Annotated in this window: 50 protein-coding genes, 1 pseudogene and 2 other annotated features (2 of these 53 running past the window's edge); of the genes and pseudogenes, 37 read left to right on the forward strand and 14 right to left on the reverse strand. The window is 38.1% G+C overall.

Annotated elements, in window-relative coordinates:
* On the forward strand, positions 1–797 hold the 3' portion of the coding sequence (locus tag IGM04_RS01455) for an ankyrin repeat domain-containing protein (protein WP_002373191.1). Its footprint begins 7 nt before the window's first position; only the last 797 of its 804 coding nucleotides appear in the window; its start codon lies off the left edge, out of view; its stop codon occupies positions 795–797.
* Between the two features lie 51 nt (positions 798–848).
* Positions 849–2,060, forward strand: a complete 1,212-nt coding sequence (locus tag IGM04_RS01460) for an amidohydrolase family protein (protein ID WP_086317599.1) — start codon at positions 849–851, stop codon at positions 2,058–2,060.
* 73 nt (positions 2,061–2,133) lie between these two features.
* Here the strand turns inward: IGM04_RS01460 and IGM04_RS01465 are convergent.
* The 3 genes and pseudogenes from IGM04_RS01465 to IGM04_RS01475 form a co-directional block, all read right to left on the reverse strand.
* A pseudogene (locus IGM04_RS01465) lies at positions 2,134–3,536 on the reverse strand (IS3 family transposase).
* A gap of 81 nt (positions 3,537–3,617) precedes the next feature.
* The gene (locus IGM04_RS01470) at positions 3,618–4,430 is read right to left on the reverse strand and encodes an alpha/beta hydrolase (protein WP_179189087.1); all 813 of its coding nucleotides are present in this window, start codon (positions 4,428–4,430) and stop codon (positions 3,618–3,620) included.
* On the reverse strand, positions 4,405–5,997 hold the full coding sequence (locus IGM04_RS01475; RefSeq protein WP_002355248.1) for a PucR family transcriptional regulator: 1,593 nt from the start codon (positions 5,995–5,997) through the stop codon (positions 4,405–4,407). The genes IGM04_RS01470 and IGM04_RS01475 overlap by 26 nt, the downstream gene beginning before the upstream one ends.
* Before the next feature lie 122 nt (positions 5,998–6,119).
* Between IGM04_RS01475 and fdrA the strand changes: the two genes are divergently transcribed.
* From fdrA to IGM04_RS01530, 11 genes are all read left to right on the forward strand, one after another.
* The gene (fdrA, locus tag IGM04_RS01480) at positions 6,120–9,131 is read left to right on the forward strand and encodes a DUF1116 domain-containing protein (protein WP_086317603.1); all 3,012 of its coding nucleotides are present in this window, start codon (positions 6,120–6,122) and stop codon (positions 9,129–9,131) included.
* Positions 9,124–9,957, forward strand: a complete 834-nt coding sequence (locus IGM04_RS01485) for a DUF2877 domain-containing protein (protein ID WP_002355250.1) — start codon at positions 9,124–9,126, stop codon at positions 9,955–9,957. Before fdrA ends, IGM04_RS01485 begins: the two co-directional genes overlap by 8 nt.
* Before the next feature lie 9 nt (positions 9,958–9,966).
* Positions 9,967–11,220 (forward strand): MFS transporter, encoded by a 1,254-nt coding sequence (locus IGM04_RS01490; protein ID WP_002355251.1) that lies wholly within the window; start codon positions 9,967–9,969, stop codon positions 11,218–11,220.
* Positions 11,221–11,354: 134 nt separating this feature from the next.
* Positions 11,355–12,293: a carbamate kinase gene (gene arcC / locus IGM04_RS01495; protein ID WP_002355252.1), complete on the forward strand. Its 939-nt coding sequence runs from the start codon at positions 11,355–11,357 to the stop codon at positions 12,291–12,293.
* Between the two features lie 6 nt (positions 12,294–12,299).
* Positions 12,300–13,520 carry a dicarboxylate/amino acid:cation symporter gene (locus IGM04_RS01500; RefSeq protein WP_002361159.1) on the forward strand — a complete coding sequence of 407 codons (1,221 nt, stop codon included), beginning with the start codon at positions 12,300–12,302 and terminating at the stop codon, positions 13,518–13,520.
* Between the two features lie 89 nt (positions 13,521–13,609).
* Positions 13,610–14,671 (forward strand): ureidoglycolate dehydrogenase, encoded by a 1,062-nt coding sequence (allD, locus tag IGM04_RS01505; protein WP_086317604.1) that lies wholly within the window; start codon positions 13,610–13,612, stop codon positions 14,669–14,671.
* Positions 14,671–16,092, forward strand: coding sequence for a hypothetical protein (locus tag IGM04_RS01510; protein ID WP_002392492.1), 1,422 nt, complete (start codon positions 14,671–14,673; stop codon positions 16,090–16,092). The genes allD and IGM04_RS01510 overlap by 1 nt, the downstream gene beginning before the upstream one ends.
* Positions 16,093–16,116: 24 nt before the next feature.
* Positions 16,117–17,340: an amidohydrolase family protein gene (locus IGM04_RS01515; RefSeq protein WP_179189088.1), complete on the forward strand. Its 1,224-nt coding sequence runs from the start codon at positions 16,117–16,119 to the stop codon at positions 17,338–17,340.
* Positions 17,341–17,786: 446 nt separating this feature from the next.
* Complete coding sequence (locus IGM04_RS01520) at positions 17,787–20,081, forward strand: WxL domain-containing protein (protein WP_086317606.1); 2,295 nt, start codon at positions 17,787–17,789, stop codon at positions 20,079–20,081.
* Positions 20,082–20,537: 456 nt separating this feature from the next.
* Positions 20,538–21,896, forward strand: coding sequence for a PcsB-like coiled-coil domain-containing protein (locus IGM04_RS01525; protein WP_002372402.1), 1,359 nt, complete (start codon positions 20,538–20,540; stop codon positions 21,894–21,896).
* A 117-nt stretch (positions 21,897–22,013) separates the two neighbouring features.
* Positions 22,014–22,243: a binding site (T-box leader), on the forward strand.
* Between the two features lie 60 nt (positions 22,244–22,303).
* The gene (locus IGM04_RS01530) at positions 22,304–23,431 is read left to right on the forward strand and encodes a 5-methyltetrahydropteroyltriglutamate--homocysteine S-methyltransferase (RefSeq protein WP_086317607.1); all 1,128 of its coding nucleotides are present in this window, start codon (positions 22,304–22,306) and stop codon (positions 23,429–23,431) included.
* 50 nt (positions 23,432–23,481) lie between these two features.
* Here IGM04_RS01530 and IGM04_RS01535 read toward each other — a convergent pair whose 3' ends face one another.
* Complete coding sequence (locus IGM04_RS01535) at positions 23,482–24,666, reverse strand: AI-2E family transporter (protein WP_010822469.1); 1,185 nt, start codon at positions 24,664–24,666, stop codon at positions 23,482–23,484.
* 15 nt (positions 24,667–24,681) lie between these two features.
* Positions 24,682–25,197 (reverse strand): HdeD family acid-resistance protein, encoded by a 516-nt coding sequence (locus tag IGM04_RS01540; RefSeq protein ID WP_002381189.1) that lies wholly within the window; start codon positions 25,195–25,197, stop codon positions 24,682–24,684.
* A 192-nt stretch (positions 25,198–25,389) separates the two neighbouring features.
* On the opposite strand from IGM04_RS01540, the gene IGM04_RS01545 reads away from it, so the two are divergent.
* The 6 genes from IGM04_RS01545 (at position 25,390) to IGM04_RS01570 (ending at position 30,747) form a co-directional block, all read left to right on the forward strand.
* On the forward strand, positions 25,390–26,076 hold the full coding sequence (locus IGM04_RS01545) for a DUF969 domain-containing protein (RefSeq protein ID WP_002355265.1): 687 nt from the start codon (positions 25,390–25,392) through the stop codon (positions 26,074–26,076).
* On the forward strand, positions 26,073–27,017 hold the full coding sequence (locus tag IGM04_RS01550; protein WP_002355267.1) for a DUF979 domain-containing protein: 945 nt from the start codon (positions 26,073–26,075) through the stop codon (positions 27,015–27,017). The genes IGM04_RS01545 and IGM04_RS01550 overlap by 4 nt, the downstream gene beginning before the upstream one ends.
* A 15-nt stretch (positions 27,018–27,032) precedes the next feature.
* Entirely contained in the window at positions 27,033–27,674 is a 642-nt protein-coding gene (pcp, locus tag IGM04_RS01555) for a pyroglutamyl-peptidase I (protein WP_002355269.1), read from the forward strand.
* A 136-nt stretch (positions 27,675–27,810) separates the two neighbouring features.
* Positions 27,811–27,986, forward strand: a binding site (T-box leader).
* An 89-nt stretch (positions 27,987–28,075) separates the two neighbouring features.
* Positions 28,076–29,521: a Na+/H+ antiporter NhaC gene (gene nhaC, locus IGM04_RS01560; protein ID WP_002383673.1), complete on the forward strand. Its 1,446-nt coding sequence runs from the start codon at positions 28,076–28,078 to the stop codon at positions 29,519–29,521.
* 151 nt (positions 29,522–29,672) lie between these two features.
* Complete coding sequence (locus IGM04_RS01565; RefSeq protein WP_002362972.1) at positions 29,673–30,107, forward strand: MarR family winged helix-turn-helix transcriptional regulator; 435 nt, start codon at positions 29,673–29,675, stop codon at positions 30,105–30,107.
* A 4-nt stretch (positions 30,108–30,111) separates the two neighbouring features.
* Entirely contained in the window at positions 30,112–30,747 is a 636-nt protein-coding gene (locus tag IGM04_RS01570) for a nitroreductase family protein (RefSeq protein WP_002358386.1), read from the forward strand.
* A 42-nt stretch (positions 30,748–30,789) separates the two neighbouring features.
* Here IGM04_RS01570 and IGM04_RS01575 read toward each other — a convergent pair whose 3' ends face one another.
* On the reverse strand, positions 30,790–31,623 hold the full coding sequence (locus IGM04_RS01575; protein ID WP_086317608.1) for a Cof-type HAD-IIB family hydrolase: 834 nt from the start codon (positions 31,621–31,623) through the stop codon (positions 30,790–30,792).
* Between the two features lie 182 nt (positions 31,624–31,805).
* Here IGM04_RS01575 and IGM04_RS01580 point away from each other — a divergent pair, with 182 nt between their 5' ends.
* From IGM04_RS01580 to IGM04_RS01590, 3 genes are read left to right on the forward strand one after another with little or no spacing between them, the layout of a single operon-like run.
* Positions 31,806–33,554 (forward strand): PTS transporter subunit EIIC, encoded by a 1,749-nt coding sequence (locus IGM04_RS01580; protein ID WP_179189089.1) that lies wholly within the window; start codon positions 31,806–31,808, stop codon positions 33,552–33,554.
* Positions 33,545–35,578 (forward strand): BglG family transcription antiterminator, encoded by a 2,034-nt coding sequence (locus tag IGM04_RS01585; RefSeq protein ID WP_086317609.1) that lies wholly within the window; start codon positions 33,545–33,547, stop codon positions 35,576–35,578. The genes IGM04_RS01580 and IGM04_RS01585 overlap by 10 nt, the downstream gene beginning before the upstream one ends.
* 10 nt (positions 35,579–35,588) lie before the next feature.
* Positions 35,589–36,023: a PTS sugar transporter subunit IIA gene (locus IGM04_RS01590; protein WP_002355276.1), complete on the forward strand. Its 435-nt coding sequence runs from the start codon at positions 35,589–35,591 to the stop codon at positions 36,021–36,023.
* A gap of 254 nt (positions 36,024–36,277) precedes the next feature.
* Here the strand turns inward: IGM04_RS01590 and IGM04_RS01595 are convergent, their stop codons facing one another.
* A complete protein-coding gene (locus IGM04_RS01595; RefSeq protein ID WP_015543884.1) occupies positions 36,278–36,373 on the reverse strand; it encodes a type I toxin-antitoxin system Fst family toxin in 96 nt (31 codons plus the stop codon).
* A 245-nt stretch (positions 36,374–36,618) separates the two neighbouring features.
* Here IGM04_RS01595 and IGM04_RS01600 point away from each other — a divergent pair, with 245 nt between their 5' ends.
* The 5 genes from IGM04_RS01600 (at position 36,619) to IGM04_RS01620 (ending at position 41,533) form a co-directional block, all read left to right on the forward strand.
* Entirely contained in the window at positions 36,619–38,391 is a 1,773-nt protein-coding gene (locus IGM04_RS01600) for a PTS mannitol-specific transporter subunit IIBC (protein WP_086317610.1), read from the forward strand.
* 14 nt (positions 38,392–38,405) lie between these two features.
* Positions 38,406–38,843: a PTS sugar transporter subunit IIA gene (locus IGM04_RS01605; protein WP_002355279.1), complete on the forward strand. Its 438-nt coding sequence runs from the start codon at positions 38,406–38,408 to the stop codon at positions 38,841–38,843.
* A 14-nt stretch (positions 38,844–38,857) separates the two neighbouring features.
* Entirely contained in the window at positions 38,858–40,012 is a 1,155-nt protein-coding gene (locus tag IGM04_RS01610) for a mannitol-1-phosphate 5-dehydrogenase (protein ID WP_002355280.1), read from the forward strand.
* A 118-nt stretch (positions 40,013–40,130) separates the two neighbouring features.
* Positions 40,131–40,688, forward strand: a complete 558-nt coding sequence (locus IGM04_RS01615; RefSeq protein WP_086317584.1) for a helix-turn-helix domain-containing protein — start codon at positions 40,131–40,133, stop codon at positions 40,686–40,688.
* A complete protein-coding gene (locus IGM04_RS01620; RefSeq protein WP_256924898.1) occupies positions 40,658–41,533 on the forward strand; it encodes an IS3 family transposase in 876 nt (291 codons plus the stop codon). Before IGM04_RS01615 ends, IGM04_RS01620 begins: the two co-directional genes overlap by 31 nt.
* A gap of 61 nt (positions 41,534–41,594) precedes the next feature.
* On the opposite strand, the gene IGM04_RS01625 is transcribed toward IGM04_RS01620, so the two are convergent.
* A complete protein-coding gene (locus IGM04_RS01625; protein ID WP_086317612.1) occupies positions 41,595–42,710 on the reverse strand; it encodes an NAD(P)/FAD-dependent oxidoreductase in 1,116 nt (371 codons plus the stop codon).
* A 78-nt stretch (positions 42,711–42,788) separates the two neighbouring features.
* On the reverse strand, positions 42,789–43,427 hold the full coding sequence (locus tag IGM04_RS01630) for an NAD(P)H-binding protein (RefSeq protein WP_086317613.1): 639 nt from the start codon (positions 43,425–43,427) through the stop codon (positions 42,789–42,791).
* Positions 43,428–43,747: 320 nt separating this feature from the next.
* Here IGM04_RS01630 and IGM04_RS01635 point away from each other — a divergent pair, with 320 nt between their 5' ends.
* Genes IGM04_RS01635 through IGM04_RS01645 form a run of 3 tightly spaced genes read left to right on the forward strand, consistent with a single transcriptional unit; the run spans position 43,748 to position 46,872 of the window.
* Positions 43,748–44,926: an efflux RND transporter periplasmic adaptor subunit gene (locus IGM04_RS01635; RefSeq protein ID WP_086317614.1), complete on the forward strand. Its 1,179-nt coding sequence runs from the start codon at positions 43,748–43,750 to the stop codon at positions 44,924–44,926.
* A 9-nt stretch (positions 44,927–44,935) separates the two neighbouring features.
* Entirely contained in the window at positions 44,936–45,646 is a 711-nt protein-coding gene (locus IGM04_RS01640) for an ABC transporter ATP-binding protein (protein ID WP_002383683.1), read from the forward strand.
* A complete protein-coding gene (locus IGM04_RS01645; RefSeq protein ID WP_002362983.1) occupies positions 45,643–46,872 on the forward strand; it encodes an ABC transporter permease in 1,230 nt (409 codons plus the stop codon). Before IGM04_RS01640 ends, IGM04_RS01645 begins: the two co-directional genes overlap by 4 nt.
* A gap of 54 nt (positions 46,873–46,926) precedes the next feature.
* Here IGM04_RS01645 and IGM04_RS01650 read toward each other — a convergent pair whose 3' ends face one another.
* Positions 46,927–47,631: a DUF4811 domain-containing protein gene (locus IGM04_RS01650; protein WP_002364955.1), complete on the reverse strand. Its 705-nt coding sequence runs from the start codon at positions 47,629–47,631 to the stop codon at positions 46,927–46,929.
* Positions 47,631–49,148: an MDR family MFS transporter gene (locus tag IGM04_RS01655; RefSeq protein ID WP_002385351.1), complete on the reverse strand. Its 1,518-nt coding sequence runs from the start codon at positions 49,146–49,148 to the stop codon at positions 47,631–47,633. Before IGM04_RS01655 ends, IGM04_RS01650 begins: the two co-directional genes overlap by 1 nt.
* Positions 49,149–49,248: 100 nt before the next feature.
* Here IGM04_RS01655 and IGM04_RS01660 point away from each other — a divergent pair, with 100 nt between their 5' ends.
* The 6 genes from IGM04_RS01660 to IGM04_RS01685 all read left to right on the forward strand — a co-directional run bounded on the left by IGM04_RS01660 (position 49,249) and on the right by IGM04_RS01685 (position 54,082).
* Entirely contained in the window at positions 49,249–49,716 is a 468-nt protein-coding gene (locus tag IGM04_RS01660) for a MerR family transcriptional regulator (RefSeq protein WP_002383688.1), read from the forward strand.
* Between the two features lie 131 nt (positions 49,717–49,847).
* A complete protein-coding gene (locus IGM04_RS01665) occupies positions 49,848–50,600 on the forward strand; it encodes an IclR family transcriptional regulator (RefSeq protein ID WP_086317615.1) in 753 nt (250 codons plus the stop codon).
* Positions 50,601–50,760: 160 nt separating this feature from the next.
* Positions 50,761–51,408: a bifunctional 4-hydroxy-2-oxoglutarate aldolase/2-dehydro-3-deoxy-phosphogluconate aldolase gene (locus IGM04_RS01670; RefSeq protein ID WP_002364953.1), complete on the forward strand. Its 648-nt coding sequence runs from the start codon at positions 50,761–50,763 to the stop codon at positions 51,406–51,408.
* Between the two features lie 4 nt (positions 51,409–51,412).
* The gene (locus IGM04_RS01675; RefSeq protein WP_086317616.1) at positions 51,413–52,420 is read left to right on the forward strand and encodes a sugar kinase; all 1,008 of its coding nucleotides are present in this window, start codon (positions 51,413–51,415) and stop codon (positions 52,418–52,420) included.
* Positions 52,421–52,432: 12 nt separating this feature from the next.
* A complete protein-coding gene (gene kduI, locus IGM04_RS01680) occupies positions 52,433–53,272 on the forward strand; it encodes a 5-dehydro-4-deoxy-D-glucuronate isomerase (protein ID WP_010821372.1) in 840 nt (279 codons plus the stop codon).
* A 21-nt stretch (positions 53,273–53,293) separates the two neighbouring features.
* Positions 53,294–54,082, forward strand: a complete 789-nt coding sequence (locus IGM04_RS01685) for a gluconate 5-dehydrogenase (protein ID WP_002362994.1) — start codon at positions 53,294–53,296, stop codon at positions 54,080–54,082.
* A gap of 60 nt (positions 54,083–54,142) precedes the next feature.
* Here the strand turns inward: IGM04_RS01685 and IGM04_RS01690 are convergent, their stop codons facing one another.
* Together IGM04_RS01690 and IGM04_RS01695 are read right to left on the reverse strand one after the other, a co-directional pair.
* Complete coding sequence (locus IGM04_RS01690; RefSeq protein WP_002355314.1) at positions 54,143–54,343, reverse strand: hypothetical protein; 201 nt, start codon at positions 54,341–54,343, stop codon at positions 54,143–54,145.
* 105 nt (positions 54,344–54,448) lie between these two features.
* Positions 54,449–55,930: a peptide MFS transporter gene (locus IGM04_RS01695; protein ID WP_002355315.1), complete on the reverse strand. Its 1,482-nt coding sequence runs from the start codon at positions 55,928–55,930 to the stop codon at positions 54,449–54,451.
* Positions 55,931–56,747: 817 nt separating this feature from the next.
* On the opposite strand from IGM04_RS01695, the gene IGM04_RS01700 reads away from it, so the two are divergent.
* Positions 56,748–57,347 carry a LysM peptidoglycan-binding domain-containing protein gene (locus tag IGM04_RS01700; protein ID WP_002355317.1) on the forward strand — a complete coding sequence of 200 codons (600 nt, stop codon included), beginning with the start codon at positions 56,748–56,750 and terminating at the stop codon, positions 57,345–57,347.
* 69 nt (positions 57,348–57,416) lie between these two features.
* Here IGM04_RS01700 and IGM04_RS01705 read toward each other — a convergent pair whose 3' ends face one another.
* Positions 57,417–57,671, reverse strand: partial view of a PaaI family thioesterase gene (locus tag IGM04_RS01705; protein WP_002355318.1) — the 3' portion only. The gene runs 126 nt beyond the window's last position; the window shows 255 of its 381 coding nt (coding positions 127–381); its start codon lies beyond the right edge, outside the window — the gene reads right to left on this strand; the stop codon is at positions 57,417–57,419.

The following is a 57,671-nucleotide window of genomic DNA, read 5'->3' on the forward strand; positions in this document are numbered from 1 at the left end:
AAAAAATTTTAATGGGGCTATTAAGTGTCGTGACCATTCCATTACTTGCTGCGTGTCAAGGAGGAGAAACACCCTCCGCAGCGTCAAAAAATAGTCAAACGGTGACTACTCAAAGTAGTGCAAAAACTGAAAGCACCAGTACAACCCGTTCGGTGGCTCAAACAACATCAAAAGAGGAAGTGAAAGAACCGATGAAGACCTATGAAGTGGGTGCGCTTTTAGAAGCAGCCAATCAACGAGATACGAAGAAGGTCAAGGAAATTTTACAAGATACTACTTATCAAGTGGATGAAGTCGACACAGAAGGCAACACACCGCTCAATATCGCTGTTCACAATAATGACATTGAGATTGCAAAAGCGTTGATTGATCGGGGTGCCGATATTAATCTGCAAAATAGCATTAGTGATAGTCCCTATCTTTATGCGGGAGCGCAAGGACGTACGGAGATTTTAGCGTATATGTTAAAAAATGCGACCCCAGATTTAAATAAGCATAACCGTTACGGTGGAAATGCGTTAATTCCGGCAGCTGAAAAAGGACATATTGACAATGTGAAGCTCTTGTTAGAAGATGGACGAGAAGACATAGATTTCCAAAATGACTTTGGCTATACAGCATTGATTGAGGCAGTGGGGTTACGTGAAGGGAACCAACTTTACCAAGATATTGTAAAATTGTTAATGGAAAATGGTGCGGATCAATCCATTAAAGACAATTCTGGTCGAACAGCAATGGACTATGCCAATCAAAAAGGTTATACGGAAATTAGTAAAATTTTAGCACAGTACAACTAAGTATTGTGTCCTTTCGGGAAGGAATAAATACAGGTAGGAGTGAAGGAAAGCATGAATTATTGGTTAAAAAATGTTCGAATTGAAACAGGGTATCAAAAAGAAGGTGACTGGTTATCTGGGACAGTAACCAAAGAAGTGGCAATTGAAGTAACAGATGGAGTATTTACAAAAATCATCCCCAATGAAGAATTGGTAGAAGAACCTGGGTTGACAATTATTGATGGTCACCATCAATTGATTTTACCAGGTTTGATTGAAAAACATTGTCACTTTGATAAAAGTAAACTAGGTGTTCCGTGGTATCCGGTGACGCCAGCGAAGTCAATTGTGGAACGTGTCGAAGCAGAAATCCCTTATTTAGATAGTTTAGAACTTTCTTTAACAGAACGCGCCAACCATTTAATTGACTTAGAATTACCACATGGCGCGACAGCCTTCAGAACACATGTCGACGTGGAACCGATGACAGACTTACGTTATTTTGATGAAGTCCAAGCATTGGCCAAAACGAAACCATTTGCGGTAGAAATTGTCGTCTTTCCACAGCACGGCTTACTGCGTTCAGATTCCGTTGAATTAGTTGATCAAGCATTGGCAAAAGGTGCCGATTTTATTGGTGGCGTGGATCCTTATTCACTAGATGGTGATTACAAAAAATCATTGGCTGAAACATTCCGCTTAGCAGATAAACATGGTGTCGGTGTAGATATTCATTTACATGACCGTCACGAAGCTGGGACAACAACGATTAAAGAAATTATCCGTTTAACGAAAGAATATGGCCTACAAGACAAAGTATTTATCAGCCATGCCTTCGGGTTAAATGATTTCATTGGTGAAGAACGTGACGAAGTTTATGATGCTTTAGCAGCAGAAAAAATTCATATTAATTCCAGCGTGCCAATCACACCTAACACGATTCCGCCAATTATGGAATTGTTACGTCATGGAGTCAATGTCCATCTTGGTTGTGACAATATCTACGATTGCTGGTCTCCCTATGGTGATGGTTCATTACAAGAAAAATTGGCTCGTTTAGGTGAACTTTTTAACGTGAAAGATCAAGATGCTTTAACACAATTATTAGGCTTAGTGACAGATGGTGTCACAACTTTAGACGAACAAGGGCAAGCAAATTGGCCGAAAGTTGGTGCTGAAGCAACATACTTACTCACTGAAGCAGAATGTGCGGCGGCTTTTGTCGCTCGTCAGACACCGGTGGAAATCAGTGTGGTAAAAGGAACCACACTTTATCAAAAATAACAAAAAGAAGCGAGATTTTGTAGCGACCCCAAAAAGTTAGACTTTTTATAGAGTGGATTTTTCCACTCTATTTTTATGCAGTTTTTTGATTGAATTGTCGAAATTCTACTGGGCTTTTCCAGTTAAGTTTTTCCTTGATTCGGTGATGATTGTAATAATAAATGTAGTTCTCAATTGCTTCTCTCAATTCATTTTGACTTTGATAGATTTTTCCATAGTACACTTCTTGTTTTAGGATACTGAAGAAATTCTCCATAGGAGAATTATCTAAACAGGTTCCTTTTCGAGACATACTTTGAAAGATATTGTTGTCCTTTAATGCTTGTATATAGACATTCATTTGATAAGCCCAGCCTTGATCAGAGTGAAAGGTGCGCCGATAGGGACAATCATTTGTTTGAGAAATTGCTTCTTTCAGACCTTCCATAACTGTTTTACCATTTGGTTGAGTAGAAAGGCTATAGCTTAGAATTTCACTATTATACATATCCATAAATGGATCTAAGTATAGTTTTTTTTGACGAAAGATGCCTGCGTTATCTGCTTCAAAGTACTTAAATTCAGTTGTATCAGTTGTAATTTTTTGATGAGGAACAGAAGTTTTAAATCGGCGACGAATCAAATTTTTAGCGATTTTACCAACGGTTCCTTTATAGGAATTATATTTTCTTGATTTCTTAGTAAAAGCTTTGACTTGTAACTTTAACTTTTGTATTAATCGCTGGACTTTCTTTTTATTCACTTGAAATCCACGTCGTTTCAATTCTTGGGTCATCCTTCTATAGCCATAATGTTGATGTTTTTTACGAATCGCTTGAATTTCTTCTTCGATGATTTGTGTTGAAGCTGTTCTGTCGAGGCGTTTTTGCCAGTACATGTAAGTAGATTTTGGAAACCTTAGGGTTTCCAAAATATCTTTTAATCGAAAGTGTCTTCGGAGACTGTGAATGATTCGTGCGATTCGTTCATTTTTTGTTCGTCCTCTAAACGCAGTCTCCTCAATTCTTTTAAATAGGCATTCTCAATTTTTAACATTCTATTTTCTTTTTCTAGTTTCTCTACTTGAGATCGTTCACTTGGTAGTGGTTGGGGTTCATTTCGTTTCTTTTTAGACATGGTAGGTGGACGTCCTTTCTGTTTAGAGAGTCCCTCTATACCAAACTTCTGATACGTTCTAAGCCAATTCGCAATCAATGATGGATTGTTCATTTTTAGAAGATTAGCTACTTCTTGATAGGACAACTCTGTTGTTAAATATAACTCTATCGCATCTAGCTTAAATTGAACAGAGTAATTCTTATTTTTTCGACTGCGAAGTAGGCCTTCTTCACCAAGTTCTTCATAGGCATTTATCCATTTGCTTATTTGAGAACTATCTTTAAACCCATACTTCTTTGCGAGAAACCTTAGACCTCCTTGACCAGATAAGTAGTCATGAACAAGTTTAAGTTTAAATTCAAAACTATATTTTGCCATACAAAAAAACCTCCAAAAGTTAGATTTCTAGGTCTAACTTTTGGGGGTCGGCTCAATTTCTCGCTTCTTTTTTTGTTATGCTTATCGTTCCTTCAGCCAGCTATCCAATTGCTCAAATAAAGTGATGACCGAAGGATCCTTGGTTTGTTTTAAAAAATCATGTTCTAAATAGTAAATCGCTTTAAAGGTACTCTCAGGAATGGTCCGTCCGATTTTTTTGCTATAGCGGAACGGCACTTCTTCGTCTGAGCTGCTAGCTGTACTGAAACAAGGGGGAAAAGTTTTTAATGTTTCGTCTGACAGTGCGTAAGCAGACCAGTCCCCATTTTCTGGTAATCCGTAAAAGTGCGGCAATAGCGCTTGCTGAATACTGTAATGATACAGCAGATAGCGAGAAAGAAAAGGATCATCCCAAACAGGCTTTGTTTGGTCGATGGTAGCTATTTCTTTAGCGAAAATGGCTTGCTTTAATAATTTTCGTGGCTCTTTAATAAATTCTAAATCTGTATAGCCGTAAAAATTGACTAAAAATTGTGGCGTCAAATTTAGTGTTTGTAATTGTTTGGTTAACTGTAACATTAAATAACCGCCAGCGGAACGCCCGCACAAACCAAATGGCTGGTTTTGAATAATCTCTTCGTTTAACAATTGGAAGGTTTCTGTTAGCGTCCCTAAGATGTGATCGATTTTTGTATTTGGAGCCAACAAATAGTCCAGCGCTAAAACGGTATAGCCATTGCTTGTAAACAGCTCCTTCAGTTCTTCTGGTAAATCACTTTTGGTTCCATAAATCATCCCGCCACCGTGTAAATAGACGACATAGTTCGTTGGTTCAGTCGTAGTGGGGTAGATAGTAACTCTTGCGCCATTAGCGAGTGTTTGATTGTTTTTCAAGTGCACGTCTCCTCATCTTTATAATGTATGTGGCAATTTCATAATTTAACAATTGCAAGGGATTGGCTAAGTCAATATCAAGAAGTTGTTCCACTTTGTTTAAACGATAACGAATCGTTTTTGAATGAAGGAACATCGCTTCAGAGGTCTGTTTATAGTTGCGATTATTTTGGAAAAAACTGTACAAGGTTTCAAACAAATCGTAGTTATTTTCGGCTAATTGATAAAGTGCGCGAGGAATTAATTCGTCTAAATTTTCCAATTGGTCTTCGCGGATAAAATTTTTAAATACCCCAATATCGGCTAAGGTGACAATTGGTCCGTTATAAAAAGTTTCATTAAAGCGCAGAATGTCCAGACATTCAATCAGTAGCTCTTTAATCCCTTCTCGTGATTTTAAACTGCTGACGGCAACGGTAAGCGTGTCGTTTTCTTCTAAAAGTTCAGCTAATAAACGACTTAATTGCAGCTTTGTAATTTTTCCATCACTTTCATTGAAGTTAAAAAGGACCGCCGAATAATTTAGCTGATCAAAGAAGATGGATTTCACACGCAGGGTACGAAGTAAGGCAATAATTCGTTCTTTCATGAGTTGTGTATTGGTGTCTTTGGTAGAAAAAGCAATCGCTTGGTAAGAATCTAGCTCTTGCATTTGCACTTCACGAAGCAAACTGTTTAGCTCGTCAGGATTTTGCGGTGTATTTTGTAAAATAGCATCCGCTAAGTTGTTCAAACGAGTATACCGTTCTTTTTTTAACAAATTTTCGGTATTGAATTTTTCTTGTAAGACATCAATCGCATTTTCGATAATCACTAAATCCGTTTCTTTAACCTTTTCATCTTGTAAATAAACCAGAAGTAAACAATTAGTGGAATAACTATTGAAAATAGAAACTTCTAGTGCCAACTGTTTTTTGGGGTTGGCATGAGAGTAAAGTGTTAAAAGAGAGTAATCGTTTTTAGTGAATTCACTGTTTTTTAGTTTTTCTCTTGAGAGCACAATCGCATCATGGGGTAAGTCGCCATCGCTAATTTCCAGATGTTTATCCAACATTTTTAAAGCGAAGGGTAATTTAATGATGTCATAAAATTCTTGCATAATCGTCTCAACCGTTGGGTAGTGGCGCTCTAATTTGGTGAAACGTTGGCGCACATCGTAATACGTACGTAAGACATGCGACTGATAATTCAACAAAGGCTCGTAAATCGTAAACAGAATTTTTTCATAGCTAATGTCTTGTGTGATTTTAATTAAAGGAATTTCATAATTGAAACATAATTCGATAAACCACTCTGGAATCATTTTAATGAATCGATCTGTTTTCAAAATTAAGCCGCTGATGCCAATTCGGCGCATCTTTACGAAAAAATTTTCCAACTCTTTTTCGGGTAGATCATGCAATGCGTAGAAAGAAGTCAAAATTAACTGATTCTTTCTACTCCAGTTCTCGATATCAATCGCTTCTAAGACCATTGCCGAGTCAACTTCATTGTCTAAACCAATCTCTTTCGTCAAAATTTTACCTTTTTTTAAGTCACCTATCGATAATAACTCTCTTAATTTCATCGTTTTCTCCTTTTTTCCTCTTATGGATAAAAATTATACCATTTTTTTAGAATTATGTCCGATGAAAACACTTTCTCGTTTCGATACAATAGCATTGTAAGGAATAGATAGGAGGATGAACAATGTTACACACAGTAATTTTGAAAAACAATTACCAAGACTCCATCAACTTAATGTTATTGACCAATAAAATCAATGCATTAGATGGTGTAACCATGAGTCAAATCATGATGGGAACAGATGCCAACAAAGACATCCTTAACAACACGAACTTGTTAACGGATGAGGCCAATAGTGCATCTGCAAACGACATGATGATTGTGGTTGACAGCGAAAAAGAAAACATCATGGAAGAAGTTATGCCAGCGATTGATGAATTCTTAGATGATTTATCAGCAAAGGGAACTAGTGAAGAAGCACAAGCAGCAACTTCTTGGTCAGAAGCGTTTGATCTTTTACCAGAGGCGAATGTAGCGCTATTCAGTATTCCTGGTGAATATGGTGCGCCAGAAATGGAACGTGCCTTAAAAAATGATTTACACGTGTTCTCTTTCACGGATAATGTGTCAATTGAAGATGAAGTACGTTTGAAAAAATTAGCGCATGAAAAAGGCTTACTAATGATGGGCCCTGACTGTGGAACTGGTATTATCTCAAGTATTCCAATCGCCTTTACAAATGTTGTTTCTCCAGGAAACATTGGCGTTGTTGGTGCTTCAGGAACAGGGATTCAAGAAGTTACAACGATTATTGACCGCTTAGGTGGCGGAGTTGTTCACGCCATTGGTACTGGTGGTCGTGACTTAAGCGACAAAGTAGGCGCTATCACAGTGAAAGATGCTATTGTGGCTTTAGAAAATCACGAACCAACCGATGTGATTACAGTTATTTCTAAACCACCTGCAAAAGAAGTTCGTGATGAAGTGGTTGAATTATTACAAAGTATTTCAAAACCAGTCGTTGCGATTTTCTTAGGAGAAAAACCAACAAGTCACGAAGGCAAAGTTTATCTAGCTCATACATTAGAAGAAACAGCTAAAATTGCTGTTGATTTAGCAAATGATGTGGCCGTGAAGAAAAATTACTTTGAAGCATTAGCAAAACCAGCTGTACCAACATTACCAGAAGATAAAGTTGTAAAAGGCTTATATTCAGGTGGTACATTAGCTTCTGAAGCAGGTATGTTAATTTCTGAAGCTTTAGATCTTGGCGGTTTAGTGAAAGCAGAAGGTTATGTCTTGAAATCTCACGGTTATGAAGTCATTGACTTAGGCGATGATATGTATACACAAGGTCGTCCGCACCCAATGATTGACCCAGATGTTCGTATCGAAAAAATTCGTGAATACGCACAAGATGAAAAAACTGGGATTATCTTATTCGATGTGGTGTTAGGCTACGGTGCTCATGAAGACATGGTTGGTGCATTGTTACCAGCAATTGAAGAAGCGCGTGCCACAGCCAAAGAAGCCGGACGTGATCTTTACTTTGTTGCAACTGTTTGTGGGACTACGAAAGATCCGCAAAATTACCAATCGTCGGTTGATCGTTTGAAAGAAGGCGACGTTTTAGTTGCAGAAAGCAATGCTAAAGCTGTTCAATTAGCCTTATTACTAAAAGGAATCGAAATTTCAGAAGACGATAAAGAAGTGGTTGCTTACAACGGACCAACTGTCGATGTACCAAAACCAGGCGAAAAAGTAATGGAACTATTAACAACCAAACCAAGAATCATTAACGTTGGGTTGCAAAGCTTTACAGAATCAATCGTTGATTACGGTGGCGAAACTGTTCAATTTAACTGGCGTCCGCGTGCCAACGGCAATAAAAAAATGATTAAAATTTTGGATGCTTTGGAAGATTACAGTGAACAAATCGAAGCTGAAAATCACAAAGTAACAGACAAAATTAAAAATGCACAACCATTCTTAGTAGATGTGGTACCTGCGAAATCAGTGATTCCAGAATTAAATGATGATGCACAAAAAACATTACTTCATGCTGGACCACCAATCCAATGGTCTGAAATGACTGGACCAATGAAAGGTGCTTGTATCGGAGCTGCATTATTCGAACGTTGGGCAGACAATGAAGAAGATGCTTTGAAGATTTTTGAAGCTGGCGAAGTACGTTTCATTCCTTGTCACCATGTAAAAGCAGTTGGACCAATGGGCGGTATTACTTCTGGTAATATGCCAGTCTTTGTTGTAGAAAATCGCTTAGAAGGTAACGAAGCATACTGTATCTTGAATGAAGGTATCGGTAAAGTATTGCGTTTTGGTGCTTATTCACAAGAAGTAGTTGATCGTTTAGATTGGATTAAAGATGTTTTAGGACCAACTATTGCGAAAGCCTTGAAACTTTCTGAAGAAGGCTTGAACTTAAACGTATTGATTGCGCGCTCTATTACAATGGGTGACGAGTTCCACCAAAGAAATATTGCCGCATCTTTGAACTTCTTAAAAGAATTGTCTCCATTAATTATCAAAACAGATATTCCAGAAGATCAAAAATACGAAGTAATCAAATTCTTAGCTGACACAGATCAATTCTTCTTAAATGTCATGATGGCAACTGGAAAAGCAATTGTTGATGGTGCCCGTAAAGATACCAACGGAACGATTGTCACAACGATGACTCGTAACGGCGTGAACTTTGGGGTCCGGATTGCAGAAACAGGCGATCAATGGCATACCGCACCAGTAAATACACCAAAAGGTCTTTACTTCACTGGTTTCAGCGAAGAAGACGGAAATCCTGATGTCGGGGATAGTGCAATTACTGAAACAGTAGGCGTTGGAGCAATGGCTATGGTAGCTGCACCTGGCGTAACACGGTTTGTTGGTGCAGGTGGCTTCGAAGATGCGTTAGCAACCTCAAATGAAATGGCAAAAATCTGTGAAGGACACAACCCAACATTCTCAATTCCAACTTGGGATTTCCAAGGAACTTGTTTAGGAATTGATATCCGTAAAGTGGTGGAATTAGGAATTACACCAATCATCAATACAGGGATTGCACACAAAAATGCCGGTGTTGGTCAAATTGGTGCAGGGACAGTTAGAGCACCTCTAGGCTGTTTTGAAAAAGCCCTAGAAGCGTATGCTGAGAAACTAGGCATTACGGTTGAATAACCAACTAGTCATTAGTGACTACATTTTTCCTATCCACCAATATGGCAAGATGGGAACCATTCACAGTGTTTTTGAACGTTCATTTAATCTGAAAGTCCAGGATCAATTAATCAATGTTGCAAACTTCCATAATTATTTATCAAGCTTTGGTATGTTTTTGCCAGATCAATTGTTTCAAGAAATCTTTCCGTATGTACAACAAGGTAATAAAGTCAAAATCACAGAAAATCAGTTGACCTTTTACAGTACAGTCGGCGTGAAAACGATCCAACTCACACCTGCCGAGGTCGTTTCTTTAAACATTACTCATTTCAAGTTAGAAAAAGACCAATTACGCTTGTTGCGAGACCGCTTATTAGCGAGAAACTTAGAACGTAGAATTGGCCTGCCTTTAGACGAACGAGCAAAGCATATTTTCAAAAAAATGAGCCAAAAACAAAAAGTTTGGACACTATCGGAATGGCAAGAAGTAACGAATTATCTGATTGGTCGGGGCAAAGGGTTAACCCCGAGTGGTGATGACATTTTAGTAGCGTATCAAACAATTCTGTTCATACTTGCTGATGAAAGAGCTGCGGCGTTAGCCGCTACTCTTTCGGCAGCAAATTTATCCACAACAGATGTTAGTAAAGGCTATATTGCAAGCTCGGCTAAAGGATATGTAAATTCATTGTTGTATCAGTTACTCTTGGATTTGGAGAACCATCGGGATAATAGAGTTGACGAAAATATTGACAGAATTATACAAATCGGACATTCCTCTGGTAAAGATATGTCATTTGGAATGTTACTAGCTTTACAATCTGTAGAGTTAGATGAGAAGTGAGGAGAAGACATGGAGAATAGTAAAAAAAATCAAGCAGTGCAAGTGAGCAATAGTTACTGGATTAAAGTCGTAGCCATTTTCTTCGTAGGCTGGATTTTAATGTACGCAACACGAACTATTTTTAATCCAGTGATGGGGGTCATTGGAGAACAATTTGGTCTAAGTAACACACAACTTGGTTTAGCCAATAGTATCTTCTTTCTAACCTATGCTGTTGCACAGATTCCTTTTGGGATGATTGGCGATAAAATTGGGCGGAAATTAGTCATTGCTGTTGGGTTTATCGTTCTTGCTATTTCTACTTATTTTAGTGGATTAGCGACAACCTTTGTTATGTTTTTAGTCATTCGTGCAATTGCTGGTATTGGTCAAGGAGCTTACTATGGGCCACAATATGCGCTATCGACAGAAGCGATTCCAGCAAGTAAACGGACCATCGGTAATGCCATCATCAATAGTGGGATGGCCTTCGGTACATCAGGTGGGTACTTACTTTCAAGTAAGTTGGTTTTAGAAAATGGTGAACATTGGAGCAAACCATTCTTTATCATGGCGATTCCAACGTTTATCGTAGGAATTCTTTTCTATACAATTTTGAAAGAAAAAGTGATTCGTCCTGGTGAAGAAGCTGCACGAGCAGCTGCTGAAGAAGGACCACAAGAAAAGATCTCATTAAAAGAAATTTTCTCAAATCGTAATTTATTAGCCGCATTTATTTTATGTTTCACAAGTATTTATGCAAACTTTGTCATTATTACTTGGTTGCCACAATTTTTAATTGCTGAACGTGGCTTTACAGGAGCGAGCGTTGGTTTCATTTCATCACTTGTACCATGGGCCTCTATTCCAGGCGCCTTAATCTTCGCTCGTTTGAATGATAAAACAGGTGCGACGAAAAAATTAGTCTTTACATTAGTACCTTTAGCAATCCTATCTGTCTTTGCGATTGCTTTTGTAACAAATCGGACATTGTTAATTTCTGTTTTAATTCTTTATGGGTTAACAGGGAAATTAGCGTTAGATCCAATTATGGTGACTTTTGTTACCAAACATGCACCAAAAGCGGCCTTAGGAACAACGTTAAGTGCCTATAATTTTATCGGGATGTCAGGGTCAATCCTAGCACCGTATGTCACAGGATATTTAGCAGATACAGCAGGCTCAATGCAAGTTGGCTTCTATCTTTCTTGTGTACTATTAGTTATTGGTTTACTAGCTTTTGCTTTCTTAGCTAAAGATGAGAGTAAACCGAAATTAGGTTAATTATCCCTTCGATAATGACTGAAACAATCAAAATGAGCAAGACAAAATCTTTCATTTCGTAAACAAATTATTTCTTATCCGTCGATACTGAAAAGATTTTGTCTTTGCTTTACTAAAAAGGAGCGAATCAATCAATGAGTTTAAACGTAATTGCCCTAGGTGGGAATGCTATTTTAGATACGGATCCAACAGATGAAGGCCAAAAAGCCGTCGTTAATCACGCGGCCAAATATATTGCAGAATTTGTTGCCAAAGGGGAACAAGTCATTGTCTGTCACGGAAACGGACCACAAGTAGGGAATTTGCTTTTACAACAAAAAGCAGGCGAAAGTGAAAAAAATCCAGCGTTGAAATTGGATACTTGTGTTGCGATGACACAAGGAAGCATCGGTTACTGGTTACAAAATGCTTTAACTAATGAGTTTGAAAAACGTAACATTGCTAAACCAGTTATCTCTGTAGTTACGCAAGTACGTGTGGACAAAGAAGATCCTTCGTTTAAAAAACCATCCAAACCAATTGGTCCATTCTATACAAAAGAAGAAGCTGACGCGGAAGCAGCCAAAGATGGCTCTACGTATGTGGAAGATGCTGGCCGTGGCTACCGAAAAGTTGTTCCATCACCAATGCCTAAAGAAATTGTTGAAAAAGAGGCGGTTCGTGCTTTAGTAGAGGCGGACGTTTTAACTATCTGTTCTGGTGGCGGGGGCATTCCGGTCGTAGCAGAAGACGGACAATACGTAGGTGTGGAAGCGGTTAACGACAAAGATTTCTCTGCACGTGTTTTAGCTGAAAACGTTGATGCAGACCGTTTGATTATTTTGACAGGCGTTGATAACATCTACATTAATTACAATCAACCAGATCAAAAAGCATTAGAACAAATCAGTGTAGCCGAAGCAGAAGAATACATTAAAGAAGGTCACTTTGCTGCTGGTAGTATGCTACCAAAAATCGAAGCTGCCTTAGACTTCGTAAAAGGTGATGACAAACGGAAAGCAATCATTACTTCTATCGAAAACTTAGAAAACATCGATAAAGAAGCAGGAACTGTGATCAGTCAAAAGGGGTAGTTTACCATGAAAAAACCGTCCATGATCACCCAAATTGCAATTGCTGTTGTCGTAGGAATCCTCGTAGGACTCTTGATTCCTGCTAGCGGCAATTACTTGAAAATAGTTGGAGATGTCTTTTTGCGACTGATGCAAATGGCTATTCCTATCTTGATCTTAGGGCAAATTGTCCAAGCAGTTGGCAGTATTAATCCAAAAGAATTAACGAGCCTTGGGGGTAGAACAATCGCTGTTTTCGGGATTTCCTCCTTAGCTGCCGCTTTATGGGGCGTCCTAATGGCAGTCATTTTTAATCCAGGATACGGTGTTAAAATGACTGGCTTCCAAGATGCTTCTATTAAAGCGCAAGAAATCTCAATCACTGATACGATTTTAAATTTCGTTCCGAAAAATATTTTTGATTCACTGACTCAAGGATCGATTATTCAAATTATTGTCTTTGCATTATTTTTTGGTTTAGCACTGAATAAATACTTACAAAGCCATCCAGAGACGCAACTCTTCCAAATAATTGTGGACTTTAATGAAGTTATCATTACAGTCATTCGATACGTCATGTATCTAGCACCTCTGGGGATTTTTGCTTTAATTGCTTCAACAATTAGTCACTTAGGCCTTCAAATTATTTTACCGTTAGTGAAGTATCTATTGGTCTATGGATTAGGAACTATTTTATTTTTGGGCATCTGGATTTTGGTTATCACATTGTACTGTAAAGTAAGTCCACTACGTTTAATTACAAACATGAAAAATATGTCTGTGATGGCCTTGGCGACAACTTCTTCAGCAATTACTTTACCAGTAGCTTTGGAAGAAACAGAAACGAAATTAGGTTTAAGTAAGCGAATTACTAACTTAGTGTTGCCGTTAGGCATGTCGTTAAACAGTAACGGTTCAGCGATGCATATGGCTTTTACTGTAATGACTATCGCTCAGATGTATCAGCTAGAGTTTGATATTACGAAAATGATTTACTTAGCAATTACAGCAACGTTTGTCTCACTAGCAAACGCAGTTGTTCCCGGTGCGGGCTTAGTCTCACTGGCTGTGATTGTTCCGCAAATGGGTTTACCCATTGAGAGTATTGCAATTTTTGCAGGCGTCGAATGGTTTGTTGGCATGTTACGAACAATTTTAAATGTCAATTCAGATGTTTACTCTGCTATTCTAGTTGCAAAATCAGTGGATGAAATTGACTATACTGTCTTTAACAGTAGCAATAAGTAGTGAAAAAAGGGGAGGAAATGCAAGGACGAAGAAGAAAATCACTTGTTTTCTTTCCCTTTTTTAATATTAATGATAAAGGAGCAAGCGCAATGGAAGAAATGGTTGTCGTTACACCGGAAAAATTAGAAAAGCTGATGAAACAAAAATTAGAAGCTGCTGGTTTACATTCTGAACATGCCGAAGAAGTTGCTCGACATTTAACTTTTGCAGATGCTAGCGGTATTCATTCACACGGGGCGGTTCGTATGAATTATTATGCGGAACGGATTGCAAAAGGCGGGATCACGATTGACCCCGAATTATCATTTGAAAAAACTGGACCGTCCACTGCCATTTTTCATGGCGATAATGGCGTGGGTCAATTTGTTTGTAACGAAGCATTAGCTGCTGCAGTTGACCTAGCCAAAGAATCAGGATTAGCATATGTTGGCGTTTCTCAAACGAGTCATAGCGGGACGTTATCGTATTATGTTAAAAAAGCAGCGGAACAAGGCATGGTTGCTCTTTCGATGTGTCAATCTGATCCAATGGTGGTACCGTTTGGTGGTACAAGCAATTATTTTGGGACAAATCCAATCGCTTTTGCAGCACCTAGAGCAGGTCATGAACCAGTCGTGTTTGATATGGCTACGACAGTACAGGCGTGGGGGAAAATTTTAGATGCACGTTCAAGAGATGTTGAAATTCCCGACACGTGGGCAGTAGACGAAAAAGGCCAGCCAACGACTGATCCTTATGAAGTACGAGGTTTATTGCCGATTTCAGGACCAAAAGGATATGGACTAATGATGATGGTCGATGTCTTAGCTGGTTCGTTGTTAGGCTTACCTTTTGGTAAACATGTCAGTTCCATGTATGCGGATTTAACGGAGAAACGGAATCTGGGTCAGATGTTTTTAGTCATTGATCCAAGCCGCTTTACAGATTCTGAACGATTTAAAGAAAATATTAATCAAATGGTGGAAGAACTTCATAGTGTGCCTACAGCAGAAGGGTTTCAACAAGTTTACTATCCAGGAGAAATTGGTCAGCTAAACTATCAAAAAGCCATGTCAGAAGGCATTGAAATTCCACAAAGTATTTATGATTATTTAGTTAGTGAGATTGTACATTACGATAAATATGGCGGGCAAGGTGCCTTTGCCAAATAATGAGGAGCGCAGAGAGTATTCGCTGCTGCGTTGCTCTCGCCTTCTTTCTATTGGAGGAAAGTAAAATGAAAAAATCGTCAAAAGTAGCACTTATTTTTGCATTCTTAGTTAGTATTTTTGTGCCAGTTGCGGCCTTTGCTGATGAGATTGGGGATGTAGTTGCCCCGACAGGAATCATGGCATTAGTTGTGATTATTCCATTGATTGTTGTTTTGGTTCTATTGTTTATGAAAGTCGATATGATTATCGCTGGTTTAATTGGTGGCGTCTTAGCGATGCTGATTGGTGGCATTGGACTAGAAGAAGCGAATAAACAGATGTTGGAAGCTATCCCGATGATGTTAGGAATTACCGTTCCCATCATTAATTCAGCTGTTGCGATGGCGGTCTTTAAAGCAGGTAGTTATTCAGCTGCATTAACTTTAGCCAAACGAGGCACAAAAGGAAAAGTCGAGTATGTTTCAGCTTTTATTGTTATCTTATTAGCCGCAGCCACATATATGTCAGGAATTGGTGGCGGAAGTGCGATGGTTATTGCGCCATTGGCCTTTGCTGCAGTTGGCGTTGTTCCTGAATTAATTGCAGCAATGTCTTTAGCTGCTGCGGTATCATTTACAACATCACCCGCTTCATTAGAATCAAGTATTGTTTCAAAATTAGGCGATATCAGTGTCGGTTCATATGTTTCAACCATGCGACCTTACTGGTTATTCTTCGTAGCATTAGCGATTGTTTTAGCCTTTTGGGGAACGAAACATAGAAATGTTGGCTTTAAAGAGTCGGCAGATGATGAATTTGATAAAAAGAGCAATGGTGAATTATTTAAAATTACCTTGCCAGCCATTTTCTTATTGTTTGCTGTAATTTTTGGACCAATTGTGAATGATTTAATTGGTTTTGCCTTCTTTACGCCACTTGTATACATGATTTTAACATTAGTTTTAATTTTCTTATGTACAGATTTCTCAATGAACAAATCTGTCGAAGCGATGGTAGATGGGTCTACATATATTTTGACTCGTTTATTCCAAGTAGGGATTTTCTTAGCCTTTATTAATGTTATTGCGGAAACAGGAACGTTTGCTGTCATCGCAGGTGTTGCTGAAAATGCACCAGCCTTTATTGTCGTGCCAGTTGCCATTTTAACAGGGATTTTAATTGGGATTCCAGCTGGGGCCTACGTAGGTTCTGTTTTAACTTTAGTGCTACCAGTTGCTGTATCGTTGAACTTCCCGCCGTTAGCATTAGGTTTTGTAGCAATGGGTGTTGGTTTAGGTAGTCAAATGAGTTTCGTTAATATTACTATGCAAGCTTTATCTTCAGGCTTCCAAATTCCAATTTTGGATGTTGTTAAAGGAAACGTGAAATGGTTAAGTATTGCCTCTGTACTATTATTAGTTATCGGTTTAATCTTTGGATAAAAAACAATTTAGGGAGTGGAAAACATGGATTTATTAATTAAACAAGTTCGTCTTCAAGACGGTGAAGCATTACAAGATGTAGCTATTAAAGAAGGAAAAATCATTGAAATCGCCCCAGTTATTACTGGCGATGCCAAAGAAGTCATCGAAGCAGATGGTCGTGTTTTAATCCCAGGTTTTGTAGAAAGCCATTTACATTTGGACAAGGCATTAATCGCTGATCGTAAACCAAATAAATCAGGTACGTTGAAAGAAGCGATTGAAGTAACCGCAGAATTAAAACCAACATTTACCGAAGAAGACATTTACGACCGTGCTAAACGTGCCTTAGAAATGTTAATCGTTCATGGAACCACGGCGTTAAGAACGCATGCAGAATTTGACCCAGCGCAAGGTTTTACTGGCTTCAAAACAATTATGCGTTTGAAAGAAGAATACAAAGAGTTAATTGACATGCAAGTAGTTGCATTTCCGCAAGAAGGAATTTTTAAAGCCCCTGGAACAGAACAAATGATGTATGAAGCAATGGATATGGGCACAGACGTTGTCGGCGGTATTCCTTATAATGATGCACCAGCGAAAGAACATATTGATTTAGTGTTTGAAATTGCTAAAAAATATGATAAAGATGTAGATTTACACCAAGATTTTGCCGATGAAGCTGATGATATGAGTATTGAATATTTATGTGAAAAAACCATCGCTGAAGGCTACCAAGGCCGTGTTTCAGTGGGCCACTTAACGGCATTGCATGCCTTACCTGAAGCAGAATTGGCGCCTATTATTGCAAAAATGGCGGAAGCAAATATTAGCGTGATGGCTTTACCAGCAACGGATTTACATTTAGGGGCTCGCGGTGATCAGTACAATGTTCGACGTGCGGTTACGCCAATCCGTAAATTACGCGATGGTGGCGTGAATGTCTGTATTGCTACAAATAATATTCGCAATGCTTTTACACCATATGGCACAGGGGATATTGTTCAAACAGCGATGCTAGCCATTCCTGTTGGGCACCTAGGTGGAGCGGATGACTTAAAAACAGTGCTACCAATGGTAACAACAAGTCCTGCTCGTGCGATGGGACTAGAAGGATACGGTGTCGCAGTTGGGAATAAAGCAGATTTAGTCTTATTAGACACAAAAGTGGTTGAACATGCGATTATTGATATTCCAGAACGGTTATATGTTATTAAAAACGGCCGTGTTACAGTTAAGACAGACAAAAAAGTCGAAATCATTCGTTAAGAAAAAAACAAAAAGCTCAAAATGTTAGTTGTCAAAACTAACATTTTGAGCTTTTTTTGATAAAGGTAAAGCTAGGAAGGTGAAAATATGATTAATTTATCCTGTTTTAGCTATGATTCTCTATTGAAAAGTTTATTTTTAGTTTATCTTTGGTCGATTTTCCTTGATATATATAGAATCTTCAGGAAATGCTCCTGTCTGTTTAAAATTCGGAATTTCAGAAATTATTCTTTTTTGCTAAACTAGTTATAACTGGTTAGTAAAAAGAAGTATTGGACGAATAGCGCTGAAACAAGTGAATGATCCAAAGTATAAAGAAAAATGAAACCGATACCACAAGACAAGACTGTTGCTGAAAATGGTAAGTGATCATTCTGCTAAGTTTAGTGTCTTAATGTTTAGTTAACTAAGAATTGTTGGATTGTTCTTTAGAAAGAAGGGACAATATGAAGCGAAGTAAATGGAAGGAATTGATAGTAACGGGCATCTGCCATATATTAGTATTCCCCATACTAATACAGACAACTGTTTTTGCAGAAACATTACCAAGTACAAAACAAGTAAGAGAAGGAACCAATCATTCATTAACAGCAGAAAAAGCCAAAAGTGAACAACCACAGACAAAGGATAAACTACATGATGAAGAACCACTAGCATTGTCAAAAAGTGAGTTAATCGATAATGAGGCTAATGTTACAAGTCAAACGATTAGAGAAAGAATTGAGACGCCTAACCTAACTTATCGTTATGGATTTATTAATGAAGAGGGGCAGCCAGTAAACGCTAATGAGATCCTTCTACAGTATCATAGTTGGCAAGGCAATTCCCCAAATGGCATAAATGTGTGGGAAGGTGAAAGTCAACCAGTGACAGCATCTACAGTGGCTAATTTAAAAGAAGTGGTAATTCCAAGTGAGAAAGTAGCCGTCTATTCCGACATGTCAACGGTGCTTGCAGCGAGTAATCAAACATTTTTTTTACCAAGATATTATACTTCTTTAAGCTTATACAATAAGAAAGGGGAAATTGATCCCAATTATCCGCTGCCAACTATTTCCGACGCATCAGGAAACCAATATCCAACAACAATTTCGCAATTTGAATTGGAAAAAATGTCTGCACAACAATATAGTCAGAAAACAGGAGTAACGTTTAACATTAGCGAGAGCCAAAAACTAATCGTTCCTTTGTACAACCAAGTGAAGATTGATTCATCGAATCAATCTGGGCTATTGAATTACTTTAAATTTTCAGGGCCGGTTTATTATCATGTTACCAATCGCAAAGTGACAGAACATTTTGTGGATACTCAAGGGAAACCAATCCCTCCACCACCGGGGTTTAGACAAGGAAAGCAAACACTTATTGAGCGTAACCCTTACACCTTTAAACAGAAAGATCTTTTGCCAAGTAGCTATGAAATTGACTCAAAAACGTATCAATTTCAAGGATGGTATAAAGGGAAAACGAAACCTGAAAATTTAGAAAAAAGCGTAACGCCCAGTTATGATATTACCTATGACGACAATGATGATTTAACTGTTGTCTATAAGGAGATACCTCAAAAAAATTATACATTTGAGGATGTCAATGGTGTTGAAATTGCACCACCATCTGATTTTATTCAGGATCACCAACAACCAATAACTACGGATGGCTTTCGCTATTTAGCTGGAAAAAAACTACCACAACAATACAGCGTTAACGGTAAAACTTATTTATATCAAGGTTGGTATCAAGATAAAACAAAACAAGAGAGCTTAGAAAAAACGAAGCGCCCCATAAACTCCCCTGTTTTTAATGAAATGAACGCTATTACAGCAGTGTATAAGGAAATAACTGCAAAAGCTGAAATGCAAATAGAAGGACTAGTCAAAGTCATGCCAAGTGGTTATATACAAATTTGGCAGATTATGCTTACAAATGTGGGAGAAGTACCGTTAAAAAAAATAAACTTAAAGCCAGCAATTGGTTGGTCACCAGGTCTAGCTCGGCCAATCCAAGTCACGATTCGTGTTGGATCTGAACCAAACAAAATTGTTCCTATTACTGATGAAAATTGGCGAGTTGGCATTGCTTTAAATACGGAAGTGCCTATTGGTCAGACAGCAACTATTATGATGACAACAATTGCTACAGGTGAACCAGATCAAGTGTTACAAGCGGCTGTTGAAATGAATGGAAATTTTTCTGCTGTTCACGCAGCTGATACTGTCAGAATCCAACCTAAAAATCAAGAAATTGTGGCACCAGATGAGGAAGGTTTTATCAGCACACCAACTTTTGATTTTGGTAAAGTAGCCATTTCTAGCAACACGCAGCAACATGGTTTAAAGCAGGCAGCAGATTATTATGAAAATGGTCAGGAAAATCCATATTTACGTTTGAAAAAATCACAACCCAATTGGGCACTAACTGCAGAACTATCCCCCTTTGAAGGAAGAGTGGATCAACTATCATCAATGACAAAGTTATTGTTAGGAACAACCAATGTTTCAGGTTTTATTCAGTACAATCAACCAACGGAAACTAAAGTTGCTCTTGGCAAAACAACCGCTATTCAATTAGTTGCCAACGGTGTAGCTAGCCATATTGTTGCCAATGGTCAGTTTGACGAAAGTGATGTTTATCAATTTGATTTTTCTTTTGATCAAATCAAATTAGAAATTCCAGCAAATCAAGGTAGAAAAGATCAAACTTATCAAGCAATGGTGACTTGGAATTTAGTGACAGGCCCATAAGTCCATAAAAAATAAGTTGAATAGTTTGATCAAAAACATTGCATAGAAATAATAAAAGGCGGCTCAACGAAGCGGCCTTTTTTTTGGTTCATTACCAAAATATAACGAATTTTGTAACAAAAACGTTTGCTAAAAAGAAGGAAAAATGATTAATTTTACGAAAAAAAGCATATATCGACAAAAAAGAAGCAAAATTTGAATAAAAAAAGAAAAAATATGAAAAAAAATCGAAGAATTGTTTAACAATTGAAAACACGTGAAAACTAGTCGTGACAAGGTGTAAAAGCCTTACAAAAGGTAAGTTTACCTATTATGGAGAAAGAAGGAGTGATCTGAAATGTTTTTGTAACATTTCTATTGCTTAATTGAAATATGGGTGTGGTAGAATGTTTTTGTCGTAAGAAAAGATTAAGATATTTTAAATAAACTTTAGAAATTAATTCGGAGGAATGACAAGTGAAGAAACGTCTATTTGCATCAGTATTACTATGTTCATTAACGCTATCAGCAATTGCTACCCCAAGCATCGCTTTGGCGGACAATGTTGATAAAAAAATTGAAGAAAAAAATCAAGAAATTTCATCATTAAAAGCAAAACAAGGGGATTTAGCTTCACAAGTATCTTCTTTAGAAGCAGAAGTATCTTCAGTATTTGATGAAAGCATGGCTTTACGTGAACAAAAGCAAACACTAAAAGCAAAATCAGAACAATTACAACAAGAAATTACAAACTTGAATCAACGTATTGAAAAACGTAACGAAGCAATCAAAAATCAAGCACGTGATGTTCAAGTTAATGGACAAAGCACAACAATGCTAGATGCAGTTTTAGATGCGGACTCAGTTGCAGATGCAATCAGCCGTGTTCAAGCTGTTTCAACAATCGTAAGTGCCAACAACGACTTAATGCAACAACAAAAAGAAGACAAACAAGCTGTTGTTGATAAAAAAGCTGAAAACGAGAAAAAAGTGAAACAACTTGAAGCAACAGAAGCTGAATTAGAAACAAAACGTCAAGATTTACTTTCTAAACAATCTGAATTAAATGTAATGAAAGCTTCATTAGCATTAGAACAATCATCAGCTGAAAGTTCTAAAGCTGGCTTAGAAAAACAAAAAGCAGCTGCTGAAGCAGAGCAAGCACGCTTAGCTGCTGAACAAAAAGCTGCAGCTGAAAAAGCTAAACAAGCTGCTGCAAAACCAGTTCAAGCTAAAGCTGAAGTAAAAGCAGAAGCACCAGTTGCCTCTTCTTCAACAACGGAAGCGCAAGCGCCAGCAAGCTCAAGCTCAGCAACTGAATCAAGCACGCAACAAACAACTGAAACAACTACACCAAGTACAGATAATAGTGCAACAGAAAATACTGGCTCTTCTTCAGAACAATCAACAACACCAAGTGGTAGTGAAAGTAATGGTGAGGGAACAGTTACACCACCAACACCAGAACCAGATAAAAAAGATCCAATTCCAACACCACCACCAGCTACAGGTGATGTGACGCTTGATGCATTGAACGTTCTACGTCAATCATTAGGTTTACGTCCAGTAGTATGGGATGCAGGTTTAGCAGCTTCTGCAACTGCTCGTGCAGCACAAGTTGAAGCAGGTGGTATTCCAAATGATCACTGGTCTCGTGGAGATGAAGTTATCGCAATTATGTGGGCGCCAGGTAACTCAGTAATCATGGCGTGGTACAATGAAACAAACATGGTAACAGCTTCAGGAAGCGGTCACCGTGATTGGGAAATTAACCCAGGTATTACGCGTGTCGGTTTTGGTTACTCAGGTAGCACAATCGTAGGACACTCAGCCTAATCAGCAATGATAAAAATAGACGTAAGCAGCTTCTGAAAAGAAGCTGCTTTTTTCATTACTATTTCATCCATCTCCGTTGACAAATTTGCTAAACGTGGTATTCTAATTATAATCTAATAATTTCCGTTGAATAGGAAAGTAAATACAAGACAGCTGGTAGAGAGACTTTGGTTGGTGAAAAAAGTTAGATGTCTGTATCGAAAAATGGCCTAGGAGGAATTTTTGTCGAAACGTAGGCAAAAACGTAATGTTTTTCGTTAACAAGACCGCTGATTATGATTGTCAGTTGAAGGGAAAGAGTCATCTTTCCGAAAAAAGGTGGTACCGCGATAATAATCGCCCTTTTACTAGTTACGGCTAGTAAAAGGGCGTTTTTTTATAAATAAAAATAGGAAAGAGTGAGGCAAATGAGTAGTCAGATTCCTTTTACAGTTGATCATGTGGGAAGTTTTTTACGTCCGGAAACAATTAAGAAAGCACGGAAAAAGGTCCAAGCAGGTGCTTTATCTCAAGCAGAGCTACGTCTTATTGAAGATGAGGAAATCAAAGCATTAGTAGCAAAACAAAAAGCTGGCGGCTTACGGGGAATCACAGATGGTGAATTTCGTCGCGGTTTTTGGCATATTGATTTCTTAGAAGGATTAAATGGTGTGACAGGCTATATCCCAGAAACAGGGTATAACCAAACCTTTCATGGAAAAGCAGCTCCGGCCTATAATATCCGCGTAGTGGATAAAATATCTTTTCCTGCGCAACATCCATTTTTAGAGGACTTTTCATTTTTAAAAGAGGTGGTGGAAGTTGGTGATGGCACGGTAGCCAAAGCAACGATCCCTAGTCCGACCATGATTTTACGTCAAGAAATTTTATCTAACGATGGCACCTCGCACATTCAAACAATTTATCCAGAGATTGGTGCTTTTTATAAGGATTTAGCACAAACATATAAAGATGCAATTGCGGCCTTTTACGAGAGAGGTTGCCGTTATTTGCAATTTGATGATACAAATTGGGCGTTTCTAGCGGATCAGACAAAACAAGAAGAATTACGAGCAAAAGGAATACAGCCAGAAGAAATTGCACAAGTGTGTACCACGATTATTAATGAAGCCTTAGCTGGTAAGCCAGAAGATTTAACTGTAACCACGCACATTTGCCGTGGGAACCATGCTTCGTCTTGGTTATTTTCAGGTGGTTATGAACCGATAGCAAAAGAATTATTTGCTACGAATTATGATGGTTTCTTCTTGGAATATGACTCAGATCGTGCAGGGGACTTTTCACCATTAAGACATTGGCAAAATAATGGCAGTAAAGTCGTTTTAGGTTTAGTTACTTCTAAGTTTCCTGAATTAGAAGAGACTGAACAAGTGAAAGCACGAATTGAAGAAGCTCAACAGTTTATTCCTTTAGAAAACTTAAGTATTAGTCCGCAATGTGGTTTTGCTTCGACAGAAGAAGGAAATCGTTTGACGGAGAAAGAACAATGGCGCAAAGTTCAATTACTTCAAGAAATTGCTAGAGAAGTATGGTAAAAAACTGGGACATAAGTCTAAACGGCTTATGTCCCAGTTTTTTCATTGTATTATTTTAAATATTGATCTTTAGTAAAATTCGTGTGTTCATACTCGCCGTTGTCACCATAAAAGCGGTTATAGCGTTGTTTGAATTTGCGGAATAAATAAATGACTGTCACTTTAACTAGGCAATACATTGGAATCCCAAAAATAACGCCCATTAAACCAAACAGTTCACCCATAACTAACAAGACAAGTAAAATAGTAATCGGATGGACTTTTAATTTATCGCCCATCACACGAGGAATAACAAAATCACCATGAATCAATTGGATGGCAAACCAGACGATAACAAATTTAACTACCATAAATGTGGAATCCTGAAAGGCAATAATCAATCCAGGAATAAAGGCAATAAATGGCCCGATATAAGGAATAATACATAAAATACCCGCAGCTAAAGCTAAAATGCTACCAAATTGTAAACCAATTAATAGAAAAGCTGGCCAATACATAATCCCTAAAACCAACGAAGCAATGACTTGACCTTTTAGATAATCGCCAATTTGAATGTTGGCAATTTGGCTATATTCATCAAAATCAGGACGAAAAGCTGGGGGAATGATGCCTTTTACAAAGCGATAAAACTTTTCTTTGTCTTTTAAAAGGAAAAAGGCGATGATAGGTCCTGTAAACAAGGTTAGGAAAGTAGAAGAGACTGCAGAAAAGACGCTTCCCAGACCTTGTGCGCCTGTTTGTAGGTAATCCCCTGCAAAGTCTTTAAAGGAGTTTGCAAGTTTGCCCCAGAGCTGATTAATCGACTCATTAGCAGATTCTAAATCTTTTGCAAAAGGTGTTTTAGCCATAAATTCTTGTACTATTTGGAGCGTGCTTTTCCAAAAACTTGGGAATTGTTTGATTAATTCTTCCGTTTGGTCTTGGATAATTGGGAAAAGTTGCAGTCCAGCTAACACTAGTAATGCAATAATTAAGACATAGAGAATCGCAATCGCCCAAACACGGGGGATTTTTTTCTCAAGGCGTTTCACCATTGGATTAAGCAAATAAAATAGAATAATACCAAAAAGTACCGGGCCTAAGACGGCACTAAAAATAACAAAAATTGGTTTAAAGATAAATGAAACAGTGTTGAATAAAAAGATAGTTACAGCAATTAGACAAAGGATAGTTAATGTGTAAAGTAAATTTTTCCCACCTAAAAAGCGGATCCACTTGGTACTTTCTTTATCCATAAGTTGCTCCTTTCGTTAAGCTTTATTTCTAAAATGACCAATAATTTCAATGACACCCATGAAAATCAGGATAAATCCAAAGACTTGCATCAAAACTAAGAGACTTTTGAAGGGGTTGAAAACTAAAACAGCTCCAGCGATTAAAACCAGAATACTGTAGATAAGCGCGCCTGTTTGACGAGTATTTAAAGCAAAAGTCAATTGAACGAGGCCGTTTATAACAATGCTAATCCCTAATAAAAATGGCAGAATCGAAACAATCACCGGTGCAAAAAATAAAAAGGCTACTGCTAAGACGACAAAGATTAAACCTGTTACGAAACCAAGCCCCCAGCTACCCGTTTGTTTTTTTATTTTGTAGTCATCATAAATATTGATTAACCCTAAAAGCATCAAATAACCAGCAATTAAATAACCGACGAACTGGAAGAAAGCACCGGGATTAAAGACAATGGCACTTCCGATAACGATAAAGACGGCGTCGCGCAATAGGGTATGGCGCCGAAAATTTTCTCTAAAAGTTTGGAACATAAAAATCCTCCTCAATGTTATTGTTTCTTTTATTCTAGCGGAAAAAAGAAAAAAGTGCGAGTGGTAGCTCTAAAAAGTGTTGGAAACTGTATCTTTAGAAAAAATAACATTAAAAATTAAAAAAGTCTTACAAATGAGCGAAAATTGGCATATAATGGAAAGTGAAATTTTATTTTAAGAAGGAGAGATTTGATGGATTTATTACCTTTATTAGGCGTATTGATCGTCATTGTCGGCTTCGCATTGAAATTTGATGCTATCTTGATTGTGATGGTTGCTTTAATAGTGACGGCTTTTACTGGCGGGCTTGGTTTGACATCAATGCTAGAAACACTAGGAACAACCTTTGTGAATAATCGAGGCATGGCTATCTTTATTATTATTATGTTAGCAACTGGAACGTTAGAAAGAAATGGTTTGAAAGAGTCAGCGGCTACGTTGATTAAACGATTCAAAAAGGTATCTGCTGGTGTGATTATTGACATTTATGGTGTCTTTCGGATTATCTTCGCCGCTTTTAACGTAAGTTTCGGTGGGGTAGCAGGTTTTGTGCGTCCGATTATTTTGCCAATGGCGTTAGGAACAATTGAATCAAAAAATTTACCAATGGTGCCAGAGTATGAAGAAGAACTAAAAGGGATGGCTTCAGCCATGGAAAATATCTGTTGGTTCTTTGGTCAAGTTCTGTTTGTTGGTGGGGCTGGGGCATTACTTGTTCAATCAACATTAAAAGATTTAGGCTATGAAGTGACATTAGGTAAATTGGCTTTAGTGGAAGTACCAGTCGCCTTAGTTGCCTTAATTTCGGCAAGTATTTACTTTACTTTAAAAGAAAAAAGATTACGTAAAAAATATTATGGACAGGAGGGACTGAAATGAGTTTTTTCACAGATCCAAGTATTGATTTGAGTGCAAAGTTATTGGAAGTCCTTTATATTTTTATGGGGATTATCTTGTTATACACAAGCTTTCGTAGTTTTCGTGATAAAACCAATCAACATGCGTATGGGACTAGTTTATTCTGGGGAATCTTAGGGATCTTAATCGGTTTTGGTCGGTTTATTCCACCAGTTGCCTGTGGCGTACTTATTTTTGTGATGACAATTCCGGCAATTCTTCAAAAAGTGACAAAAGGAGAAAGTCGCTTACCTTCGAAAGAATACATGGAAAAAATGTCTCAAAAATTAGGAATGAAGATTTTTATTCCCGCACTAAGTATCGGGGTTTTTGCAATTCTTTTTGCCACATTGACTACTTTAGGAGCTTTAGTCGGTGTCGGTGTTGGTGTCTTTGTAGCGATTTTCATCATGATGTTCTTTTCTAAAAATAATACGCCGAAAGTATTTTTTGATGATGCGGCGGAAATGTTAGAAACAGTCGGTCCTCTTAGTACGTTGCCAATGCTGTTAGCTTGTTTAGGTGCTGTTTTTACTAGCGCTGGTGTTGGTGAGATTATTTCAAAAGGAGTTAGTGCCGTAGTACCAGCAGGAAATGTCAATGTAGGGATTATTATTTATGCTGTGGGAATGGTTATTTTTACGGCTATCATGGGCAATGCCTTTGCAGCAATAACCGTGATGACAGTCGGAATTGGTGTGCCGTTTGTCTTTTCTTTAGGTGCAGATCCCGCATTAGTTGGGATGGTTGCCTTAACATGTGGTTTTTGTGGTACACTGTTAACACCGATGGCTGCGAACTTTAATATCGTACCTGTAGCCATGTTGGAAATGAAAGATAAGTACGGCGTCATTAAAAATCAATTGCCGATTGCACTTTTCATGTTAATTTTCCAAATTGTTTATATGATTCTATTCAAATAAGAAAGGATGATCGAAATGAAAGTTGTCGTTACTGGCTTTGATCCATTTGGAGGAGAAGCAATCAATCCTGCCTTTGAAGCAGTCAAAAAATTACCTGCTGAAATTGCAGGAGCTGAAATTATTAAAGTTGAGGTGCCAACTGTTTTTGGCACTAGTGGTGAAAAAGTGGCTGAAGCAATTGAAACCCATCAACCAGATATGGTGATTTGTGTTGGACAAGCAGGCGGCCGCCAAACAGTCACTGTTGAAAAAGTGGCGATTAATTTAGCGGAAGCGCGTATCCCGGATAATGCAGGACAACAACCAAGCGATGTGCCGTTGGTTGAAGATGGAGCAACAGCCTATTTTACAAATTTACCGATTAAAGCGATGGTAAAAAATTGTCATGACCATCAATTACCTGCAGCGATTTCTTATACAGCAGGAACCTTTGTATGTAATGATATTATGTATCACTTACTACACTTAATTAACACTAAATATCCAACTATTCGTGGCGGATTTATTCATGTTCCGTTCCTACCAGAACAAACAATTGATAAACCAACGTTTGCTTCTATGTCATTAGAAGCAATCACAGATTCTTTGTTCTATATGATTGAAGCAGCGGTAAAAACGCAAGAAGATATTCAACTACAAGGTGGCACAACCCACTAATTAACAGGCGCTTTCGTGAGAACGGAGGCGCTTTTCTATTTTTACAAAAAGAAAAAGTAATTTTTGTTGGCGTGTGAAAAAATTTTTTATGCTATTTTCGTTGACAAGTCGGTTTCTTCTTGGTATATTGAGATTCATAAATTATTAGCCCAGTAGGAAATAGATGTTTTGTTCAGAAAGTCGATGGTTGCTGTGAATCGATCAAGTCTATTTGTGAATTACACTAATAAGTAGTAACAATTACATAATACATAAGCGAGAAGCAAGTAAGCTTCTAATTAAGGTGGTACCGCGGAGAGATTCGTCCTTATTCTTTAAGGATGAATCTCTCTTTTTATGTAGCTTTAGGAGGCGTTTTCAATGAGTTGTGGAGGGGTTATTCGTTATCATAAGATCCTTTAATGTCAGAGTATTCAGAAAAAAGATTAGAGGAGAGTAACGAAATGAAAGAAAAACAGAAAAAGAAGACCGTGAGTGTTCGAGAAGCAAGTATCGTTTTATTAATTATTGTGGCAGCTATTGCAACAGGAGTAATTGGCTTAAAGATATCGCCAAATATTACTATTTTGTTTGTGATTGCATTGATTTTAGGCTACGCAATGTTTCGTAAAGTACCATTTGATCAAATGCATAAAGGGATTGTTGATGGCTTGAAGCCAGGGATTATTCCAATTTTTATTTTCATTTTAGTGGGGGCATTGATTGCCGTTTGGATTCAAGCAGGAATTATTCCAACGATTATGGTTTTTGGTTTTAAAATGATTAGTGTTAAATGGTTTGTGCCGTCAGTTTTTATTGTCTGTGCGATTGTCGGCAGTGCAGTAGGTAGTGCTTTTACAGTGATGTCAACAATTGGAATTGCTTTTTTCGGTATTGGCAGTACCTTAGGGTTAAATCCTGCTTTAGTTGTGGGGGCGATTGTTTCTGGTTCAGTTTTTGGTGATAAAATGTCGCCTTTATCAGAATCAACAAACTTAGCCGCAGCGATTGTTGAAGCGGATTTGTTTAAACATATAAAAAACTTGATGTGGTCGACTGTACCAGCATTTATCGTCTCTTTAATCTTGTTTATGATTTTAGGACAAACGTACGCGAATACTAGTCTGACAGAAGTAGTTCAAGTTATTCAAGTATTGGAAGACCACTTTACCATTTCAATTTGGTCATTGTTACCATTAGCCTTAATGTTAATCTGTGCCTGGCGCAAAATTCCAGCGATTATCACGATTTTGTTGAACATTATTGTGGCAGTAATTATGATTATTATTCAAAATCCGAAAGTATCGTTGCAGGCATTAGGAAACACGTTGGAAAATGGGTTTGTTTCTCAAACGGGGAACGCACAAATTGATCAATTATTAAGTCGTGGCGGGATTATGAGTATGATGCCGACTGTGGCACTTATTATTCTAACGTTGTCTCTAGGTGGCTTATTAATGGAATTAGGATTGATTTCTGCGGTCATGGAAGTTGTTTCGCAGAAAATGAGCAGTACACCGAAATTGATTTTATCAACGTTATTAACAGGAATTGGCGTAAATATTTTTATTGGTGAACAATTCCTATCGGTTATTTTACCAGGGAATGCCTTTAAAGAAGTTTACAAAAAAGAAGGTTTGGATCCGACTGTTTTAGGCAGAACCTTGGAGGATGGTGGGACGGTTATTAACTACCTCATTCCTTGGGGGATTGCAGGTAGCTTCGTAGCGGGGACCTTTGGCGTACCAACGTTGACTTACTTACCATTTGTTTTCTTTAGCTTATTATCGCCTGTCTTCTCAATGGTCAGTGCGTTTACTGGTTTAGGGATTAAGCGGTTATCAGCAGAACCTGTTACCGAAAAATAGGTTGATTAAAATAGAACAGTTGATGGGGAATACTGTAGTTTCTCTCTGTCAGTTGTTCTATTTTTCTTGTAAAAAAGGTTGCATTTTTAGAAAGAAACAGTTATAGTTGACTAGTCAATTGTTGACGAGTCATCTTTTTAAGGAGGAAACTATGTCGTTATCATTACGGGAAGTCAGCCAATTATTATGTCAGTTAAAGGTATTAGATCAAAAAATTACCAAAGTTTTTGAAGAGCAAGTTGGCTTGAGTTTGACTCGTTATGAGTTGCTGATGATTTTAAAAGAACGTCAGCCGTGTCTTCAAACGGAGATTCAAGAACACTTAAAAATCGATAGTGGTGCGGTCACTCGCCATTTGAAAATTTTAGAAGAGAAACAGTATGTGACACGACAGCGAAATCCAGAAAATAATCGGGAAGTGCTAGTGCATTTAACAGAAAAAGCACAACAAGAACTACAGCAATGTACAGCCAAGCAACAAACGGTAACAGAAATTATTCCCAGTACATTTACAAAGGACGACTGTCGCCAGTTAAAAGAACTTTTGACAAAACTAGATCAAAGCATTACAACGAAAGAGGTATGATAGAATGACAACATATACAACGAATGATTTTTCAGAGATTGTTTTTGGCCGCAAATCGGTTCGGGTGTACGATGAAACCCATAAAATTTCTCATGAAGAAATGTTAACAATGATTCAAGAAGCGACCACCGCCCCTTCTTCTGTTAACATGCAGCCATGGCGTTTTGTCGTAGTGGAAAGTGAAGCAGGCAAAGAAAAATTAAAACCCTTAATTCGCTTTAATACGCGTCAAAATGAAACATCTTCTGCAATGCTCTTAATTTTTGGTGATCTAAACTGCCATGAGCGAGGAGAGGAAATTTACAATCAAGCCTATGCTAGTGGTAAAATGCCTAAGGAAGTGCGGGACCAACAATTAGCAGCCATTATTCCCCATTATGAAAGTTTAAGTAGAGAACAAATGAATGACATCGTAAAAATTGATGCGAGTTTAGCAGCTATGCAATTTATGTTAGTGGCCCGAGCTCACGGATATGAAACAAATCCAATCGGTGGTTTTGAAGCGGAAAAATTAGCCGAAACATTTGGTTTAGATCAAGAGCGCTATGTCCCAGTAATGATTTTATCTGTGGGTAAGGGCATGGAAACTGGCTATGAATCTGTTCGTTTAGCACCAGAAAAAATCACGACATTTGAATAGGCAATAAAAAATGACGGCGTACGCTTGCATCAACCAACGATCTTAAAGAAAGTTGGCTAATGCAACAGCGATGCCGTCATTGTCGTTGGATAAAGTGACTTCCGTTGCGATGCTTTTAAGCTTGTCAACGGCGTTGTCCATAGCAATCCTCGTGCCGGCCCATTCCAACATTGTATAATCGTTGTGACCATCACCAAAAGCAATTACTTCTTCAGCAGTTATGCCTAACTGTAGGGTTAGTTTTTCTAAAGAACGCGCTTTATCAATATTTTTGGCGGTAAATTCAAAATAGAAAGGAGCGGAAAAAGCAGCGGTGACGGTTTCTTTGAAAGGCGCGTAGATGGCCTCATGATATTTTTGTAAATAGGCGGGTTCACCAGCAATTAAAATTTTGTTCAAGGGAAAGTTTAGTCTGGCGTCTAAATCACGCCACTCACATAATTGAAAGTTGCCACCCCGTGATTCATATTCAATAATATTAAAATCACCAGTCTCTAAATGTAAGGTGTTATGAAAAACATCATTGACATACATAAATGTTTCATCATTAATCATTGGAATTACGTCAAATTGTTTCAAATGTTCTAAAATTTGTTGACTCAATGACTTTGAAATTGTCTGATTAAATAGTTGTTGCTGACTGCCATGATGGGTGACACAAGCGCCGTTATAGGAAAGTAAGTGTCCATTATAATGAACCATCTCCAATTCATCTGCTAAGGGCCGCATACCGTTAGTCGGGCGGCCAGAAGCCAAAATCAGTGATAGGCCTTGTTTTTGTGCAGCTACTAATGCTTGTCGCGTTTTTGGTGAAATCTTTTTTTCTGAAGTTAACAAGGTACCATCAATATCCATTACAATTGCTTTGATTGCCATAATTGGCCTCCAATCCGAAGAGTTTCTTTCTTTTAGTATAAAAGTTTTTTTATTAATGTAAACGGATTCTCTTGTGAGGTGTATAAAAGAATTATTTTACAAAAATCTATACTATTTTTTTGTGAAATTTCATATAATAGAAGTATTCTAATTATCTACATAGAGAGCGAGGGACAAGGAATATGAAGGAAAAAGAAATGCATTCGCTCTTTTTTAAACATAAGTTTGTGAAAGTAACTCCCTATTTACGTCGTTTTGGTCATCGTTTGAGTGGGATGATTATGCCAAATTTGAGTATTTTTATTGCGTGGAGCTTATTGTCTTTGGTGGCTGGCTATACGACAGGGAATCTACGGCTAGCTCTTTCTGAAGTCGAAACGATAATGATTCGAGTTGTTTTACCGATTCTAATTGGTTTTACAGGCGGAAAAATGTTCGAGGAACAACGTGGCGGCGTTGTTGCTGCTATTGCGACAGTGGGCGTGATTGTTTCCACAGATGTTCCACAGTTGTTTGGTGCTATGTTTATTGGTCCTTTAGCAGGATATACTTTCGCCAAAATTGAACAAATTCTCTTACCGAAAGTTAAAGAAGGCTATGAGATGCTGACTAAAAACTTTTTAGCAGGAATTGTGGGAGGACTGCTTTGCTGTTTTGGTATTCTGGTTGTAGCTCCTGCTGTTGAAAGCGCTAGTTTTTGGCTGTATCAATTTTCTTCTTGGTTAATTGAAGCCAATCTTTTACCATTGGTTCACGTTTTCTTAGAACCTTTAAAAGTGTTATTTTTTAATAATGCGATTAACCATGGCTTATTAACGCCTCTAGGTTTAGAAGGTGCTAGTCAAACAGGTCAGTCCATTTTATTTCTATTGGAAACAAATCCTGGACCAGGCGTGGGCGTTTTGGTTGCTTTTCTGCTGTTTGGGCCTGTAGGACAACGAAAAACAGCAGGAGGTGCCACCATGATTCAACTGATTGGGGGCATTCATGAAATTTATTTTCCGTTTGTTTTAATGGATCCGCGCTTATTTTTAGCAGTAATTGCTGGAGGAATGAGTGGTACGCTTGTTTTTCAAATATTTAATGTGGGGCTAAGTGCTCCAGCTTCGCCAGGTTCATTGGTTGCGATTTTAGCCAATGCCCCGACTGATGCGAGGCTGGCGGTTTTTAGCGGAATTTTTGTTAGCTTTCTGTGCTCTTTTGCAATAGCAAGCTTGTTATTAAAACGTCAACGAGGAATTGAACCAGTTTCAATGATAAAGATGAAGGAGAAGGAGGAAGACCCAGTGGAAACAGTCACACCTAACTATCAGCAAATTTTATTTGTTTGTGATGCAGGAATGGGCTCAAGTGCCATGGGGGCTAGTTTGCTAAGCCGACAATTAAAAGCTGTGGACTTGGAGATACCTGTGACTTACCAGTCCGTTCATCAGATGAAGTGGCAGCCTAAGACATTAGTGGTCATTCAAGCAGAATTGAAACAGTTAGCACAAAAGTACGTCCCAGAAAAGGATATGGTGAGTGTTCAAAATTTTTTAGAAATTAAATCCTATTACCCGCAAGTTTTAGCCAAACTGACTGCTTCTTCTCAAGAGCAATCTTCACTTGGTTCAGAGTCTACTGAAACGAACCCGACAAAACAAATACAGAAGCTTGTTTTTTTATATGCCGAGAATGTTCGAGGATCGCAAACAATGGGAATGGAATTATTGCGGCAACAAGCGGCGAAACAAGGAGTCGCGATTGAAGTATCTAAAGAACCACTGGAAACAGTCTTTTTTACCAAGGAGACAACCTACGTAGTGACTCGTGAACTGGCGCAAGCCTATCATTTAGATCTAGCGCAACAAAATTTATACGTAGTTACTAGTTTTTTGAATAAGAAAGAGTATCAAGAATGGCTGGAAGGAGGAGCTGATAGATGTTTTTAACGACAAGAGAAACTGTTCTATTAACGGAATTAGTGAATAGTCCGACCCCCGTTTCAGTAAACCGCATGATGAATTTGTTAAAGGTTAGCCGCCGGACGGTATATCGTGAATTAGAAAATTTAGAAACCTCGCTAGCATCGATGGGCGCGACGTTGGAAAAAGTAGCTCGTGGGCGCTTTTCGATTCAAGCAGATGAAGCAGCGATGACGGAAATTCAGGCTGCTATTTTAGGAGAAGAGACACAGGAACTTTCTACTTTGGCGCGGCAACATGCGATTTTATTGACATTACTTCAAACAAAAGAGCCAGTCTCTATGCATTATTTTCTGGAAACGTATTGTATTAGTAATACGACTTTTTATGCCGATATTAAACAATTAGAAACACGGATTGCTCGGATTCCGTTGACGATTTCTCGGAATCAAGGCTATGAAGTGACTGGTTCTGAAAAATATCGCCGTCTTCTAATGGCGAATATTCTAAGTATGGAAATTAATGAGTACCAATTTTTTCATTTTACCGAATTAACGACAAACGACCATTTTTTCTTTCAGTTTATTCATGCAGAACATTTAGCATTTGCACAAACAATTGTTCAGCCAGAAGTAGAAACTTTATTTCCAGCATTAAGTGATCGCAAATTACAACATTTGATTTTAATGTTAACAATTGCGATGGATCGAGTCACTGCAGGTTTTTATTTAGCTGATGAGACCTATACTGGGCAGATGAATAAGGCCTTTCTAAATTGTTCTAAACGACTTTTTTCAAAAGTCGCTGCTGAAACAAAACAACTATACGCTGTCAGTGAGATTGTTTTTTTTGCTAGCTTATTAAGTAATTTTTCTAATTCTTTTGATGAAGATTTTTTTGATGAACATTTTGACACTCAGCTGGCTTATGCAGTGAAACAACTGATTGAAGCAGTAAGTCAAGAAACGGAAGTTAATTTTTTCGAAGATACCAATTTGTATAAAATGTTGTTGACGCATTTATCAGGTGTTTTTTCTCGGGCGGTTTTACAAGAAGAAGATTTAACGAATCCCATTTTAGAACGGATTATGAATCAATATCAAGAAATAGCTGCGGCTTTACGCCAAGCGTTGCCGCAAATTTTTCCGCAAAAGAATCTATCAGAAGAGGAAATTGCCTACATGGTACTTCATTTTGCCAATTCTTTAGAGCGGAGTCCCAAAATTATGGAAGTTGATATTGCTGGTTTTTCTCCTAGCGGTTTGGCTTCGACAAGTATGCTGGAAATGCGATTACGGCGCTACTTTCCTTTTATCAACCAGATTCATTTTTTTCGGATTGCGGATTTAGGTAAGGTGAATGTTGAGGAAAACTATGACTTAGTGATTTCCACTTCGTTATTACCAGGATACAATGGTAAATATAAATTGATCTCACCGTTACTTTTAGACGATGAAATCCGCCAATTGAAAGAAGAGTTTAAGCGGATTAGTCACGAAAAACGCTCGCTTAGGAAAGCGCCTGTGAAAAAAATAGGTGGCGAAGAAAGCTACGAAACAGTGGTCGCTTTCATGGAAGAAATTAGTAAACTATTAGAAACATTTTTCATAGCAGATTTAAATAATCAAGCGGATTTAGCAGAAACCGTTCAACAAGCTCTCGCGCAACTTTCCGCAGATTTAATCACCGATAGTGCAATCGTCTGTCAGCAATTGATGAAACGTTACGAGCAAGCGCCTATTGGGATTCCTCAGACGGAAATGGCCTTATTCCATACCTCAAGTACAGCAGTGACACAGCCTGTTTTTTGTATTTTTAATCTGGCCCAGCCACTTATGATTGAAGGTATGGATAAAAAGCCGATGCAGTTACAACGTATGTTACTCATGCTAGCGCCAATGCCGATTGATGAAACAATCGGGAAAATTTTAGGAAAAATCAGTGGTGCGATTATTATGAATGATTTAAATACAGAAATTTTTCATTCAGGAAATGAAGCCATTGTTTATCAGTTGCTTTCGTCATTATTAATTGAAGAAATGAAAGGCTAGGTGTTGAGAGATGTTTGAAATTACAGCGGAGCAAATAATGTTGAATCAATCGTATGCTAGTTGGGAGGAAGCACTTGCAGCTTCTGGTGAATTACTGCTAAAAAATCAGTTAGTCACGCCTGACTATGTCAAAGCAATGTATCAACGCCAACAAAAAGTCAGCGTGTATATCGGTAACTTCGTGGCATTGCCTCATGCGGAAGGACAAGATGAACAAGTTTTAAAAGAAGGGATTTGCTTTATTCAAGTGCCTGATGGGGTCAACTTTGGTACGGAAGCAGATCGAAAAATAGCTACTTTGTTATTTGTCGTTGCTCTAAAAAGTCAACGGCAATTAAGCATGCTTCAAGAATTAGCTTTTTTCTGTTCAGATCTCGAAAACATTCAGCGGCTCAGTGATTGTCAAACAATAGATGAAGCACAAAAAATTCTGGCTCAAGCCTAAAGTTACGTCTGAAAAAATCAATTCAATTTGAAATGTTCAATAATTATTGAAATAATTTTATATTAAAAAATAAAATATTTTAATTTGATAGATTAAACAAAAAAGATAAGAAGATTCCTTGACAAAAAATAGGCCCTATGATAAATTTAAGGTAACTTGTGACAAAGTCGTGCATGGATGCACTAAAAAGACACCCTATTGTGGTAGGGTGTCTTTTTTTGCTGTTTAGACAGCAGCGGTTGGAAGCAACTTGTTTATTCCTCGTTCTGTTTTTCCAACCAAATGGTTACAAGTTTCAGGACAATCCCGACAAAAATCGGCACAAGAATTTTTGTGACAATCTCGTACATGTGATGCACCTCCTTTCGAGGCAAGTCGCCAATTTGAGTATAGCATAAAAAGTTGTTCATTTATTATTGAAATTATTATAAATGAAATAAGCACGTGTTTTCTGGTTTTCGTAACTAGAGAACACGTGCTTTTTTCTTTCAACTTTTGGCACAATGGTTTGTGCCAAAGTACGACTTTTTTCAGTTTTGGAAAGCGGATACAATTTAGTCAACAAGAAAAGTTACTTGAGAGAAGGGGAATAAAAATGGAACAAGTACCAGAAAAAAATAAAGTATCAATTAAAGCAAAAGTCCAAAGACTTGGCAGTACCTTATCTAGCATGGTGATGCCCAATATCGGGGCGTTGATTGCGTGGGGCGTTTTGACAGCGCTATTTATCCCAGATGGATATCTGCCAAATAAAGCCTTTGCCACGATGGTTGGCCCAATGTTGACCTATTTAATTCCATTATTAATTGGCTACACTGGTGGGAAAGTAATAGCAGGTGATCGCGGTGCCGTAGTTGGCGCAATTGCGACAATGGGCGTGATTGTGGGAACCGATATTCCGATGATGCTAGGTGCCATGATTATGGGTCCACTTGGTGGCTTTACAATTAAGAAATTTGATCAGTATTTCCAACATCGGATTAAAGCTGGTTTTGAAATGTTAGTAAACAATTTTTCAGCTGGATTAATTGGTTTTGCGTTAGCTTTACTTGGTTTTTCAGCGATTGGCCCAATTGTCGATGCGCTGACTGCTGCAATGGCACGTGGTGTGGAAATCATTTTAAATGCTCATTTGATTCCATTAACGAGTATTTTTATTGAACCGGCAAAAGTGCTCTTTTTAAACAATGCGATTAATCATGGCATTTTAACACCCTTAGGGACAGAACAAGTCTTATCGGCTGGCAAATCAATTCTTTTCCTATTAGAAGCAAACCCTGGTCCTGGGTTAGGTGTCTTATTAGCATTTATGTTTTTTGGAAAAGGTGCGGCAAAATCTTCTGCGCCGGGAGCAATAATTATTCATTTCCTTGGTGGTATCCACGAAATTTACTTCCCATATGTAATGATGAAACCGTTATTATTCTTATCGGTTATTGCAGGTGGCGCGACAGGTAGTTTGGTTTTCCAAACGTTAGATGCTGGTTTACGTGCGCCCGCTTCACCAGGCTCCATTATAGCTATTTTAGCGATGACACCAATGGGTTCTTACTTACCAGTTATTTTAGGTGTTTTGGCAGCAACTGCTGTTTCCTTTGCAGTATCCGCAGTCATTTTAAAAGCAGATGCGAAAGAAGAAAGTGATGAATTTGCCCAAAAAGTGAAAGAAACCCAAGCTGCTAAAGCAGCATCAAAAGGATTAACTGTCACAAATGGTAGTGCTTCATTGTCAGGAATTCAACAAATTATTTTTGCTTGTGATGCTGGGATGGGCTCTAGTGCAATGGGTGCGTCTATCTTACGGAAAAAGGTCCAAGAGGCTGGTTTAGTACAAACTGTGACGAATCGGGCCATTAATAATTTGACCGATGAGGGAAATACATTGATTGTCACACAAGCGGAATTGCAAGAACGGGCCAAACAGAAAGCACCTAATGCAACCTTTGTAGCAGTTGAAAACTTCTTGAACTCACCACGTTATGATGAAATTGTGGCTGAACTATCAGGTACCAAAGAAAAAAAAGACGCACAACCAACAGTCTCCAAAGCAACACCTGCTTCTGAAATTGAGGGAGATTTAGCAAATGTCAATGAGATTCTTTTGGTTCACGATGATCGTGTCGGGTCAGCGACGATGGGAATGAAAGTCTTAGAAGAAATTTTAGATAAAGAGAAAATTTCAATGCCGATTCGAAAAATTAATATTAATGAATTAACTCAACAAACACAGGCTTTAATTGTCACAAAAGCTGAACTAACGGAACAAGCCCGTAAAAAAGCACCGAAAGCGACACACTTATCAGTAAAAAGTATGGTTAATCCCCAAAAATATGAAACAGTGGTTTCGCTCTTAAAAGAAAGTGCCTAGAGAGGAAGAAAACAATGGAAAATCTTACGAATATTTCAATTGAATTAAATCAACAGTTTAATACAAAAGAAGAAGCTATTCGCTTTTGCGGCGAAAAACTAGTCGAGGCAGGCTGTGTTGAGCCCGCTTATATCGAAGCAATGATTGAAAGAGACCAATTGCTATCTGTTTATATGGGGAATTTTATTGCCATTCCTCATGGAACAGAAGAAGCCAAAAAATTAGTGAAAAAATCAGGAATCTGTGTAGTGCAAGTCCCAGAGGGCGTTAATTTTGGCACCGAAGAAGATGAAAAAATTGCTACCGTATTATTTGGGATTGCTGGAGTCGGTGAAGAACATTTGCAATTAGTCCAACAAATTGCACTTTATTGTAGTGATATGGATAACGTGGTGCAACTTGCCGACGCATTAAGTAAAGAAGAAATAACAGAAAATTTAGCCATTGCTTAAAGGAGAGAATAAGAATGAACGCAGTACATTTTGGAGCAGGAAATATTGGACGCGGCTTTATCGGCGAAATTTTAGCTAAAAACGGGTTTCATATTACGTTTGTGGATGTTAATGAAACCATCATTCAAGCGTTAAAAGAACGTAAAAGTTATACAATTGAATTGGCCGATGCCTCACATCAACAAATTAACGTTGAAAATGTGACCGGGTTAAATAACATGACAGAACCAGAAAAAGTAGTAGAAGCAATTGCGGAAGCTGATTTAGTCACGACGGCAATTGGTCCCAATATTTTACCAAGAATTGCTGAATTAATTGCTCAAGGAATTGATGCACGTGCCGAAGCAAATTGTCAAAAGCCGCTGGATATTATCGCTTGTGAAAATATGATTGGTGGTTCAACCTTTTTAGCAGAAGAAGTGGCCAAATATTTGAAAAATCCAGCTTATGCTGAACAATGGATTGGTTTTCCTGATGCGGCAGTTGATCGGATTGTTCCATTACAAAAACATGAAGACCCACTTTTTGTTCAAGTTGAGCCTTTTTGTGAATGGGTCATTGATGATACCAACCGAAAAGCCAAAGAGATTCAGTTAGAAGGCGTTCATTACGTTGCTGATTTAGAGCCGTATATTGAACGAAAATTATTTAGTGTAAACACTGGCCATGCTACAGTTGCCTATACAGGGGCGTTGTTAGGCTATCAAACCATTGACGAAGCGATGCAGGACGCCTTAGTGGTAGCACAACTCAAATCAGTTTTGCAGGAAACTGGTAAACTTTTAGTGGCCAAATGGAATTTTGATGAACAAGAACATGCAGCCTATATTGAAAAAATTATTCAACGTTTCCAAAATAAATATATTTCAGATGCTATTACACGTGTAGCACGGACACCAATCAGAAAATTAGGTGCGCAAGAACGGTTTATTCGACCAATTCGTGAATTACAGGAACGCAATCTAGTGTCGCCGCATTTATTAGCAATGATTGGTATTGTCTTTAATTATCATGATCCAGAAGATGAACAAAGCCGTCAATTACAGGAAATGCTTGACCAAGAAAGTGTTGATACAGTGATCGCTGAAGTAACGGGCATTGAAGATCCAGAAACGGTTAAAAATATTAAACAAAACGTAGAACGCTATGCGCGACCACAAGTAGCATAATAACAAAATCCTTCTACCAAGATACTTCACATTTCTTAATTAAAGAAAAAAACAACCGCTCACTGAGCCGACCCCCAAAAGTTAGACCTAGAAATCTAACTTTTGGAGGTTTTTTTGTATGGCAAAATACAGTTTTGAATTTAAACTTAAACTTGTTCATGACTACTTATCTGGTCAAGGAGGTCTAAGGTTTCTCGCAAAGAAGTATGGGTTTAAAGATAGTTCTCAAATAAGCAAATGGATAAATGCCTATAAAGAACTTGGTGAAGAAGGCCTACTTCGCAGTCGAAAAAATAAGAATTACTCTGTTCAATTTAAGCTAGATGCGATAGAGTTATATTTAACAACAGAGTTGTCCTATCAAGAAGCAGCTAATCTTCTAAAAATGAACAATCCATCATTGATTGCGAATTGGCTTAGAACGTATCAGAAGTTTGGTATAGAGGGACTCTCTAAACAGAAAGGACGTCCACCTACCATGTCTAAAAAGAAACGAAATGAACCCCAACCACTACCAAGTGAACGATTTCAAGTAGAGAAACTAGAAAAAGAAAATAGAATGTTAAAAATTGAGAATGCCTATTTAAAAGAATTGAGGAGACTGCGTTTAGAGGACGAACAAAAAATGAACGAATCGCACGAATCATTCACAGTCTCCGAAGACACTTTCGATTAAAAGATATTTTGGAAACCTTAAGGTTTCCAAAATCTACTTACATGTACTGGCAAAAACGCCTCGACAGAACAGCTTCAACACAAATCATTGAAGAAGAAATTCAAGCGATTCGTAAAAAACATCAACATTATGGCTATAGAAGGATAACCCAAGAATTGAAACGACGTGGATTTCAAGTGAATAAAAAGAAAGTCCAGCGATTAATACAAAAGTTAAAGTTACAAGTCAAAGCTTTTAATAAGAAATCCAGAAAATATAATTCCTATAAAGGAATCGTTGGTAAAATCGCTAAAAATTTGATTCGTCGCCGATTTAAAACCTCTGTTCCTCATCAAAAAATTACAACTGATACAACTGAATTTAAGTACTTTGAAGCAGATAACGCAGGCATCTTTCGTCAGAAAAAACTATACTTAGATCCATTTATGGATATGTGTAATAGTGAAATTCTAAGCTATAGCCTTTCTACTCAACCAAATGGTAAAACAGTTATGGAAGGTCTGAAAGAAGCAATTTCTCAAACAAATGATTGTCCCTATCGGCGCACCTTTCACTCTGATCAAGGCTGGGCTTATCAAATGAATGTCTATATACAAACATTAAAGGACAACAATATCTTTCAAAGTATGTCTCGAAAAGGAACCTGTTTAGATAATTCTCCCATGGAGAATTTCTTCAGTATCCTAAAACAAGAAGTGTACTATAGAAAAATCTATCAAAGTCAAAATGAATTGATAGAAGCAATTGAGAACTACATTTATTATTACAATCATCACCGAATCAAGGAAAAACTTAACTGGAAAAGCCCAGTAGAATTTCGACAATTCAATCAAAAAACTGCATAAAAATAGAGTGGAAAAATCCACTCTATAAAAAGTCTAACTTTTTGGGGTCACTACACACTGATTAAAGTGAGCGGTTGTTTTTTACATATTGACTAAGTGGTTTTTGATAAAGCTCTCCTTTGAAGGCACCTGTATTGAAGTATTCAGCTAATTGGTAACCAATGAATGGGCCAGTAGTGAGTCCTGATGAACCAAGTCCGCTAGCAACCACAAGGTGGGGCAGCTCTGGCAAAGGACCAAAAAACGGAGCGAAATCAGATGTATAAGCACGTGTACCAACGCGGTAATGCATGGGTTGCTTAAAAAGCTGCTCTGCTTCTTTTAGAAATGGCGCAGTCCCAGAAGTTAGTTGTTGAAAAGCGCTAACAGTCTCTTCTAAATCCCAGGCTTGTTCATTTTCGTGGGTGGCACCTAATAAAATTTTTCCTTGATTAAAAGGAATTAAATCGGCTTCGCCATCTAACATAGCAACAGGCCATTGCTGACTATTTGTAAAAGGGGTCTCGAAAACTAACAATTGTCCTTTTTGGGGACGAATGTCCACAGATAAATTTAAAGTAGCGAGTAATTCCTTTAAATGAGGACCAGGTGTTAAAGCGAGAAAATCAACGCTCTTTTTTTCTGAATTTGTGACAATTTCCCACCCTTGATTCAGTTGACGAAAGTGCGCCCGTTGTGAACAAAAAGTGACCCCTTTAGCTTCGGCGCGTTTCTGAAGATGGTTTAGATAAGCTGGTCCATCTAGGCGACCGCCGCCAGAAATAAAAAGTGAGGGAGTTTCCTTAAGTAGCGGTAAGAACTTCGCTGTTTGAACCGCTGACAACATCGTGATTTCTCCAATTTCAGGTGCAGTTTGCTTACGCTCTTCTGCCAAATGGGCTAAGTCTGCCAAAGCGGCTGCTGGGCGCAAAATGACTGTCCCTGATTGACGATAAATATCCTCCGTCAGCTGAAAATCTTTGACTAGCTTTGGAAATAGGGCAGCGCCCTCTCGCGCTAATTGGTACCATTTCTTATTCCGACGTTTGGATAGCCAAGGGGAAATAATCCCGGCGCTCGCTTTAGTCGCTTGGCCGAGCCCTTCATCATAAACGGTAATGTCAAATTTTTGTGGATCTAAATAATTAGCTAACGTCATTCCGATAATGCCGCCGCCAATAATGGCAATTTTTTTCATGCTTCTTCTCTCCTTCGAACAGTTGTATTGTAACACAAAAAAACCGCCTCTAGACAGAGACGATTGGGAGATACCTTGTTAACGGGTCCTTCTGTGTGTGTAAATAGAATTGCCGCCTTCTAAAACGTGAACAATTTCTTGTGCCATTTCTGCCACAGGTACGGGATCATAGCCAATAAATAAGTTCTTTAAAAAGGGAATTTTCTTAAAAAAATAAATACATTTACTAAAAAGTATGGTGCCGGTACGTTCTTGACCTACAAGTAAACTAGGATAAAAAATCACTGCTTCGGCGACTTCTTGGTGGATTAGTTCCTCCGCTGCCAATTTGGCATCCATATATTTTCTCAAAGGGAAAGGAACAGTATTGGCTGAAATAAATAAAAACTTAGCTGGCTTTTTTTGTTGTGCTAAAAAAGAGCTGATTTTTTTCACTGGCGTCAGAATTAGCCGTTGATAGGTTTTCTTTTTTCGTGGATTTTCAAATAAAATACCTACTGTATCAATGACCCAGTCAGCACGCTGGACTTGTTCTTGCCAATTCGTGTCACGAGTAATATCGGAGCATACCCACTGCACTTGGTGGCTCCAAGATGCGGAGAGCGTGGCAGGCTTTCCATGACGTGAAACACTGATGACTTGATGTTGGCGTTGAACTAAAATTTTCGCGATTTGTTGACCTAAAAAACCGCTACCGCCAAAAATAATGACTTTCATGGCAAGCCCTCACTTTCAATTGTTTCTTCTAGTGTACCTTAAATAAAAAAAGAAGCAAAAAATCTCGATTGCGTATAGTTTAGTTATAAATAACATAAAAATAACCTTTTTAGATTGTTGAAATACAAAGACCCAACAATGGTTATTTATTGTCGTGAAATAAATAAAAAAATGAACAAAAATGAAATAAATCAGACTAAAGGCCTAGAGAAATGCCCTTGTTTCTTGAATTCAAGCATGGTTAAATAGTTATAAGTGAACGACCGAGCAATTTAGTTTGTTGGGGAAAATAGACAGAATGAGGAGATGAAACGAAGAAAATGAAGAAGAAAACGATAATTATATTGGGGGCAGTTGCGGTAATTGCGGTTGGGGGCATCGTAACTGTGAATGCGTTAAATAAAAATGCACAACAAGTAGCTGTCAAGCAAGCGCCTAAAGATGACTGGGGAATTGACTATTTTGATGTTCCTGACTTGCAACAAATTTATATTAACGGTGTCATCCAACCGGAACAAATGGAAGCCTTTGCGCGCGATCAAAAAATAACAAAGGATCCAGAGATTAAGGTGAAAAACGGCGATATCGTAGATGCAGGCACAGAATTATTTACTTATGAAGATGAGGCGGTCACAAAAGAAATTGAGGCACAACAAAATAGCTTAGCCAAATTAGAAACGAAGCGGGCGAATATCTATAATAAGTGGAATCGGGCCATTGATAAATTTAATAAAACTAAAGAAGAAGACCGCACGATGTCTGGTGATGATTTAAATGAACAATATCAAACAGAAGTCGATGCGGTAGATGAAGAGATTACCTTCACCAATGAAACCTTAGCGGATTTAGGAGCGAAGCAATATATTTCCACAAAGGCTAATTTCAAAGGTCGCGTATCAATTCCAGAAGTAAAAGATGCCAATTCACCGATTTTACGGTTAACTTCAGAAGATCTTTATTTAGCTGGAAAAGTGAATGAAAAGGACTTGACTAAAATTAGTGTTGGGCAAAAAGCTAAACTAACTTCTGTTTCCAACAATGTGGTTGTGGATGGCTCAATTTCTTACATCGATGATAATCCTCCTGAAGGCAACAGCGATGCCGCGAGTGGCAATCCAGAGGGCGGCACAACGATGTCTAGTTATAGCGTCAAAATTGCGTTGGCCAATTTAGACAAAGTCAAAAATGGCTACCATATGCAAGCAACCATTGATTTAGGCGATTTAGGGGCGATTGAGTTACCGAAAAAAGCGATTCAAAAAGAGGGTGAACAGGCCTACGTTTTAGTGAATGATTTTGGAACCATCATTCGTCGTGATGTCCAAGTCGGGCAAGAAAATGGCGACAAAATGGCGATTGAATCTGGCTTAGAATCAGCCGACCGAGTGGTTATTTCTTCAAAAAAACCAGTAAAAGTCGGTGATATTGTTGAATCAGATGCAGCGATTGCTTCTGATGAATCAGCAACCAACGAATCAATGACAGATGCGTCGAAATAGGAGGGCTTGATGGTGGAAGCAAACAATACAAATCAACCCCTCATTGAATTGCGGGACATTAACAAGTTCTATCCAGTAGGTAAGGAAAAACTACATGTTTTAAAAGAATTGAACTTGACCATCCATCAAGGAGAGTTCATTTTAATCATGGGGAAGTCCGGTAGCGGTAAGACAACGCTGATGAACATTATTGGTTTCTTGGATCGCTTAACAGACGGAAGTTATCATTTCTCAGGAACAGATGTTTCAAAATTGTCTGAAAATAAAAAATCAGCCTTTCGCAATGAATATCTAGGATTTATTTTTCAACAATTTTTCTTGATTAATTCCTTAAATGTTAGTCAAAATGTTCAATTGCCCTGTGTTTATGAAGGGAAAAAAAGCCGCGCTGAGAAAAAAGCGATTGCTGAAAAATACCTAAAAATTGTCGGTTTGGAAACAAAAGCCAAATCAAAAGTTACTGAACTTTCTGGAGGACAGCAACAAAGAGTAGCCATTGCTCGTTCCTTGGTGAATGATCCATTATTGATTATGGCTGATGAACCGACTGGGGCATTGGATAGTGAAACGGGTACAGAAATCATGGAATTATTGAAAGAATTGAATGAACAGGGCAAAACAATTGTCATGGTGACACATGATGAAGATATGAAAAAATATGCCTCACGAGTGATTCATATGAAAGATGGTCGCTTTTTGGAAGAAGAGGTGATTAGATGATTGCTAATTTATTTGTTAGTACTTTTTTAAGCTTAAAGGCGCATAAGTTGCGGGTATTTTTAACGATGGTCGGGATTATTATTGGGATTACATCAGTCGTAACGATTTCTGCGCTAGGTGAAGGGATGAAGCGTCAAGTTGTGAAGGCATCCAGTGCAGTGAACGCGGATGTTTTGAAGATTCATTATACAATGTCGGATGGTAGCAGTGACAATTTTATGTCCTACGAAGAGCCAGATTATACGTTTAGCCGAGTGGACTTGAAAAAATTACAAGACATTCAAGGAATTGAAAGTATTTATCCTCAATATGGTGAATCAATGATGGGGGGCGGAGACAATTTGTTTGTACCAATGGATTATTTTGGGGCGCAGGCGAATTTATCCATTACGTCGACTAAAGGGCAGAATGATATTTTATATGGTCGTGATTTTCAACCGAACGATGCAAATACAGATGCGATTGTCTTAAATCATGATATCTTTGAAGCGCAAATTCGGCTTGATGATCCTAGCCAACTCATTGGAAAAGCTGTTTCAATTGGTGGTTATATGTACAAGGTGATTGGTATTTTAGCACCAAAAGATTTAGATAGTTTGGGTATGAACGATGATTGGGCAACTGCTATGAGTAGTTTTGTTTCTCGAGAATCATACAATAAATTAGCGAAAACAAAAGCAATTAGTGGCATCAATATTAAGGTTCGTGAGGGAGCGGACCGTGAAGCAATTTTAGGACAGGCAATCACCATTTTAAGTGAAAATCATCCTGAAGTGAAAGGAACGTTTAAAGAAAACGACCAAGACCAACAACTCCAACAACAAATGGAAGAAATGGTCACGGGTATGACAATGTTTCTGATGGCAATTACTGCAATCTCCCTATTAGTCGGGGGAATTGGCGTCATGAACATCATGTATGTGTCTGTCACGGAACGGAAACGAGAAATTGGGATTCGTCGGGCCATTGGTGCTAAACCACGAGTCATTTTATTCCAATTTTTAATGGAAGCAGCGTTTATCACATTGATTGGTGGTTTGATTGGTGTCGGCTGCGGCTACTTATTGGCAACTGTGGTCGGTGGGTATATTTCGATTACGCCAATTATTACGCCGTCCATCTTTGCTATTTCAACATTGGTTTCGGTCTTCACAGGTATCTTTTTCGGAATTATTCCAGCAATTGGTGCTTCGAGGATGGATCCGATTAAAGCGATTTATAATTAAAAAGAAGAGCTTGGTAGTCACATCTTTTTTGATGATCCTATCAAGCTCGCTTTTTTATTTCATGTCACTAAGAATTTTCTGAATCAATTCTTGTTGAAACTCTTTGGTATATTGTTCGGTGAGTTTCGCTTGTTCTTCTTGGGACATTGATGGATTCGCCATCATAGCAGCCATCATTTTTTTGCCAACTGTTTCAGTCCCTTCTTTTTTGATATCAGCGGCATGTTGTTCCATATATTCGCCTAATTTTTTTGCTTGATCAGCACTTAAAACTAGCCAGTCACTAGCAACGTTGAAGGTGTTTTCTTGTTTTGCAAATTGGTTATCGTTGTCAGCAAGGCCAAATAGTGTTTTGGCCCAAGACTCTTGATAGGACCATTTCGTCGTTTTTTGGACTAATGTGGCTTTTTGAGCATCTTTTTGAACCGTGTTTGTGACGTTTTCCGTTCCTGTTTTTTGTAGTTTCTTTTTATCTGGTGTGTTATATAAATAAACTTTTTCGGAACCATCGCCCAACGGCTGGTACAATAACATGTTGGGGCCATCTTTGCTTGAACTACTGCTTTTTAGTTCAAACGTTTTGTCCTGAGTAACTTCGGTCATACCAAAATGATCTTTATCGTTTAAAACGATAAGACTTAACGAAGCTAAGAACCCTAAACCAAAAATAACCATACAGCATTTATGCCAAACTTTTCGGCCAAATACATTTGTGTAGGCAAAGCCTAACACGCAAAGGATTAAAAGGAAAATAATCATTATTTCATTGCACCTACTTCCTTAACAGGCATCGCTTCTTTTTTATTTAAGAAGAAAGTAATCGCCAAGCCGAGAACGCCAAAGATTGTTGCCACGAAGAAGGCTGCGTGATAACCGTTTAGTGTTGCGTTTGTTGCTTGGTCGCGATAAGTGAGTGGGGCTGTTTTTAATAAGTCCGATGCAGGTAAGCCGTCTTTGGTAACATTTGTTAAAACACTAATCAAAACAGCTGTTCCAATTGAGCTGGCTACTTGTCGGAAGGTGTTGTTTACAGCAGTTCCGTGACTTAATAAATTCATTGGTAAAGCATTCATGCCAGAAGTTGTCACAGGCATCATGACCATCGAAATACCAAACATCCGAATCGCATATAGGACAATGATATAAATAATAGGTGTTGCTTTTGTTAAGAAAGCAAACGGTAACGTTGCAGCTGTTAAAATAAACATCCCGGTAATCGCAAGACGACGGGCACCAATTTTATCAAAAATGCGACCCGTTACTGGCATCATAAGTCCCATAACTAACGCTCCTGGTAAAAGCATTAACCCTGAATGGAAGGCAGATTCGCCACGAATATTTTGGATATACAAAGGTAAAACCATTTCGGCGCCAATCATTGCCATGTTGGTTACGCCAGATAAAATGGCCGCAACAGTAAAGACTTTTGATTTAAAAACGCGTAGTTCTAAGAAAGGCTGTTCTAAATGCAATTGTCGATATGTAAAAAGACATAAAACAATCGCACCAACAATTAAGAATCCATAGACTTGCGGGCTACCCCAACCTTTATCACCAACGCTTGAGAAACCGTAAAGTAAGCTACCAAAGCCGAGAGTAGAAAGAATGACCGATAAGACATCGATACTTGGATTAGATAATTGAATGACATTTTTCATTAAAAATGAAGCTAAAATTAGGACTAAAACGACAATTGGAATGACCATCCCAAAAAGGTCACGCCATGTATAAGAATCAATAATCCAACCAGATAATGTTGGACCTAAAGCGGGTGCTAATCCGATAACAATTCCCGTTGTGCCCATGGCAGCGCCACGTTTTTCAGGCGGGAAAATTGAAAGCATAATTGTTTGTAAAAGAGGCATAGATACGCCGACCCCTGCGGCTTGAACAAGACGTCCAGTCAATAACATGCCGAAGTCTTGCGCTACAAAACAGATGATGGTTCCGATTAAGAACGTTGACATCGCTGTTATGTATAATTTTTTTGAACTAAATTTGTTAATCAACCAAGCACTGATGGGAATCATAATGCCGTTCACAAGTAGGAATCCAGTGGTTAGCCACTGTACACTTGAAGCTGAGATATCAAATTCTTTCATTAATGTAGGTAAGGCCGTCGTTAAAAGTGTTTGGTTTAAAATCGTACAAAATGTTCCGATTAGTAAAACGCCGACTAGTAACGACCGATTATATGGTTTTCCGTGAATATCCACAGGTTGTTGTGAAGTCACATATATCGCTCCTTTTTCTGTAAGTTTCAAATTAAATTGCATTAACTACTTTACAACTAATTAGAATCTTTGTCAACTTACTTGACAAAGGTGTAAAAAAAACTACAATTAAGGAAAGGATAAGGGAAAGGAAGTTAAACTAATGTGGTCAAAAATGATTCAGCGTTTGTTAAATGAAGAAAATTTGTTGATAGGAATTAGTGAACTAAGTGAAATTGCTGAAGTTTCGCCACGTCAACTTCGTTATTGGGAAGAAAAAGGGTATATTTCTTCCATTGCGAAAGACGCAAACGGTCCACGGAAATATCGGTTACATACAGTCGTCAAAGTGCATTGGATCAAGCGTTTTTTAGATGAAGGATATACGTTACAAAGTGCGGTGGAAAAAGCAGAAGAGCAGCATCGTAATGTGGGGATGACGAAAAAAATCTTTAGTCAAATGTTTCATGGTATCTCAGAAGTTTGTCCCAATTACGTAGCGATTGATTTGGGCGATTTCGATGAAGAACAAAAATTATATGTCGTATTTAATGAAACCACAGAAGTCAGTGAGTATCTTTTAATTCCTAAGGATGCAGATGTTTCTGATGAGTTAAAGAAAAGAAAATAAGAATGAAATAGGACTGGGAGAAAGACCTGAAGTGAAAGTAAAACGTTACTGAATGAATCTTCGAGTTCTTTTTTTTCTTGCAATTTCTTTATTTTTCTATATAATTTCTTATATGGAAAAGGAGGGTTTCGATGAAAGAAACAAAACCTTACGGAACAGTCTTGTTAAAAGCGGCTAAAATCATGGACTGTCTAAGTTTACACCCCGATCAAACCTTACAGGAAATTGCAAAGAATACCGAAATGACGGCATCAACGGCAATCAAAATTTTAGAAACCTTAACATTAATTGGCTATGTTCAAAAAGACACGAACAAGACGTACCGCTTAGGAACAAAATTGATTCGCTATGCGAATCAAAGTGTGGAGCAAATCGATTTAGCTGAAATTGCGGTACCTTATTTAGAAAACCTTCAAAATACGGTCGATGAAACCATTCATTTAGGGATTTTAAATAATAATGAAATTCTGTATATCAATAAATTAGAACCGAAAAATCAAACCATTCGCATGTCCTCGAAAGTGGGAATTACTCGACCTTTGTATAATTCGGCCATGGGTAAAGCCGTTTTAGCAGAATTTACGGAAGAACAAGTGCAACAATATTTAGACACGCAGACATTAATTCCCTATACCGAAAATACGATTACCAATCCCTTGCGTTTGAAAAAAGAATTAAAACAAGTGCAACAAACGGGGGTTGCTTACGATGATGAAGAAATTGAACAAGATATTTTCTGTAGCGGAGTATCTTTAATGAAAGATGGCGAAATTGCGGGTGCTTTTAGTGTAAGCATGCCGAAATATCGTTTGACAGAGGAAAATAAAACGACGATTAATCAAGCCCTTTTAGCAACAAAAGCAGCGATTGAAGCGAAATTATAGTAGAAAAAGAAAGACAAACAAAAGTCGATTGGGATTTTTGTTTGTCTTTCTTTTTTTATTTTTGTAAAAACGTTTGCATTTTCTTTTTTTATCTGTATAATGAAGTTGTGAATTTCTTTATAATAAATATATATTTCTAAATAAGAAATGAGGGAGTCTGTTGAAGCGAGTATCAATTTTACAAAAATTAGAAAATGCTGGCGTGATTGCTGTGGTTCGCGGAAAGACAAAAGAGGAAGCGCTAAAAGCTAGTCAAGCCATTGTAGCAGGCGGTATGCGGGGGATTGAGTTAACCTTTACTGTTCCTCAAGCAACAGAAGTGATTCAGGAATTAGTTGCGTTATACCAAGAGAATCCTGACGTAGTCATTGGTGCGGGGACAGTTTTGGATGCTACGACTGCTCGTTTAGCTATTGTAGCAGGGGCTGAATATATTGTGAGTCCAAGCTTCGATGAAGAAACCGCTAAAATTTGCAATTTATATCAAGTTCCTTACTTGCCAGGCTGTATGACCATCACAGAAATGAAAGAAGCACTGAAAAGCGGAGCAGATATTATTAAACTATTTCCGGGAAGTGTTTATGGACCGAGTGTTATTTCGGCATTTAAAGCGCCATTGCCTCAGTTAAATATTATGCCAACGGGTGGTGTCAGTTTGGAAAATATGGCCGAGTGGTTTGACGCAGGTGTGACGGCCGTCGGTGTTGGTGGCAATCTGTTAGCGCCAGCAGCAACTGGGGATTTTGAAAAAGTTCGTGAGGTTGCCCAAGCCTATATGGAAAAATTCCAAGCAATCAAAGGGGTGTAGGGACATGGGGAAAGTCGTAACATTGGGAGAAATCATGTTGCGTTTGTCAACGCCTGTCGGAATACGCGTAGCACAAACAGAAAATTTCGCTGTACATTACGGCGGTGGTGAAGCGAATGTAGCGATTTCGTTAGCGAACTATGGCCACCAAGTGACTTTTGCTAGTAAAGTGCCCGATAATTCATTAGGAGAAGCCGCCAAAAAGCATTTAAGTCGTTATGGGGTTTCAACGGAATTTGTACGAACTGGCGGAACACGCCTAGGAACATATTACTTGGAAACTGGTACAGGAGAACGAGCAGCCAGTGTTGTCTATGATCGCGACTATTCAAGCTTTGCTCAAATCGAAGAAATGGAATGGGACTTACATGAGCTGTTTTCAGGAGTAGAGATCTTTCATATTTCAGGAATTACAGCGGCGTTATCAAAAACGTGGCAAAGTATGACGGTTGCGCTAGTTAAAGCAGCGAAGCAAGCAGGGTGCCAAGTAAGTTTTGACATTAATTATCGAGGGAAACTTTGGTCCCAGAAAGAAGCGAGCGTGGCATTGAAGGCCATTCTTCCATTTGTTGATATTTGTTCAGCTGGGGTATTAGATGCTCGTTATTTACTGGAGATTCCAGAACCAGAGGAAGAACTTGAAGACGCATTAACGTGGTACTACCGAAAAATGCAAGAACGTTATCCCAACATTCAAGTATTTTATTCAACCAAACGTCAAGTTCATTCAGCGACAGATAATGAATTAATCGGAACGCTATGGTACAAAGGTGCGTATTATACGTCTAAATGTCATCGATTACAACCGATTGTTGACCGTGTCGGTGCCGGTGATGCGTTTGCTGGTGGGGTTTTACATGGTTTATTAGCTGCCTATGATCCACAAACCTGTATTGATTTTGCGACAGCGGCTAGTGCGTTAAAACATACTGTCCATGGTGATTGTAATCAATTTAGTCAAAAAGAAGTCCTTGCTTTTTTGGCAACGGGCTCAGGAAAAATAAATAGATAGGAGATTTTAGTTATGCAAAATATGGAAACACGTTATACACATAGTCCGGCGGATATCCGTCACTATTCAACAGAACAATTGAGAGATGAATTTTTAGTAGAGAAAGTTTTTATTCCAGGTGCAATCAGCTTAACCTACACACATAATGATCGGATGATTTTTGGTGGTGTGACACCGACCACAGAAGAATTAGAAATTATTTTGGACAAAGAATTAGGGGTTGACTATTTCTTAGAACGCCGTGAACTAGGGGTTATTAATATTGGGGGACCAGGCTTTATTGAAATTGATGGCGCCAAAGAAACAATGAAAAAACAAGATGGCTATTATATTGGGAAAGAAACAAAACATGTTCGTTTTTCTTCAGAAAACCCTGATGATCCAGCGAAATTTTACATTAGTTGTGTCCCAGCACATCATAAATATCCCAACGTAAAAATTAGTATTGATGAAATTACCCCAATGGAAACGGGTGATCCATTAACATTGAACCAACGTAAAATTTACCAATACATTCATCCGAACGTTTGTGAAAGTTGCCAGTTACAAATGGGCTACACCATTTTAGAACCAGGTAGCGCTTGGAATACAATGCCTTGTCATACACATGAACGTCGTATGGAAGCGTATGTTTATTTTGATATGGAAGAAGATACGCGGATTTTCCACATGATGGGTAAACCAGACGAAACGAAACATTTAGTAATGAGTAATGAACAAGCAGCCATTTCACCAAGCTGGTCAATTCATTCTGGGGTTGGTACAAGTAATTATTCCTTTATTTGGGCCATGTGCGGAGAAAATATTACGTACACAGACATGGATATGGTTGCAATGGATCAATTAAAATAAACCAAAGAAAGAGGAGAAAACATGGAATTTAAAATGAATGATTTTCAATTAGATGGAAAAGTAGCGTTAATTACAGGTGCTGTTTATGGGATTGGCTTTGAGATTGCGAAATCCCTAGCTGAAGCAGGAGCAACAATTGTTTTTAATAACTTATCTCCTGAATCAGTTGAACAAGGTTTGGAAAATTATCGGGCTGCAGGGATTGAAGCACGTGGTTATGTGTGTGATGTCACTGATGAAGAGCAAGTTCAAGCGATGGTTGCTCAGATTAAAGAAGAAGTCGGCTCTATTGATATTTTAGTCAATAATGCGGGAATTATTAAACGAATTCCAATGGTAGATATGTCAGCAGAAGAGTTCCGTCAAGTGATTGATGTTGACTTGAATGCGCCATTTATTATGGCAAAAGCGGTTATTCCAGATATGATTGAAAAGGGTCATGGCAAAATTATCAATATCTGTTCAATGATGAGTGAACTAGGTCGTGAAACAGTTAGTGCGTACGCGGCAGCAAAAGGCGGACTAAAAATGTTAACAAAAAATATTGCTTCTGAATATGGACAATATAATATTCAATGTAATGGGATTGGACCTGGCTACATTGAAACGCCGCAGACGGCACCATTAAGAGAACCAGGGCATCCATTTAACGAATTCATCTTGGGACGAACACCTGCTAATCGTTGGGGCACACCAGCAGACTTAGCTGGCCCAGCAGTTTTCTTAGCATCTAACGCTTCTGACTTTGTTAACGGACATATCTTATATGTCGATGGTGGAATTTTAGCTTATATTGGAAAACAACCATAATAAATAAGTAAAGGAGCGAGACTAGCAATCTCGCTCCTTTTACTTATGGCTAGCCTTCTACTAAAAACTCACATAAAAGAAAGAAGCAATCGCCACAGCAAATGAAATAATAGCAAACACTAAACTACTCCATAGTCCTAACAGAATAAATGGTGAGGTTCTTTTGCCGCCCTCTTTCTTTAAGTAGGAAAATGTCCGTCCAGTAACAATGAATTGCCAGATACTAATCAATAAAAAAATACCGCCAATTAAGTAACGCATGTCCTCGTCCTCCTTCTATTTAGTATACCACTTGATGAAAACGTTATCAAAACGCTGTATAAAAAAGTTGCCTTTCAAAAAAGAGAAAGGCAACTTTTTGACGGTTTAACGGACGTCACCCATTAAGTTTTGGATTGGTTTTTTCACAATGAATAAGAGAATCCCAGCAACGACAGCTACAAGTCCGACAATCCCAAAATATGCTGACTCTGTTCCAGGTGTATAGAAACGAGCAATTTGAGCGTTAATGGCTTGTGAAGCGGCATCTGCTAATAACCAAATAGCAACGGTTTGAGCTTCGAAAGCTTTCGGTGCTAATTTTGTAGTAATCGATAAGCCAACGGGAGATAAACACATTTCTCCGACAATCATAATGAAGAAACTAAAGAATAACCAAAGTGGACTCACCCGTCCTTCGGTACCATAAAGTAGACCTGGCAACATTAATAAGACGAAGGAAAGACCAGCAAAGACTAGCCCTAGTGAAAACTTCACAACTGTTGATGGTTGACGTTTACCTAGTTTTGTCCATAATGTAACAAAAATAGGGGTCAAAATAACTACGAATACAGGATTTAATGATTGGAACCAGCTAGCGGCAATCGGGAAGCCAAACAAACTCGTTTGCGTCCGTTCATTTGCAAATAGAGCAAGAATAGACGAACCTTGTTCTTCCAATGACCAGAAAACAATTGCTGCTAAGAATAATGGCAAGTAAGCCAGAACTTTTGGTTTTTCTTCAGCAGTGACATCTTTAGACGTTAACATTTTGCTGAAATAATAAACAGGTAACAGGATTCCTAACACGCTGATGGTATTAATAAAGAAATCAATTGTTAAATGTCCTGTGACATAGGCGCCACCAAAAATAAGTAAAGCAACGACAATTGCCAACATAAATGCTTTAGCAAATTTCTTTTGCTCTTCTTTAGACATTGGATTAGTTGGGGCCTGACCAATTCCAGCAAGAGATTTACGTCCTTGGAAATAATATTGTAGTAGCCCGAAGAACATCCCTACTGCGGCAACTGAAAAGCCTAAATGATAATTATATTCTTGTCCTAAAGTTCCGACAACAAGGGGAGCGATTAAGGCTCCGATATTAATCCCCATGTAAAAAATGGAGAAGCCTGCATCTCTACGTAAGTCAGTTTTTGAATAAAGATGGCCAACCATCCCTGAAACGTTTGGTTTTAACATCCCAGTCCCAAACACAATCAACATAATAGAAACGAATAAGGCGGGGACACCAAATGGGGTAGCGAGAACAATATGTCCAGCAATGATTAGCAAACCACCAATAAAAACAGTTTTCCTTGAACCTAAGACACGGTCAGAGACCCAACCGCCAATGATACTGGACATGAAAACCATTGATCCATAAATGGACATGATGGCTAAGGCAGTTGCTTTGGGGAGACCTAAACCGCCATTGGCTACGGTATCGTAAATGTAATACATTAGAATAGCACGCATGCCGTAGTAACTGAAACGTTCCCACATTTCTGTGAAGAACAGTGTTGCTAGTCCTTTCGGTTGTCCCAGAAAGGATTTGTCTAATTTCTCAAGTTGTTCTTTGTCACTCATAGATAAAACTCCAATTCTTATAATATTCAGAATATTTGATAATAAAATGACTTAAATGTAGATTCATATATTTTATTACTCATAGATTGGAAAATAGAAAGAGAAAAAACTGATTATGTTTTTAAATAACAAGCGTTCGAGCGATTGTTTGTTTTTTATTCGTGAATTATGATGAAAATGAATATTTATTCTGCTTTATTTTCAATAATTTGTTTTCACAGTCGTTTTAGCTGTTCTTTTTTTGAATAAGATTAAAATGAATAAATAACAAGCAAAATATAAGATTTTTTTGTTTAACTCTTTTTGTTTCAATAGGAAGTGCTTAGTGTTTTTTCAGAATCGAAAAATGAATACGACAAAAAATTTATCTATATAATAGAAGGAAAAATAAAAGTAGTGAATGATAAAAAAATTCAAAGAAAACACTTGTTCTTTTTAGGCGTGAGTTTTTGAAAAAAACATTCTCATGTCTAGTATCTTTAACATTTTGTTACTTTTTGACTGAAACGAATGTAAAAAAAACGACATTTAATGGCTAATCAAGGGTTAGAAAACGGTTTCTCAAAAATAAAATCCTGTTTTTTTAACTTTTTTTCGCAAAATATAAACAGGATAATATCAAGCTTCCAGCAGCTTTTTATTACAAAATGTAACAAAACCGACATTCTAGTAATAAATTGTCACGAGATATTCACCTACGGCCGGCCATTCGATGATAAAGTATGTGAAGTCGTTTCGATAAAGCGAAGCAGACGTGGTTGTTGCCGAGAGCTAAGAGCAACAATCAAATATTTTTAATTACAAAGGAGAAACATACATGAAATCAATCAAAACGATTTTACTTGGAACAACTTTGGCCGCAGGTTTAGGATTATTCTTAGGAACAGACGCAAACGCAGAAAGCTTATATACAGTTAAAGCAGGAGATACTTTATCAACAATTTCTCATCAATTTGCAGGAGACAATAGCTTAATTCAAAAAATTGCTTCTGATAACAAATTGCCAAACCTTGATTTAATTTTTGAAGGAGAACAATTAGTTATTCGTTCAGAAAAAGAAGTTGCTAATACTCCAGCACCAGCTGTAGAAGTTGCACCAGTTCAACAAGTAGTTGAACAACCTGTTGCACAACCAGTACAACAAGAAGTACAACAACCTGTTGCTCAAGAAGTAGCGCAACCAGCAGCACCTGCCGCAAGCAGTGATGCAAAAGAGTGGATTGCACAACGTGAATCTAGTGGTTCTTACGATGCAACAAACGGTCAGTATATCGGTCGTTACCAATTATCTGCCTCTTATTTAAATGGTGACTATTCACCTGCCAACCAAGAACGCGTGGCAGATCAGTACGTAGCAGGTCGCTATGGTTCATGGGATGCAGCTAAATCATTCTGGTTAGCAAATGGTTGGTACTAAAATTAAATAAACGAAGTAATCTAATTACTTATTAAAAACCATAAACAAAAAAACAGTAACCTGTAAAGATTACTGTTTTTTTTGTCGATTTGTTAAGGTACAACGCCCCACGCTCGTCAATTGGTGGTCTGCGTTATATATTTTTGCTTCCCAAACTTGAAGGGTCTTTCCCGAGTGATCGGGTGTCGCAATCACGGTAAGGCTACCATCATGGACACTACGAAGATGATTTACTTGTAAGTCTATGCCGACAGCAAAAGTGTTTTCAGGAACGTTTTCGTTCGCACCTAAACTACAGGCAGTTTCAATTAAGACGCCGTTTAA

The sequence above is a fragment of the Enterococcus sp. DIV2385 genome, from assembly GCF_051711925.1.
GTDB classification, from domain to species: domain Bacteria; phylum Bacillota; class Bacilli; order Lactobacillales; family Enterococcaceae; genus Enterococcus; species Enterococcus faecalis.

Excerpts from the sequence above, each read along its gene's own strand:
- IGM04_RS01460 (WP_086317599.1), top strand. The coding sequence starts at position 849 with ATGAATTATTGGTTAAAAAATGTTCGAATTGAAACAGGGTATCAAAAA.
- IGM04_RS01475 (WP_002355248.1), bottom strand. The coding sequence starts at position 5,997 with ATGAAATTAAGAGAGTTATTATCGATAGGTGACTTAAAAAAAGGTAAA.
- fdrA (WP_086317603.1), top strand. The coding sequence starts at position 6,120 with ATGTTACACACAGTAATTTTGAAAAACAATTACCAAGACTCCATCAAC.
- IGM04_RS01490 (WP_002355251.1), top strand. The coding sequence starts at position 9,967 with ATGGAGAATAGTAAAAAAAATCAAGCAGTGCAAGTGAGCAATAGTTAC.
- arcC (WP_002355252.1), top strand. The coding sequence starts at position 11,355 with ATGAGTTTAAACGTAATTGCCCTAGGTGGGAATGCTATTTTAGATACG.
- IGM04_RS01500 (WP_002361159.1), top strand. The coding sequence starts at position 12,300 with ATGAAAAAACCGTCCATGATCACCCAAATTGCAATTGCTGTTGTCGTA.
- allD (WP_086317604.1), top strand. The coding sequence starts at position 13,610 with ATGGAAGAAATGGTTGTCGTTACACCGGAAAAATTAGAAAAGCTGATG.
- IGM04_RS01510 (WP_002392492.1), top strand. The coding sequence starts at position 14,671 with ATGAGGAGCGCAGAGAGTATTCGCTGCTGCGTTGCTCTCGCCTTCTTT.
- IGM04_RS01515 (WP_179189088.1), top strand. The coding sequence starts at position 16,117 with ATGGATTTATTAATTAAACAAGTTCGTCTTCAAGACGGTGAAGCATTA.
- IGM04_RS01520 (WP_086317606.1), top strand. The coding sequence starts at position 17,787 with ATGAAGCGAAGTAAATGGAAGGAATTGATAGTAACGGGCATCTGCCAT.
- IGM04_RS01530 (WP_086317607.1), top strand. The coding sequence starts at position 22,304 with ATGAGTAGTCAGATTCCTTTTACAGTTGATCATGTGGGAAGTTTTTTA.
- IGM04_RS01535 (WP_010822469.1), bottom strand. The coding sequence starts at position 24,666 with ATGGATAAAGAAAGTACCAAGTGGATCCGCTTTTTAGGTGGGAAAAAT.
- IGM04_RS01540 (WP_002381189.1), bottom strand. The coding sequence starts at position 25,197 with ATGTTCCAAACTTTTAGAGAAAATTTTCGGCGCCATACCCTATTGCGC.
- IGM04_RS01545 (WP_002355265.1), top strand. The coding sequence starts at position 25,390 with ATGGATTTATTACCTTTATTAGGCGTATTGATCGTCATTGTCGGCTTC.
- IGM04_RS01550 (WP_002355267.1), top strand. The coding sequence starts at position 26,073 with ATGAGTTTTTTCACAGATCCAAGTATTGATTTGAGTGCAAAGTTATTG.
- pcp (WP_002355269.1), top strand. The coding sequence starts at position 27,033 with ATGAAAGTTGTCGTTACTGGCTTTGATCCATTTGGAGGAGAAGCAATC.
- nhaC (WP_002383673.1), top strand. The coding sequence starts at position 28,076 with ATGTCAGAGTATTCAGAAAAAAGATTAGAGGAGAGTAACGAAATGAAA.
- IGM04_RS01565 (WP_002362972.1), top strand. The coding sequence starts at position 29,673 with ATGTCGTTATCATTACGGGAAGTCAGCCAATTATTATGTCAGTTAAAG.
- IGM04_RS01570 (WP_002358386.1), top strand. The coding sequence starts at position 30,112 with ATGACAACATATACAACGAATGATTTTTCAGAGATTGTTTTTGGCCGC.
- IGM04_RS01575 (WP_086317608.1), bottom strand. The coding sequence starts at position 31,623 with ATGGCAATCAAAGCAATTGTAATGGATATTGATGGTACCTTGTTAACT.
- IGM04_RS01580 (WP_179189089.1), top strand. The coding sequence starts at position 31,806 with ATGAAGGAAAAAGAAATGCATTCGCTCTTTTTTAAACATAAGTTTGTG.
- IGM04_RS01585 (WP_086317609.1), top strand. The coding sequence starts at position 33,545 with ATGTTTTTAACGACAAGAGAAACTGTTCTATTAACGGAATTAGTGAAT.
- IGM04_RS01590 (WP_002355276.1), top strand. The coding sequence starts at position 35,589 with ATGTTTGAAATTACAGCGGAGCAAATAATGTTGAATCAATCGTATGCT.
- IGM04_RS01595 (WP_015543884.1), bottom strand. The coding sequence starts at position 36,373 with ATGTACGAGATTGTCACAAAAATTCTTGTGCCGATTTTTGTCGGGATT.
- IGM04_RS01600 (WP_086317610.1), top strand. The coding sequence starts at position 36,619 with ATGGAACAAGTACCAGAAAAAAATAAAGTATCAATTAAAGCAAAAGTC.
- IGM04_RS01605 (WP_002355279.1), top strand. The coding sequence starts at position 38,406 with ATGGAAAATCTTACGAATATTTCAATTGAATTAAATCAACAGTTTAAT.
- IGM04_RS01610 (WP_002355280.1), top strand. The coding sequence starts at position 38,858 with ATGAACGCAGTACATTTTGGAGCAGGAAATATTGGACGCGGCTTTATC.
- IGM04_RS01615 (WP_086317584.1), top strand. The coding sequence starts at position 40,131 with ATGGCAAAATACAGTTTTGAATTTAAACTTAAACTTGTTCATGACTAC.
- IGM04_RS01625 (WP_086317612.1), bottom strand. The coding sequence starts at position 42,710 with ATGAAAAAAATTGCCATTATTGGCGGCGGCATTATCGGAATGACGTTA.
- IGM04_RS01630 (WP_086317613.1), bottom strand. The coding sequence starts at position 43,427 with ATGAAAGTCATTATTTTTGGCGGTAGCGGTTTTTTAGGTCAACAAATC.
- IGM04_RS01635 (WP_086317614.1), top strand. The coding sequence starts at position 43,748 with ATGAAGAAGAAAACGATAATTATATTGGGGGCAGTTGCGGTAATTGCG.
- IGM04_RS01640 (WP_002383683.1), top strand. The coding sequence starts at position 44,936 with ATGGTGGAAGCAAACAATACAAATCAACCCCTCATTGAATTGCGGGAC.
- IGM04_RS01645 (WP_002362983.1), top strand. The coding sequence starts at position 45,643 with ATGATTGCTAATTTATTTGTTAGTACTTTTTTAAGCTTAAAGGCGCAT.
- IGM04_RS01650 (WP_002364955.1), bottom strand. The coding sequence starts at position 47,631 with ATGATTATTTTCCTTTTAATCCTTTGCGTGTTAGGCTTTGCCTACACA.
- IGM04_RS01655 (WP_002385351.1), bottom strand. The coding sequence starts at position 49,148 with ATGCAATTTAATTTGAAACTTACAGAAAAAGGAGCGATATATGTGACT.
- IGM04_RS01660 (WP_002383688.1), top strand. The coding sequence starts at position 49,249 with ATGTGGTCAAAAATGATTCAGCGTTTGTTAAATGAAGAAAATTTGTTG.
- IGM04_RS01665 (WP_086317615.1), top strand. The coding sequence starts at position 49,848 with ATGAAAGAAACAAAACCTTACGGAACAGTCTTGTTAAAAGCGGCTAAA.
- IGM04_RS01675 (WP_086317616.1), top strand. The coding sequence starts at position 51,413 with ATGGGGAAAGTCGTAACATTGGGAGAAATCATGTTGCGTTTGTCAACG.
- kduI (WP_010821372.1), top strand. The coding sequence starts at position 52,433 with ATGCAAAATATGGAAACACGTTATACACATAGTCCGGCGGATATCCGT.
- IGM04_RS01685 (WP_002362994.1), top strand. The coding sequence starts at position 53,294 with ATGGAATTTAAAATGAATGATTTTCAATTAGATGGAAAAGTAGCGTTA.
- IGM04_RS01690 (WP_002355314.1), bottom strand. The coding sequence starts at position 54,343 with ATGCGTTACTTAATTGGCGGTATTTTTTTATTGATTAGTATCTGGCAA.
- IGM04_RS01695 (WP_002355315.1), bottom strand. The coding sequence starts at position 55,930 with ATGAGTGACAAAGAACAACTTGAGAAATTAGACAAATCCTTTCTGGGA.
- IGM04_RS01700 (WP_002355317.1), top strand. The coding sequence starts at position 56,748 with ATGAAATCAATCAAAACGATTTTACTTGGAACAACTTTGGCCGCAGGT.